This window comes from Tistrella mobilis, assembly GCF_041468085.1.
Lineage (GTDB): Bacteria > Pseudomonadota > Alphaproteobacteria > Tistrellales > Tistrellaceae > Tistrella > Tistrella mobilis_A.
Window position 1 is genome coordinate 1,583,164 of record NZ_CP121017.1, and the last position, 56,781, is coordinate 1,639,944.

52 protein-coding genes, 1 tRNA gene, 2 pseudogenes and 1 riboswitch (2 of these 56 cut by a window edge) are annotated in these 56,781 nt (G+C 68.5%); of the genes and pseudogenes, 30 read left to right on the top strand and 25 right to left on the bottom strand.

Going from position 1 to position 56,781, the window contains the following annotated elements:
* The 5 genes from P7L68_RS13025 to P7L68_RS13045 all read left to right on the top strand — a co-directional run.
* Positions 1-339 carry the end of a hypothetical protein gene (locus P7L68_RS13025; RefSeq protein WP_372006040.1) on the top strand. The gene continues 501 nt to the left of window position 1, outside the view, so 339 of the gene's 840 nt are visible here — the last part of the coding sequence; its start codon lies off the left edge, out of view; the stop codon is at positions 337-339.
* Complete coding sequence (locus P7L68_RS13030) at positions 329-2,377, top strand: hypothetical protein (protein WP_372006042.1); 2,049 nt, start codon at positions 329-331, stop codon at positions 2,375-2,377. Before P7L68_RS13025 ends, P7L68_RS13030 begins: the two co-directional genes overlap by 11 nt.
* A 14-nt stretch (positions 2,378-2,391) precedes the next feature.
* Positions 2,392-2,595 (top strand): hypothetical protein, encoded by a 204-nt coding sequence (locus P7L68_RS13035; protein ID WP_372006044.1) that lies wholly within the window; start codon positions 2,392-2,394, stop codon positions 2,593-2,595.
* A complete protein-coding gene (locus P7L68_RS13040; protein WP_372006046.1) occupies positions 2,592-3,737 on the top strand; it encodes an amidohydrolase family protein in 1,146 nt (381 codons plus the stop codon). Before P7L68_RS13035 ends, P7L68_RS13040 begins: the two co-directional genes overlap by 4 nt.
* Before the next feature lie 267 nt (positions 3,738-4,004).
* The gene (locus tag P7L68_RS13045; RefSeq protein ID WP_372006047.1) at positions 4,005-4,556 is read left to right on the top strand and encodes a protein phosphatase CheZ; all 552 of its coding nucleotides are present in this window, start codon (positions 4,005-4,007) and stop codon (positions 4,554-4,556) included.
* 102 nt (positions 4,557-4,658) lie between these two features.
* Here P7L68_RS13045 and P7L68_RS13050 read toward each other — a convergent pair whose 3' ends face one another.
* The 3 genes from P7L68_RS13050 to P7L68_RS13060 all read right to left on the bottom strand — a co-directional run bounded on the left by P7L68_RS13050 (position 4,659) and on the right by P7L68_RS13060 (position 6,340).
* Positions 4,659-5,771, bottom strand: a complete 1,113-nt coding sequence (locus P7L68_RS13050) for a class I tRNA ligase family protein (protein ID WP_372006049.1) — start codon at positions 5,769-5,771, stop codon at positions 4,659-4,661.
* Positions 5,772-6,044: 273 nt separating this feature from the next.
* Positions 6,045-6,121 (bottom strand) — tRNA-Asp (locus tag P7L68_RS13055).
* 27 nt (positions 6,122-6,148) lie between these two features.
* A complete protein-coding gene (locus P7L68_RS13060; protein ID WP_372006051.1) occupies positions 6,149-6,340 on the bottom strand; it encodes a hypothetical protein in 192 nt (63 codons plus the stop codon).
* Here P7L68_RS13060 and P7L68_RS13065 point away from each other — a divergent pair.
* Complete coding sequence (locus P7L68_RS13065; RefSeq protein ID WP_372006053.1) at positions 6,339-6,893, top strand: hypothetical protein; 555 nt, start codon at positions 6,339-6,341, stop codon at positions 6,891-6,893. The genes P7L68_RS13060 and P7L68_RS13065 overlap by 2 nt on opposite strands.
* A gap of 83 nt (positions 6,894-6,976) precedes the next feature.
* Here P7L68_RS13065 and P7L68_RS13070 read toward each other — a convergent pair whose 3' ends face one another.
* The 3 genes from P7L68_RS13070 to P7L68_RS13080 form a co-directional block, all read right to left on the bottom strand.
* The gene (locus P7L68_RS13070; RefSeq protein ID WP_372006840.1) at positions 6,977-7,756 is read right to left on the bottom strand and encodes a MetQ/NlpA family ABC transporter substrate-binding protein; all 780 of its coding nucleotides are present in this window, start codon (positions 7,754-7,756) and stop codon (positions 6,977-6,979) included.
* 145 nt (positions 7,757-7,901) lie between these two features.
* Positions 7,902-7,979, bottom strand: a riboswitch (SAM riboswitch).
* 169 nt (positions 7,980-8,148) lie between these two features.
* Complete coding sequence (locus P7L68_RS13075; RefSeq protein ID WP_372006055.1) at positions 8,149-9,447, bottom strand: O-acetylhomoserine aminocarboxypropyltransferase/cysteine synthase family protein; 1,299 nt, start codon at positions 9,445-9,447, stop codon at positions 8,149-8,151.
* Positions 9,448-9,698: 251 nt separating this feature from the next.
* Positions 9,699-10,913, bottom strand: coding sequence for a LeuA family protein (locus P7L68_RS13080; protein ID WP_372006057.1), 1,215 nt, complete (start codon positions 10,911-10,913; stop codon positions 9,699-9,701).
* A gap of 211 nt (positions 10,914-11,124) precedes the next feature.
* Here P7L68_RS13080 and P7L68_RS13085 point away from each other — a divergent pair, with 211 nt between their 5' ends.
* The 6 genes from P7L68_RS13085 to P7L68_RS13110 all read left to right on the top strand — a co-directional run bounded on the left by P7L68_RS13085 (position 11,125) and on the right by P7L68_RS13110 (position 18,126).
* On the top strand, positions 11,125-12,051 hold the full coding sequence (locus tag P7L68_RS13085; protein WP_372006059.1) for a LysR family transcriptional regulator: 927 nt from the start codon (positions 11,125-11,127) through the stop codon (positions 12,049-12,051).
* A gap of 108 nt (positions 12,052-12,159) precedes the next feature.
* On the top strand, positions 12,160-12,657 hold the full coding sequence (locus P7L68_RS13090; protein ID WP_372006061.1) for an NAD(P)H-dependent oxidoreductase subunit E: 498 nt from the start codon (positions 12,160-12,162) through the stop codon (positions 12,655-12,657).
* Entirely contained in the window at positions 12,654-14,210 is a 1,557-nt protein-coding gene (locus P7L68_RS13095; RefSeq protein WP_372006063.1) for a formate dehydrogenase beta subunit, read from the top strand. Before P7L68_RS13090 ends, P7L68_RS13095 begins: the two co-directional genes overlap by 4 nt.
* Positions 14,211-14,221: 11 nt before the next feature.
* Positions 14,222-17,062, top strand: a complete 2,841-nt coding sequence (gene fdhF / locus P7L68_RS13100) for a formate dehydrogenase subunit alpha (protein WP_372006065.1) — start codon at positions 14,222-14,224, stop codon at positions 17,060-17,062.
* Positions 17,049-17,876: a formate dehydrogenase accessory sulfurtransferase FdhD gene (gene fdhD, locus P7L68_RS13105; RefSeq protein WP_372006067.1), complete on the top strand. Its 828-nt coding sequence runs from the start codon at positions 17,049-17,051 to the stop codon at positions 17,874-17,876. The genes fdhF and fdhD overlap by 14 nt, the downstream gene beginning before the upstream one ends.
* 16 nt (positions 17,877-17,892) lie before the next feature.
* A complete protein-coding gene (locus P7L68_RS13110) occupies positions 17,893-18,126 on the top strand; it encodes a formate dehydrogenase subunit delta (RefSeq protein ID WP_062761983.1) in 234 nt (77 codons plus the stop codon).
* Positions 18,127-18,168: 42 nt separating this feature from the next.
* On the opposite strand, the pseudogene P7L68_RS13115 reads toward P7L68_RS13110, so the two are convergent.
* Positions 18,169-18,279: pseudogene (locus P7L68_RS13115) on the bottom strand (IS630 family transposase); the annotation flags it as partial.
* A 92-nt stretch (positions 18,280-18,371) separates the two neighbouring features.
* On the opposite strand from P7L68_RS13115, the pseudogene P7L68_RS13120 reads away from it, so the two are divergent.
* Positions 18,372-19,533 (top strand): annotated as a pseudogene (locus P7L68_RS13120) (IS3 family transposase).
* A 154-nt stretch (positions 19,534-19,687) separates the two neighbouring features.
* On the opposite strand, the gene P7L68_RS13125 reads toward P7L68_RS13120, so the two are convergent.
* The 6 genes from P7L68_RS13125 to P7L68_RS13150 all read right to left on the bottom strand — a co-directional run bounded on the left by P7L68_RS13125 (position 19,688) and on the right by P7L68_RS13150 (position 26,666).
* Positions 19,688-20,107 carry a hypothetical protein gene (locus P7L68_RS13125; RefSeq protein WP_372006069.1) on the bottom strand — a complete coding sequence of 140 codons (420 nt, stop codon included), beginning with the start codon at positions 20,105-20,107 and terminating at the stop codon, positions 19,688-19,690.
* Positions 20,108-20,320: 213 nt separating this feature from the next.
* Positions 20,321-21,463 carry a serine hydrolase domain-containing protein gene (locus tag P7L68_RS13130; RefSeq protein ID WP_372006071.1) on the bottom strand — a complete coding sequence of 381 codons (1,143 nt, stop codon included), beginning with the start codon at positions 21,461-21,463 and terminating at the stop codon, positions 20,321-20,323.
* Between the two features lie 44 nt (positions 21,464-21,507).
* Positions 21,508-23,328, bottom strand: coding sequence for a dipeptide ABC transporter ATP-binding protein (locus tag P7L68_RS13135; RefSeq protein ID WP_372006072.1), 1,821 nt, complete (start codon positions 23,326-23,328; stop codon positions 21,508-21,510).
* On the bottom strand, positions 23,325-24,857 hold the full coding sequence (locus P7L68_RS13140; protein WP_372006074.1) for an aldehyde dehydrogenase family protein: 1,533 nt from the start codon (positions 24,855-24,857) through the stop codon (positions 23,325-23,327). Before P7L68_RS13140 ends, P7L68_RS13135 begins: the two co-directional genes overlap by 4 nt.
* 38 nt (positions 24,858-24,895) lie before the next feature.
* Entirely contained in the window at positions 24,896-26,251 is a 1,356-nt protein-coding gene (locus tag P7L68_RS13145; protein ID WP_372006076.1) for an NAD(P)/FAD-dependent oxidoreductase, read from the bottom strand.
* The gene (locus tag P7L68_RS13150) at positions 26,238-26,666 is read right to left on the bottom strand and encodes a Rid family hydrolase (protein WP_372006079.1); all 429 of its coding nucleotides are present in this window, start codon (positions 26,664-26,666) and stop codon (positions 26,238-26,240) included. Before P7L68_RS13150 ends, P7L68_RS13145 begins: the two co-directional genes overlap by 14 nt.
* A gap of 282 nt (positions 26,667-26,948) precedes the next feature.
* On the opposite strand from P7L68_RS13150, the gene P7L68_RS13155 reads away from it, so the two are divergent.
* The 5 genes from P7L68_RS13155 (at position 26,949) to P7L68_RS13175 (ending at position 32,604) form a co-directional block, all read left to right on the top strand.
* Complete coding sequence (locus P7L68_RS13155; protein WP_372006081.1) at positions 26,949-28,088, top strand: NAD(P)/FAD-dependent oxidoreductase; 1,140 nt, start codon at positions 26,949-26,951, stop codon at positions 28,086-28,088.
* A gap of 88 nt (positions 28,089-28,176) precedes the next feature.
* Complete coding sequence (locus P7L68_RS13160; protein ID WP_372006083.1) at positions 28,177-29,835, top strand: peptide ABC transporter substrate-binding protein; 1,659 nt, start codon at positions 28,177-28,179, stop codon at positions 29,833-29,835.
* 18 nt (positions 29,836-29,853) lie between these two features.
* A complete protein-coding gene (locus P7L68_RS13165) occupies positions 29,854-30,804 on the top strand; it encodes an ABC transporter permease (RefSeq protein ID WP_372006085.1) in 951 nt (316 codons plus the stop codon).
* Between the two features lie 5 nt (positions 30,805-30,809).
* Positions 30,810-31,679, top strand: coding sequence for an ABC transporter permease (locus tag P7L68_RS13170; RefSeq protein WP_372006086.1), 870 nt, complete (start codon positions 30,810-30,812; stop codon positions 31,677-31,679).
* A gap of 22 nt (positions 31,680-31,701) precedes the next feature.
* Complete coding sequence (locus P7L68_RS13175) at positions 31,702-32,604, top strand: LysR substrate-binding domain-containing protein (RefSeq protein ID WP_372006088.1); 903 nt, start codon at positions 31,702-31,704, stop codon at positions 32,602-32,604.
* Positions 32,605-32,609: 5 nt separating this feature from the next.
* Here the strand turns inward: P7L68_RS13175 and P7L68_RS13180 are convergent, their stop codons facing one another.
* The 4 genes from P7L68_RS13180 to P7L68_RS13195 all read right to left on the bottom strand — a co-directional run bounded on the left by P7L68_RS13180 (position 32,610) and on the right by P7L68_RS13195 (position 35,877).
* A complete protein-coding gene (locus P7L68_RS13180) occupies positions 32,610-33,848 on the bottom strand; it encodes an MFS transporter (RefSeq protein WP_372006090.1) in 1,239 nt (412 codons plus the stop codon).
* Positions 33,849-33,858: 10 nt separating this feature from the next.
* Entirely contained in the window at positions 33,859-34,581 is a 723-nt protein-coding gene (locus P7L68_RS13185; RefSeq protein ID WP_372006092.1) for an L-threonylcarbamoyladenylate synthase, read from the bottom strand.
* 291 nt (positions 34,582-34,872) lie between these two features.
* Positions 34,873-35,466, bottom strand: a complete 594-nt coding sequence (locus P7L68_RS13190; RefSeq protein WP_372006094.1) for a hypothetical protein — start codon at positions 35,464-35,466, stop codon at positions 34,873-34,875.
* 186 nt (positions 35,467-35,652) lie between these two features.
* The gene (locus P7L68_RS13195; RefSeq protein ID WP_372006096.1) at positions 35,653-35,877 is read right to left on the bottom strand and encodes a hypothetical protein; all 225 of its coding nucleotides are present in this window, start codon (positions 35,875-35,877) and stop codon (positions 35,653-35,655) included.
* A 137-nt stretch (positions 35,878-36,014) separates the two neighbouring features.
* On the opposite strand from P7L68_RS13195, the gene P7L68_RS13200 reads away from it, so the two are divergent.
* From P7L68_RS13200 to P7L68_RS13240, 9 genes are all read left to right on the top strand, one after another.
* Complete coding sequence (locus P7L68_RS13200; RefSeq protein ID WP_372006098.1) at positions 36,015-36,518, top strand: cupin domain-containing protein; 504 nt, start codon at positions 36,015-36,017, stop codon at positions 36,516-36,518.
* Positions 36,515-37,009 carry a hypothetical protein gene (locus P7L68_RS13205; protein WP_372006100.1) on the top strand — a complete coding sequence of 165 codons (495 nt, stop codon included), beginning with the start codon at positions 36,515-36,517 and terminating at the stop codon, positions 37,007-37,009. Before P7L68_RS13200 ends, P7L68_RS13205 begins: the two co-directional genes overlap by 4 nt.
* An 80-nt stretch (positions 37,010-37,089) precedes the next feature.
* Entirely contained in the window at positions 37,090-37,716 is a 627-nt protein-coding gene (locus tag P7L68_RS13210) for a TetR/AcrR family transcriptional regulator (RefSeq protein ID WP_372006102.1), read from the top strand.
* Positions 37,717-38,053: 337 nt separating this feature from the next.
* Entirely contained in the window at positions 38,054-38,581 is a 528-nt protein-coding gene (locus P7L68_RS13215; protein WP_372006103.1) for an RNA polymerase sigma factor, read from the top strand.
* The gene (locus P7L68_RS13220; protein ID WP_372006104.1) at positions 38,578-39,519 is read left to right on the top strand and encodes a FecR family protein; all 942 of its coding nucleotides are present in this window, start codon (positions 38,578-38,580) and stop codon (positions 39,517-39,519) included. The genes P7L68_RS13215 and P7L68_RS13220 overlap by 4 nt, the downstream gene beginning before the upstream one ends.
* A gap of 164 nt (positions 39,520-39,683) precedes the next feature.
* Positions 39,684-42,143, top strand: coding sequence for a TonB-dependent siderophore receptor (locus tag P7L68_RS13225; protein WP_372006105.1), 2,460 nt, complete (start codon positions 39,684-39,686; stop codon positions 42,141-42,143).
* Positions 42,144-42,153: 10 nt separating this feature from the next.
* On the top strand, positions 42,154-43,377 hold the full coding sequence (locus tag P7L68_RS13230; RefSeq protein WP_372006106.1) for a PepSY-associated TM helix domain-containing protein: 1,224 nt from the start codon (positions 42,154-42,156) through the stop codon (positions 43,375-43,377).
* Between the two features lie 76 nt (positions 43,378-43,453).
* Positions 43,454-43,969, top strand: coding sequence for a flavin reductase family protein (locus tag P7L68_RS13235; protein WP_372006107.1), 516 nt, complete (start codon positions 43,454-43,456; stop codon positions 43,967-43,969).
* 96 nt (positions 43,970-44,065) lie between these two features.
* Positions 44,066-44,572, top strand: a complete 507-nt coding sequence (locus P7L68_RS13240) for a hypothetical protein (RefSeq protein ID WP_372006108.1) — start codon at positions 44,066-44,068, stop codon at positions 44,570-44,572.
* A 2-nt stretch (positions 44,573-44,574) separates the two neighbouring features.
* On the opposite strand, the gene P7L68_RS13245 is transcribed toward P7L68_RS13240, so the two are convergent.
* Positions 44,575-45,108, bottom strand: a complete 534-nt coding sequence (locus P7L68_RS13245; RefSeq protein WP_372006109.1) for a DUF2147 domain-containing protein — start codon at positions 45,106-45,108, stop codon at positions 44,575-44,577.
* A 187-nt stretch (positions 45,109-45,295) separates the two neighbouring features.
* Here P7L68_RS13245 and P7L68_RS13250 point away from each other — a divergent pair, with 187 nt between their 5' ends.
* From P7L68_RS13250 to P7L68_RS13260, 3 genes are all read left to right on the top strand, one after another.
* Positions 45,296-45,868, top strand: coding sequence for a histidine phosphatase family protein (locus tag P7L68_RS13250; protein ID WP_372006110.1), 573 nt, complete (start codon positions 45,296-45,298; stop codon positions 45,866-45,868).
* A 263-nt stretch (positions 45,869-46,131) separates the two neighbouring features.
* Positions 46,132-47,391: an MFS transporter gene (locus tag P7L68_RS13255; RefSeq protein ID WP_372006111.1), complete on the top strand. Its 1,260-nt coding sequence runs from the start codon at positions 46,132-46,134 to the stop codon at positions 47,389-47,391.
* A 34-nt stretch (positions 47,392-47,425) separates the two neighbouring features.
* On the top strand, positions 47,426-47,980 hold the full coding sequence (locus tag P7L68_RS13260) for a hypothetical protein (RefSeq protein WP_372006112.1): 555 nt from the start codon (positions 47,426-47,428) through the stop codon (positions 47,978-47,980).
* Here P7L68_RS13260 and P7L68_RS13265 read toward each other — a convergent pair.
* The 7 genes from P7L68_RS13265 to P7L68_RS13295 all read right to left on the bottom strand — a co-directional run.
* Entirely contained in the window at positions 47,964-48,830 is an 867-nt protein-coding gene (locus P7L68_RS13265) for a class I SAM-dependent methyltransferase (protein WP_372006113.1), read from the bottom strand. The two genes, P7L68_RS13260 and P7L68_RS13265, sit on opposite strands and share 17 nt — an antisense overlap.
* Positions 48,827-49,987 (bottom strand): M50 family metallopeptidase, encoded by a 1,161-nt coding sequence (locus P7L68_RS13270; RefSeq protein WP_372006114.1) that lies wholly within the window; start codon positions 49,985-49,987, stop codon positions 48,827-48,829. Before P7L68_RS13270 ends, P7L68_RS13265 begins: the two co-directional genes overlap by 4 nt.
* Positions 49,984-52,359 (bottom strand): hypothetical protein, encoded by a 2,376-nt coding sequence (locus tag P7L68_RS13275; RefSeq protein WP_372006115.1) that lies wholly within the window; start codon positions 52,357-52,359, stop codon positions 49,984-49,986. The genes P7L68_RS13270 and P7L68_RS13275 overlap by 4 nt, the downstream gene beginning before the upstream one ends.
* Positions 52,356-53,204, bottom strand: coding sequence for a hypothetical protein (locus P7L68_RS13280; RefSeq protein WP_372006116.1), 849 nt, complete (start codon positions 53,202-53,204; stop codon positions 52,356-52,358). The genes P7L68_RS13275 and P7L68_RS13280 overlap by 4 nt, the downstream gene beginning before the upstream one ends.
* A complete protein-coding gene (locus P7L68_RS13285; RefSeq protein WP_372006117.1) occupies positions 53,204-54,121 on the bottom strand; it encodes a DUF692 family multinuclear iron-containing protein in 918 nt (305 codons plus the stop codon). Before P7L68_RS13285 ends, P7L68_RS13280 begins: the two co-directional genes overlap by 1 nt.
* 94 nt (positions 54,122-54,215) lie before the next feature.
* Positions 54,216-54,845 (bottom strand): LysE family translocator, encoded by a 630-nt coding sequence (locus P7L68_RS13290; RefSeq protein ID WP_372006118.1) that lies wholly within the window; start codon positions 54,843-54,845, stop codon positions 54,216-54,218.
* Between the two features lie 83 nt (positions 54,846-54,928).
* Positions 54,929-56,781, bottom strand: the 3' portion of a protein-coding gene (locus P7L68_RS13295) for a radical SAM protein (RefSeq protein ID WP_372006119.1). Its footprint extends 205 nt past the window's final position; 1,853 of the gene's 2,058 nt are visible here — the last part of the coding sequence; its start codon lies off the right edge, out of view; its stop codon occupies positions 54,929-54,931.

The window sequence follows — 56,781 nt, forward strand, 5'->3', positions numbered from 1 at the left end:
AACAAATTCGTGCTGCCGGCCCCGACCGCCGGCACCCCGCCATCCGAGGTCCCCATTCGGGCGGTATTGCTGCTCGACCCGCGTGGCTCCGATCTTGAGACGCCGGATTGGTGCCGCCTGGGCGGCGTCCAGGCCCTGCCCGGGCTGGTCGCCAATCTGACCCCCGATCCTTTGAACCCGTCTGCCCGTCCGACACGGGAGGCGATGCGCGTGACTGGCGGGCTGCTGCGGCAGGCGGCAATCTGTCGGGTGCGCCTGCCCGATCGGCTGGACGCGCTCATCACCGCCGCGGCTGCCGTCGATGCCAGGCTCGCCGAAGGCGGCTGCGTTGCGGCCTGATCCTGCCATCCCCGGCCTGTCACCGGCCGGCTGCTTCGATGTTCTGTCGCACCGGCTGGCCGATGTACTGGTCGCGCCGGCCAGACGCCGGGCGATCAGGGATGCCGCCCGGCAGCTGCCGCCTGTGCCGCGACTGGCGCTGGAAATCCGGCTGGGCGGCGGGGTGGCGGCCGTCGACGGGGCGGTGGACCTGCACCAGATGATCACCCGCCGCGAGGATGATCCGCTGATCCTGCGGCACCATCTGGATCAGGGGGGTGGCGCCTGGGCCGGGGCCGGGCTGACCGGTTTCCTGCGCGACTGGGCGGCGGATGAGGACGGGCTCCAGGACCGGTTCGATCAGCTCTATCTGGAATGGGATGCGCCGACCGATGGCGCAGGGCCGCATCTGCCGGCGCTGTTTCTGGCCAGTGATCTGCGGTTCGAAGCCGCGGACAGCCGGGCCGCCCGACGCGATACCCTGCGCCGGGTGGTGGCCGGGCTTCGCAACGCGCAGGACGGGCGCCTGTCCGATGCCTTGTTCGCGGTCGTGGACGGCCCGGTCTCGATCGGCCATGTCGGCGTGATGTCCGGCCGCAGCAACGCGATTCGGGTGAATTATCGGGGCATCGGACCGGCGGACCTGCCGGGGCTGCTGGGCCGGCTCGGCTGGCCGGGGAATGTCGCGGCCGTCTCGGGCCATTTCGCGGCGCTGGTCGAGGCGGCGGATCGGGTGACGGTGGGGGTCGATCTCGTCGACGGCGCGCTGCAACCCTCGATCGGTTTGGAAATCTTCTGCGACCATCCGCTGCCCTCGGCGCGCTGGGACCGGATCCTGGATCACCTGTGCCGACACGACCTTTGCGCGGCTGAAAAACGTGTGGCCCTGGGGGAAGTCGAGGCGACCATCGCCGTCGACGATGCTGACCGGCCCTGGCCGGCGGCGTGGATCCTGCCCACGATCCGGGGGCCCCGAGACGCCTGGCCCATGGTCCGCTGTCATGTCTCGCACCTGAAGCTTGCGATTGCGGCCGATGGCGTTGCGCAGGCCAAGGCCTATATCGCGGCCGAGCATCACTGGCAGATCGGCCATGGCCGGCCGGCCGAGGTGACGTTGCCCGCGGGGCTCGCCTTCCACCCGCGGCCATCCATCCCTGAGGCCGTGGCCGATGCGGTGGGCTTTCTGCTGCGCGCCCGCCAGCAGAACGGTCTCTGGGGCGATTTCAACCGGATCAATGGCGGCTGCAACAACTGGGTCACGGGCGTTGCGGCCCTGGCGCTGGCTGCAACCGGCGGCGAGGATGCGCGCGCCGGTGCGGCGGCGGCCCTGCAGGTGCTGTGCGGTCGTGTGCGGCCCGGCGGCGGCTGGGGACATAACGAGATCGCGCCGGTCGATACCGACACCACCGCCTCGATCATCAAGGCGCTGATGGCGGTGGCGGCGCCTGAAAGCCTGCCGGTCGTCGCTGCGGCCCGGGATTTCCTGCGCGGCCATCTGACCGATGGCGGCTTTCAGACCTATGGAGCCGGGACCGCGATCCGGTTTGCCGAGGACGGGGTCGTGGATACCGGCTGGCGGGCCAGCCATGCCTGCGTCATGGCCAATTGTGCGCTGCTTCTGCCCGACCGGCTGATCCCGCTGTTGCAGCGGAACCAGGCGGCGGATGGCAGCTGGCGGCCCTATTGGTGGCGCAGCCCCGCCTATCCGACCGCGCTCGCCGCCGAGGCGCTGGCGGCACATGGCGACCGGGCGGTCGTCGATCGGGCGGTTGCCTGGGCCCGGCGGCAGGATCCGGCGGCGCAGAGCCCGTTCCGTGCCGCGGCGATCGCCCGCGTGCTGATCGCCGGTGGTGATCGGGCGGGCGCCGGGGATGTTCTGGCGGGGCTGTTGTCTCGGCAATTGAGCGACGGCAGCTGGATGACCGGCGCGGACATGATCTGGCCGCGGCCCGACCAGATGGATGGCCATATGGACTTCCTGGACGTGCCCGATGACCGGCGCATTTTCACCACGGCCGGCGTGCTGCTTGCCTTCGCTGCGGCAACTGCCTGCACATGAGGGGGAGGGCTGACATGTCGATAACCGGTATCAGGGCGGCGCTCGCCTTTCTGGGGACAGAGCGTCGGCGACCAGAGGCGGCGGCGGCCGAGGACTATGATGGCCTGATGGCCCTGGCCGGTGCGGCCGGATATCGCTTCACCGTTGCGGAGCTGCAGGACGCCTTTCGCATCCATATGCGGGCCCGGCTGCTGGCCATGACGGGAGGCGGAGGATGACTGATGGCCTGCCACGGCTGATCTGCGATGCCGACAGCCATATCATGGAGCTGCCGGATTTTCTGCGTCAGCATGCCGATCCGGATCTTCGCGATGCCCTGCCGCGGATCGGCATGGATACCGGGCGACGGCGGGAGACGGTGGGGGAGGCGATCACCCGGGGCCATCATTCCGCCGAGACCGTCGCGGCGCTGATGGCCCATGGCGGCGATCTTCTGGCGGGCCCAAAGGACTATCACGCGCTGGGTGCCTTCAGCGGAGAGGAGCGTCGTCTGGCACTCGATCTGCTGGGGCTGCGCAGGCAGGTCGTGTTTCCGTCCTTTGCCGTGGTGCCGGTCTTCTATGGAATGCAGGGGCCGGCGCTGGCCTATGGGGCTGCGCGGGCGCTCAATCGCGCGATCGCTGCCTTCTGTGCCGGTGATGCCCGGCTGGCGGGGGTGGGGTTGCTGCCGATCGACGACCCGGCCCTGGCGCGGGACGAGATCGAGCATATCATCCGCCTGGGGCTGCGCGCGGTGTGGCTGCCGCATCAGGGCCTGCCCGACTATGCCTTCCACCCGCGAAGCCTGGAGCCGGTCTGGGCCCGCATGGCCGAGGCGGGGTTGGTGCTGGCCTGCCATATCATGCCGCCGCCCGACGTGGCACGGCAGATGGCCGCCACGGGCGAGATCGTGCCGTTCGAGATGCTGGAAGGCGATGATGCGCCGCGGTCGGATCAGGTCGTCTTCGTCTCCGAGCGCGTGGAGATTTTTCTGAGCCGGTTGATCTTCGACGGCGTGCTGCAGCGCTATCCGGGCCTGCAGTGCCTGATCGCGGAATTCGGCGGCGGCTGGGTGCCCGGGATGATGCGCCGCCTGGATGGCGCGGCCGCGCAGATCTTCCGCGGCGCGGGCCGGGCGCCGGCCCGCCGGCCCTCGGAACAGATTCTGGACCAGTGTCTGTTCACGCCCTATCACCACGAGGATGTGGGGGCGTTGATCCGGGCGTCCGACAGCCGGCTCTATGCGTTTTCTACCGATTATCCGCATATCGAAGGCGGCCGGGACCCTGTCGCATCCTTCGATGCCACGCTCGGCGGTTGCACAGAGGCAGAGCGCGCCGCCTTCTATGCCGGAAATTTCCTGCGCGTCTTCGGCGAGTGATCAAGCCCTGCGGCCGAACATCGCCGGTCGACGCCCGGCTGCGATATCTGCATCACGTGTGGTTGCGTTGACGCATTCTTTACCGCCCGTCCTGCATTCTGAGCGGCGACGCGGCACATGTCTCTGCCGCACTGCGAAAAAGCCGGTCAGGGATGCTTTCCCGCCCGGGGTGAATGCCTTAAACTTTGCCCTCGGGCGCCTGGACGGCGCCCGAGGGAAGTGGTCCGGCCCCGGCCGGACGACGTGACGGCCAGGAGACGGGCACGGATGGCGATGGACGAGACCGAGCCTGCAGACGATGATATCGACTGGGGCGATGTCGGCATGGAAATGCCGCAGGCCGCGCCCATCGATCGGATCAGGCGTGCGGTCGCGGTGCTGAGGCATCCGGCCGCGAGCGAAGACCCGCTGGCATCCGCCACCCAGGCGCTGGAAGGGGTGGTCGAAGGCACCGAGGCCGCGACCGAGGCGATCCTGTCGCAGATCGAAGCGATCGAAACCGCGCTGGATGCGGTGAGTGCCGAGCTGTCGCCTGACAGCCAGGCCCGTGCGGCGCTGGACAATGCCGGCATGGCGATCACCGCACTCTACGAGGCTTGCGGCTTCCAGGATCTGACCGGTCAGCGCATCGCCAAGGTGCGCAAGGTGCTTCAGCAGGTCGATGCCCATCTGGAAGAGCTGCTGGAAATCGTGGGCCATGATCAGGTGGCGGCCCTGCCGCCGCCGGCCGAGCGCGAGGGCGATGCCCGGCTGCTCAATGGCCCGGTCGACGACGCCAGCCGGGTGTCGCAGAGCGATATCGACAGCCTGTTCGACTGACGCAACAGCTTGTTCGGCTGACGCAGGGACACTTTGGGTATGCGAACGGCGGCGCTGCGAAGCGGCCGCCGTTTTTCGTGTCAGGCTGGTGTGTCCGCCCGGTCAGGCGGCGACCGATCCGCTTTCCAGGGCAACCAGATCCGCCTCGTCGACCGTTTCGAACCCGGGGGCCGCGCCGCGTACGAAACGGGCGCTGCAGGACGGAATCTCGCCGCCGACCCGGGCCCAGGCCTCGCCCCAGCCGGTGCCGAGGCCCAGGAAGCCTGCGACCGCATCGGCGGTGGCGGGCATCACCGGGCGCGCAAACAGCTGGAACAGGCCGGCGAGCCGCGGGATCCGCTCCGGCGTGCCGTAGAGCCGCGCCTGCTTCATCTGCCCGTTCAGCCCCAGAACCACGCCGGCCAGTGCCGCCAGAGAGAAGCTGCGGCCATCGAGTGCCGCATGCAGCCGGGCGCGGAAATCGGCGATCAGATCGTCTTCGGCGCGATCCTGGGGCAGGGCGGTGCCGGCCACCGGGTCCAGATTGGCAATGGCGCCGAGCGAGGTGCCGAGGTCGCGGACAAGGAACAGATTATGGGTGCGGGCCAGATCGGCCAGCGACAGTTCGCGGGCATCGTGGGGTTCCGACATCAGCGCCAGATAGAAGCGCAGCGCCTCGGCCGGCACCCGGTCGAGCAGATCGTTCAGGAAGATCGCCCGGCCGGTGGAGGGATCGAAACTGCGCCCGGACAGATCGGTCAGCGCCGGCGGCGCCACGATCCTGGTATCGGTGATCGGCCCCAGATCCTGGATCTCGGCCACCGCCTCGATCAGGCTGCGGGCGGTGAGGGCGTCGCGGCCGGCAAAGACCGTCAGGCGCACCGGCATCGGCTTGTCGCCCAGCTGGCGACCCTGCTGGCGGCGCAGCGGCAGCACCCCCGGCCCGTCGCCCTGGAAGGTGAGCACGCCGTCGATCCTGATGCCGGCGCGGCGCAGCGTGGCGGCCGCGCGGCCGCCCTCTTCGATGCCGTCCCGCGGGCTGCCATCCTGTCCGCTGCGCGGCCGCGGCGCATCACCCGCCGCCACCAGCACCCGGGCCGACCGCCCCAGCAGCCGCTGGCCGCGGGCATAGACATCGGCCGCCAGCCAGATCGAGGCGAAGCCGGCCGCATCGATATCCCGATCGCCGGGCGGTGCGGCGCACAGAATCAGTTCATCGGTCAGCACCGTGGTCATTGCCCCGGCTCTCCCCTTGTGCCCTGTCGCGGTTGATGCCCTCTCGCGCGGTCGATGCCCGCGATCCGTCAAGGTTAGGAGGGGGTGCGACAGCCGTCAACATCAAGGGTTGTTTAATTGAAAACCAATGCGCGTCAAGAGATTCATGCCTCAGACAAACCGGCACTGGTCGCAAGTCTTCCACGCGGCCGTACCGGGCCGCTGCAAATGCCGCAAAAGGAAAACGCCCGGCTCATCCAGAGATGAACCGGGCGTTTTCAAAACCCGAGCGAGTGGCGGGAGTGACGGGACTTGAACCCGCGGCCTCCGGCGTGACAGGCCGGCGCTCTAACCAACTGAGCTACACCCCCGTAGCCTCTCGCGTGCCCCACCGTGTCTCAGTGGGTGCGCGGTTTATAGCCAGTCGGCGTGCGCTTGAAAAGCCCTTTTTTTCGACCTTGTGACGATTGCGCGTCGCTGCCACATGTTGAACCAAGAGGGCCGGTATCGGCGCCGGTCCGAGCACCAAAGTCGAGGACGCCACATATGCCCTTCCAAACCGAGGTCCGCCCGCCGAGTTCGACGATCATGCTCACCGCGCTCCGGATGCTGACCATGCAGCCGGCCGACAAGCACGTGGTGGGGCAGCGTCTGCTGCAGGATCTGGCGCGCATCGCCCCCAAGGCAGCGGAGCTTTGCGATCCGGCGGCGCGGGCCGAATTCGATCGCCGGGTGGTGATCGATCTCCGGCGCCTGCTGGTCGCGGGATTGATCCGACGGGTGGGCGACGGCCTGCTCGGCATCACCGATCGCGGCCGCGAGGCCTTGAAGGAGAATCCGGAAGGCCTCGATGATACCGTCCTCATGCGCTACCCGGAATTTCGCGCCCATCTGGCCCGCCGCAGCGGCATGGTGATCGATCCGGCCGCCGGGCTCGACGGGGCGATCGAGCCGCCGACCGAGAGTGGCGAGGCGCCGACGCGCAGGATGCCGGTGGTTCGCGAGTTGCAGGAAGGTTTCATTGCCTTCCTGGACGGTCAGACCGTCTCCGACAACCCCTATGAAACCGATACCCAGGGCTTCATCACCTGGGAGGAGGGCTATTGGGAGGCGGCGGGCATCGCCCGCAACGAGATGGCCTGAGCCTGACCGCCCCAGCCCAACATGCAAACGGGCCGGCCGGGGATATCCCCGGCCGGCCCGTTCTTCAAGATCTGCGGGACGGATCACCAGGCGACGACGAGCGCGCCCTTGTAGTGGTCGTTGATCCAGTCCTTGATCTTCTGATCGTGATAGGCCTCGACCAGGGTCTTGGCCCAGGCGGCGTCGGCATCGACCTTGCGGACCGCGATCACATTGGCATAGGGCGATTCCGCCGCTTCCCGCGCGATCGGATCCTTCACCGGGTCGAGCCCGGCCTCGACGGCATAGTTGGTGTTGACGGCAGAGGCCGCGGTGTCGTCGAGCGAGCGCGGCAGCTGGGCGGCATCGAGTTCGATGATGCGCAGGTTCTTCGGGTTCTCTGCGATGTCGAGCGGCGTGGCCTTGAGGCCCGCGCCCTCGCGCAGCTTCAGAACGCCCTGGGCCTGCAGCAGCAGCAGTGCACGACCGCCATTGGTCGGATCGTTCGGAATGCCGACCGAATCGCCATCCTTCAGATCGGCCAGGCTCTTGATCTTCTTCGAATAGATGCCGAGCGGGAAGACCACCGTCTTGGCGATCGACACCAGATCATAGCCGCGATCGGCATTCTGGTTGTCGAGATAGGGCTGGTGCTGGAACGAGTTCGCCTGGATGTCGCCCGCGGCGAGCGCCTGGTTCGGCACCACATAATCGCTGAACTCGATGATCTCGATATCGAGGCCCCGGGCAGCGGCGATCGGCTTCACCTTCTCCAGGATCTGGGCATGGGGGCCGGGGGTCACGCCGATCTTGATCTCTTCGGCCTGGGCTGCGCCTGCGGCGAGGAGGCCGAGGATGGCGGCCGCGCCGCCCAACGTCTTCAGAATCCGCATCTGGACTGGTGTCCCTGCATCTTGTCGGTCGGATCGGGCCACGGGGGCGGCTGCAACCCTGATCCCGTCCGGCCGTCTCACCCTTGCGGGAGACCTGCCGGACCAAACACGAAAAAACCCGCGTGACAGCGTCGCGCGGGTTTCCGACCCCTCCGCTTTAGCTGCATTTGTAACGCGCCCGCAAGCTGTGGCTCAAATCGGCGCGACGGCGTTACCCTAAAACACCGTGAAGCTCGCGTCAATTGCCATTCCACAACACGGCAGCCATGTGAAAAGTGCAGACAGCCTGGTCGGTCGCGGGACGACGGGGTGGGGTGCGAAAGAACGACGGGCGCATGGTGGCAACCATGCGCCCGTCGCCGGCATTGACCCGGAGCAGATGATCAGGCCGCCGTCGCCACCGCCAGAGCCTGTTCGATGTCGGCGATGATGTCGTCGACATGCTCGATGCCGATCGAGAGGCGGACATAACCCGGGGTGACGCCCGAGGCCTTCTGTTCCTCTTCCGACAGCTGGCTGTGGGTGGTGGTGGCGGGGTGGATCGCCAGGCTGCGGGCGTCGCCGATATTGGCGACATGGTAGAGCAGCTTCAGCGCCTCGATGAAGGCGCGGCCGGCTTCGGCACCGCCCTTGATCTCGAAGCCGATCAGCGCGCCATAGCCGCCCTTCAGATACTTGTCGGCACGGGCGCGCGCCTCACCCTCGGCCAGGCTCGGATGGGTGACGGTCAGCACCGCCGGATGCTCGGACAGGAACTTGGCGACCAGGGTCGCGTTCTTGTTGTGCTCGCGCATGCGCAGCGGCAGCGTCTCCAGGCCCTGGATGGTCTGGAAGGCGTTGAAGGGCGAAGCGGCGCAGCCCAGGTCGCGCAGCAGGGTGACGCGGGCCTTGATGATATAGGCGATGGGGCCGAGCGGCTTCACCGCCTGGGTCCAGACCGCGCCGTGATAGCTGGCATCGGGGGTGTTCAGCAGCGGCTGACGCTCGGGGAAGGCCTCCCAGTCGAAAGTGCCGCCGTCGATGATGATGCCGCCGATCGAGGTGCCGTGGCCGCCGATATATTTGGTGGTGGAATAGACCACCACGGCCGCACCATGCTCCAGCGGCCGGGCGATGATCGGGGCGGCGGTGTTGTCGATGATCAGCGGGATGCCGAAGGACTTGCCGATCTCGGCAACCTCGGCGATCGGGAACACCCGGAGCTTCGGGTTGGGCAGGGTCTCGCCGTAATAGGCGCGGGTGCGGTCGTCGGTGGCGCGGCGGAAATTCTCGGGGTCCGACGGATCGACGAAGCGGACCTCGATGCCCTGCTGGCGCAGCGTGTTGGCAAACAGATTCCAGGTGCCGCCGTAAAGATCGGTCGACGAGACGACATTGTCGCCCGCCTGGGCGAGATTCTGGATCGCCAGCGCCGAGGCCGCCTGACCCGAGGAGACGGCGAGCGCCGCCACACCGCCCTCAAGGGCGGCCAGGCGCTGCTCCAGCACGTCGGTGGTCGGGTTCATGATCCGGGTATAGATGTTGCCCAGTTCCGACAGTGCGAACAGGTTGGCAGCCTTCGCGGTGCTCTCGAACTGATACGAGGTCGTCTGGTAGATCGGCACCGCCACCGCGCCGGTGGTGGGGTCCGCACGATAGCCCGCATGCAGAACGGCCGTCTCGGGGTGACGGTACTGGGTCATCTGGTCTCGCTCCCTGGATGGTGCCGGGCCCGGATCATGTCTTGAGGGGGATATCGCCGGCCCGTTGCCGCACTGTATATAAACGATGCGCATTGTGGAACCGGCTTCAAACACAAAAAAATCTTGTCAATTCGGCGGAAAAAAGCTCCCGACGATGATGATCGCCGGGAGCAGAAGGGGCCGGGAGGCCCTGCGGGACAGAGAACCGGGCGGAAAGCGAGCCGGCCCTGCGCGGGCAGGCGAATACGGGATCAGCCGGGAAGCCCGGTCCCGCTGTCGGCGACCTCGCGATACAGCGCCACCAGCGCACCATGATCATTGAAGCGATCGGGCGTCGGATCGGCCGCGAGCCGGTCGCAGACCGCATCGATCTTGTCGATGTCGATCACCACCCCGGCCTCGGCCAGACGGCGGGTGATGGCATTGCGCGGCGTGCCGCCGACCATCACCGCATTGGGGCGGGCCGCCGTCACCGGCCGCACGGGCCAGGCCTCGGCGGTGCGTGTCCAGCCGAGATGGGTGGGGGCGGTGACGGTACGGGCCTCGGCGCCCAGCAGCGGCTTCGTCGGCATCAGCGGCAGGTGGATCATCTTGCGCAGGGCATGGGCGGCCTCGATCACCGGCTCCAGCGCCACATCGGTCGCAAGCCCCATGCGCGGGCCGTTGAGGCGCAGCTGGGCGATCGCCTCTTCGAGCGCGGTATTGCCGGCCCGCTCGCCGATGCCGCAGAGCGTCGCCTGGAAGCTGTCGGCGCCTGCCTCCAGCGCCGCCAGCGTGTTGGCGAGTGCCAGCCCCATATCGTCGTGGCAATGGGCCGAGAGGATGACATCCGGCCCGACCCAGGACCGCATGGCGCGGACCAGGGCGGCGAATTCATGCGGCAGCGCGCAGCCGACCGTATCGGGGATCGCAACCGTTCGGGCCCCCGCCTCGACCGAGGCCTTGAGCAGGCGTTCCAGGTAGGGCAGGGAGCCGCGGGTGGCATCTTCCGGGGCGACGGCGATGTCGTCGAAACCCAGAGAGGCCGCATGGCGCACGCTGCGCACCGCTTCCTCGATGGCCTCTTCGGCGGTGATCCGGCGCTTGTGCTCCAGATGGATTTCCGAGCCGACCAGCAGGATCTCGATCTGGGCATTGCCGCTGGAGCCCAGCCCATCGGCAATGACGTCGATATCGCGTTCGGCCGCGCGACAGAAGGCGCAGATCTTGCTGGCCCGGGGCCCCCGGGCCATTTCGCGGAAGGCTTCGAAATCCTCGCCCGACGAGGCCGGAAAACCGCCTTCGACCAGATCGAGACCCAGCGCATCCAGCCGGCGGAACATCGACACTTTCTGCTCGGCCGACATCACATTGCCCGGCGCCTGTTCGCCATCGCGCAGTGTGGTGTCGAAGACCATCACCCGTCGCGGCTGGGGGGCGGTGGCGGGCTGGCGGATGTGAACGATGCCGTTCTCGGTGATGTCCATGGCTTGCCCCGTCGCTGGCTGCTGCCGATGATGCCGAACCCTTTGATCGTGGCGTGGTCCTGCATGTACAACCACTGGTACATATACCTGATGGTTTTGTCGATCCAAAACTTGCTCTCGTCTGACGCGATGATGCGGGGCCCGGATTGGCAGGCGGGGATCGGGGCGTTATCACTGCATGTCGCCCCCTTCATCCGAGGAGCCCCCCCCTGTGATCGATCGGCTGGAGTTCCTGCTGGCCCTGTCCCGCGAACGCCATTTCGGCCGCGCCGCCCAGGCCTGCGGCGTGTCGCAGCCGACGCTTTCCGCCGGGGTGAAGGCGCTGGAAGACATGCTCGGCACCATGCTGGTCCAGCGCGGCTCGCGCTTTCGCGGCTTCACGCCCGAGGGTGAGCGGGTGCTCGACTGGGCCCGGCGGATCGTCGGTGATGCGCGCTCGATGCGGCAGGAGATCGATGCGCTGAAGCGCGGCCTGTCGGGCACGCTCAGGATTGCGGTCATCCCCACCGCCCTGGGCATCACCCCGCGGCTGACCACCGGCTTCCGCATCCGCAACCCTCAGGTCCGTTTCGCCATCCGTACCTGCACCTCTACCGAGGTGTTGCAGCTGGTGGATGATCTCGCGGCCGAAGCCGGCATCACCTATCTCGACAACGAGCCGCTCGGCCGGGTCGGCACCGTGCCGCTCTATCGCGAGCGCTATCACCTGCTGACCGCGGCCGACAGCCCCGAGGGCGCCCGCGCCTCGGTCGCCTGGGCAGAGGCCGCCCGGCTGCCGCTCTGCCTGCTCAGCCGTGACATGCAGAACCGGCGGATCATCGACGGCATGCTGGCCGCGGCCGGCGGCGATGCGGCGCCGCTGCTCGAATCCAACTCGGTCTCGGTGCTCTCGGCCCATATCCGCACCACCCGCTGGTCGACGATCATGCCGGTGGGGCTGGCCGAGGCGCTGGGGCTGGTCGGCGACGGCCGGATCAATGCCGTGCCGCTCGTCGATCCGGATGTTTCCCATCAGGTCGGGCTGGTCGTACCCCAGCGTGAGCCGATGATGCCGCTGACCGCAGCCCTGGTCGCGGAAGCCCGCCGCCTGGTGGCCGCCGACAGCGCGTCGATACCCCAACTCCGATCGCAACGATAGGAAAAGCTGATCGTGTAACGGAAACGCGATATTGATGCCGCGCCGGCCCGGGGCCATCCTCAACCTCAGAGGACTTTCGCCCAGGACAACCAGAAAACGGGCCGGGGAATGACGCGATACGACAGCTGGACGCCCGAAAAGGGCGCCCTGATCATCGGTGATATGGCAGCAGAGGGGCGGACGGCCCTGTTGCCGATCCTGCACGAGATCCAGGCGGGTTTCGGCCATGTGCCGGCCGAGGCGGTGCCGATGATCGCCGAGGCGCTGAACCTGACCCGGGCCGATGTTCACGGCGTGGTCAGCTTTTACCACGACTTCCGCGAGACGCCTGTGGCGCCCCGGGTGCTGAAGCTCTGCCGGGCCGAGGCCTGCCAAGCGGCGGGTGCCGACCAGGTGGCCCGCCGGGTGGCGGAACGCACCGGCCTTGCCTGCGGCGAGACCTCGGCCGATGGGGCGCTGGCGGTGGAAGCGGTCTACTGTCTGGGCCTTTGCGCCACGGCGCCGTCGGCCATGCTCGAAGGGCCGGGTGTCGAGGGCGGCCGACGGCTCGGCGCCCGGCTGGGCGGGCCCCGGCTCGAACGCCTGATCGACGAGGCCGTGCGATGAGCGTGACGATCTATCTGCCCAAGGATGCCGCCGCCCTGGCGCTGGGTGCCGACGAGGTCGCGGCCGAACTCACCCGCCTTGCCCGCATGGCGGGGCGTGACCTCAATCTGGTGCGCACGGGCTCTCGCGGTCTGTTCTGGCTGGAGCCGATGATCGAGGTCGCAACGCCTGCGGGCCGCATCGCCTATGGCCCGGTCGAGGCATCCGATGTCGAGGGTCTGGTTGCGGCCGGTCTGTTCGAGGGCGGGGCCCATCCTCTGCGGCTCGGCCCCCCCGCCGCCATTCCCTTTCTTGCCCGCCAGACCAGGTTGACCTTCGCCCGCACCGGCATCGTCGATCCGGCTTCGGTCGAGGATTATCGCGCCCATGGCGGCTGGGCCGGGCTTGAACGCGCGCTGGAGCTGGGGCCCGAGGGGATCGTCGAGGAGGTGGTGCAGTCGGGCCTGCGCGGCCGCGGCGGGGCCGGTTTCCCGACCGGCGTGAAATGGCGCACGGTCGCAGCCGCGAAGGCACCGCAGAAATACATCGTCTGCAATGCCGACGAGGGCGACAGCGGCACCTATGCCGACCGGATGATCATGGAGGGCGACCCCTTCGTGCTGATCGAGGGCATGGTCATCGCCGGTATCGCCGTCGGCGCCACTCGCGGCTATGTCTATCTGCGCTCGGAATATCCGCATGCTGCGGCGGCTTTCGCGCTGGCGCTGGACGAGGCCCGCAGGGCCGGGTTCCTGGGCGCGCGCATCGGCGGCTCGGCCCATGATTTCGACATCGAGCTGCGCATGGGTGCCGGCGCCTATGTCTGCGGCGAGGAGACCGCGCTGCTCGACAGCATCGAGGGCAAGCGCGGCCAGGTCCGTGCCAAGCCGCCTTTGCCGGCGCATCAGGGCCTGTTCGGCCGGCCGACGGTGATCAACAACGTCATCTCGCTCGCCAGCGTGCCCTTCATCCTGGCCGAGGGGGCGGCGGTCTATCGCGATTTCGGCATGGGCCGGTCGCGCGGCACCATGCCGATCCAGCTGGCCGGCAATATCCGCTTCGGCGGGCTCTATGAAACCGCCTTCGGCGTGACGCTGGGTGAACTGGTCGACGAGATCGGCGGCGGCACCGCCAGCGGCCGGCCGGTGCGGGCGGTGCAGGTGGGCGGGCCGCTGGGAGCGTACTTCCCCCGCGCCTTGTTCGACACGCCCTTCGATTATGAAGCCTTCACGGCGGCCGGCGGGCTGATCGGCCATGGCGGGGTGGTGGTGTTCGACGACACCGTCGACCTGCGCGCCCAGGCGCGGTTCGCGATGGAATTCTGCGCGATCGAAAGCTGCGGCAAGTGCACGCCCTGCCGGATCGGCTCCACCCGTGGGGTGGAGGTGATCGACCGGATCGGGGCGGGGGATCCGAAACAGATCACCCTGCTGCGCGACCTCTGCGAGACCATGAAGTTCGGATCGCTTTGTGCACTGGGCGGTTTTGCCCCCTATCCGGTGCTGAGCGCGCTCGATCATTTTCCCGAGGATTTCGGCGTGGGGGCGGCCGGGTCCGCCGCCGCGGCCGAATGAGGAGACCGGACATGTCGCTGATCCACGAAACCGATTACGGCACCCCGGCTTCGCACGCCACCGCCATGGTCCGGCTGACCATCGACGGCCGCGAGGTGGAGGTGCCCGAGGGCACTTCGATCATGCGGGCCGCGACCGAGGCCGGCGGGGCGATCCCCAAACTGTGTGCCACCGACATGCTCGATGCCTTCGGGTCGTGCCGGCTGTGCCTGGTGGAGGTGGAGGGACGCAACGGCACGCCGGCCTCCTGCACCACGCCGGTGGCCGACGGCATGGTGGTCCACACCCAGACCCCCCGGTTGCAGAAGCTGCGCCGCGGGGTGATGGAACTCTACATCTCGGACCATCCGCTCGACTGCCTGACCTGCGCCGCCAATGGCGATTGCGAATTGCAGGACATGGCCGGCGCCGTGGGGCTGCGCGATGTCCGCTACGGCTATGACGGCGCCAATCATCTGGTGGCCGAGAAGGACGTCTCGACGCCCTATTTCACCTATGACCCGTCGAAATGCATCGTCTGCTCGCGCTGTGTCCGGGCCTGCGAAGAGGTGCAGGGCACCTTCGCGCTGACCATCGAGGGCCGCGGCTTCGGCTCACGCGTCGCGGCCGGCCAGGGCGAGGCCTTCTTCGACAGCGAATGCGTCTCGTGCGGGGCCTGCGTCCAGGCCTGCCCGACGGCGACGCTGACCGAGACCACGGTGATCGAGATCGGCCAGCCCGAACGCTCGGTCGTCACCACCTGCGCCTATTGCGGGGTGGGCTGCACCTTCAAGGCCGAGATGCGCGGCGAAGAGCTGGTGCGCATGGTGCCCTACAAGGACGGCAAGGCCAATCGCGGCCATTCCTGCGTCAAGGGCCGCTTCGCCTGGGGCTATGCCACCCATCGCGAGCGCATCCTGAAGCCGATGGTCCGTGAGCGGATCACCGACCCCTGGCGCGAGGTGTCCTGGGACGAGGCGATCGGCCATGTCGCCCGTGAATTCCGCCGCATCCAGGCCAAATACGGCCGCACGTCGATCGGCGGCATCACCTCGTCGCGCTGCACCAATGAAGAGACTTTCCTGGTCCAGAAGCTGATCCGCGCCGGCTTCGGCAACAACAATGTCGACACCTGCGCCCGGGTCTGCCATTCGCCGACCGGCTATGGCCTCAAGACCGCCTTCGGCACTTCGGCCGGCACCCAGGATTTCGATTCGGTGGAGCAGTCGGATGTGGTGATGGTGATCGGCGCCAACCCGACCGACGGCCATCCGGTGTTCGGATCCCGGCTGAAGAAGCGGCTGCGCCAGGGCGCGAAGCTGATCGTGGTCGATCCGCGCCGGATCGATCTGGTGCGGACCCCCCATGTCGCCGCCGCCCATCACCTGCCGCTGCGCCCGGGCACCAATGTCGCGGTGCTGACGGCGCTGGCCCATGTCATCGTCACCGAAGGCCTGGTCGACGAGGCGTTCGTGCGCGCGCGCTGCGACATGGAAAGCTTCGGCGCCTGGGCGGATTTCGTCGCCGACCCGGCCAATGCGCCGGAAGCCGTGGCGCAGTATACCGGCGTCGACCCCGAGGAGATCCGCAAGGCCGCCCGGCTCTATGCCACCGGCGGCAATGCCGCGATCTATTACGGGCTGGGTGTCACCGAGCACAGCCAGGGCTCGACCACGGTGATGGCGATCGCGAACCTCGCCATGGCCACCGGCAATATCGGCCGGCCGGGCGTGGGCGTGAACCCGCTGCGCGGCCAGAACAATGTTCAGGGCGCCTGCGACATGGGCTCGTTCCCGCACGAGCTGTCGGGCTATCGCCATGTCACCGACGATGCCACCCGCCAGATGTTCGAGGAACTCTGGGGCGTGGAGCTGGATCACGAGCCGGGGCTCAGGATCCCGAACATGCTGGATGCCGCCGTCGGCGGCAGCTTCAAGGGGCTCTATGTCCAGGGCGAGGACATCCTGCAATCCGACCCCAACACCGCCCATGTCGCGGCCGGGCTGGCGGCGATGGAATGCGTGGTGATCCAGGATCTGTTCCTGAACGAAACCGCCAACTACGCCCATGTCTTCCTGCCCGGCTCCACCTTCCTTGAGAAGGACGGCACCTTCACCAATGCCGAACGCCGCATTCAGCGGGTCCGCAAGGTGATGTCGCCACGCTCCGGCAAGGCCGACTGGGAGATCACGCTCGACATCGCCCATGCCATGGGCTTCCGCATGGACTATGGCCACCCGTCTGAGATCATGGACGAGATCGCGCGGGTGACGCCGAGCTTTGCCGGTGTTTCTTATGCCCGGCTCGACGAGCTGGGGTCGATCCAGTGGCCGTGCAACGAGACGGCGCCCCTGGGCACACCGGTGATGCATGTCGACGGTTTCGTGCGCGGCCAGGGCCGGTTCATGATCACCGAATATGTGCCGACCGACGAGAAGACCGGCCCGCGTTTCCCGCTGCTGCTGACCACCGGCCGGATCCTCAGCCAGTACAATGTCGGCGCCCAGACCCGGCGGACCGAGAATGTGCGCTGGCATGAAGAGGATTTGCTGGAGATCCACCCCCATGATGCCGAGGAACGCGGCATCCGCGACGGCGATCTGGTGAAGCTGCAGAGCCGCGCCGGCGCCACTGCGCTCAAGGCGCTGATCACCGACCGGGTGGCGCCGGGCGTGGTCTACACCACCTTCCATCACCCGATGACCCAGGCCAATGTGGTGACCACCGACTATTCCGACTGGGCGACCAACTGCCCGGAATACAAGGTGACCGCGGTCCAGGTCTCTCCCTCCAACGGCCCCACCGACTGGCAGGCACGCTATGACGATTTCGGCCGTCAGAGCCGGCGCATCGTGGTCGATGCAGCAGAGTGACCGCGACCAGCGGCCTCTGGTGGGGGTGACGCCCACGGGCTGGCACGAGGCCCGTGTCAGCCGGCGGGCGCGTACCATCCCCGACGAGGTGGCGGTCGCCTTCACCTACAACCAGAGCACCCATGCGGTGATGATGGCGAGCCCGGCCGATCTGGAAGATCTGGCCGTGGGCTTCAGCCTGAACGAGGCGATCGTCGAGCATCCCGGCCAGATCGAGGAGATCCGGGTGGCGGTGCTGGAGGACGGCATCGATCTGCGCATCCGCCTGGATGCCGACCGCGCCGCCGGGCTGATCGAACGCCGCCGCCATGTCGCGGGGCCGAGCGGCTGCGGGCTCTGCGGCATCGACAGCCTGGCCGGCGCCATGCGGCCGCCGAAGACGGTGGGGGCGGGGCTGCGGCTGACGCCCGATCAGGTGCTGGCGGCGCTGGACGCGCTGGGGCCGCATCAGATCTGGGGGCGGGAGAGCCGGGCGATGCATGCTGCCGGCTGGTGGCATCCCGATCGCGGCATGGTGCTGGTGCGCGAGGATGTCGGCCGGCACAATGCGCTCGACAAGCTGACGGGCGCACTGGCGCTGGGCGGCCTGCCCGCGGCCGAAGGCGTGGCGGTGATCACCAGCCGGGTTTCGATCGAGATGGTGCAGAAGGTGGCGATGGCCGGGATCACGGTGATGATCGCGGTCTCGGCACCGACGGCGCTGGCGATCCGCACGGCCGAGACGGCCGGCATCACCCTGGTCGCGGTTGCCCGCGCCGATGGTTTCGAAGTCTTTACCGGGGCCCGGCGGATCGCCGGCCTCGACCTGTCCTGAGGAAAGCTGACCGCCGATGTCCCCCGACAAGCTGGTGATGATGGCCAACCAGATCGGCCGTTTCTTCGTGGCCCAGGGCCCCGATCAGGCGGCCCAGGGCACCGCCGAGCATATCCGCCAGTTCTGGGACCCGCGGATGCGCGCCGCGATCCTGGAGCACCTGGCCGCCGGCGGCGAGGGTCTGGACCCCCATGTCCGCCGCGCGGTGGAGATGCTGCGCGACGGCGGGGGAACGGCTGCCGGCGCTTAGATCGGGTTCCCATCATTCTAGTTCATAGCCCGCCGCCGGAACCTTGTGGGCGGGCAGGTCGTCCATAACGACGATATCGCCGGGCCGCAGGGTCGGGATCAGAACCTGTTCGACATAAGCGAGGAAGGCAGCACCGCCCACGGCGCCATCGATTGGCGCCGATCTGGTGGGAGTGGACAATTTGACCTGCTCCCCGAAACTTCTCCCATTTTGAGGTAGAGTCCGTCATCGAAAGGACGACGGACATAAAGCGCAGCAGGTTCACGGAAGAGCAGATCATCGGGATCTTGAAGGAGCAGGAGGCCGGCGCGAAGACGGCCGATGTCTGCCGGCGTCACGGCATTTTCGGACGCCACCGCCTACAATTGGAAGGCCAAGTACGGCGGTCTGGAAGTGTCCGAGGCCAAGCGGCTGAAGGCGCTTGAGGGCGAGAATGCGCGGCTGAAGAAGCTGCTGGCCGAAGCCGTGCTCGACGACGCCATGCTGAAGGACATCGCCTCAAAAAAATGGTGACGCCCGCTGCGATGAGATCGGCCGTCGCTCATCTTCGTGCTTCGCACAATGTGAGCGAGCGGTGGGCGTGCCTGGTGCTGGGCGCGGACCGCTCTTCGGTTCGCTACCGCTCGATCCGACCTTCGAGAGATCACCTGCGCGGCCGGCTGCGCGCGCTGGCGGCGGAGCGGCGCCGCTTCGGCTATCGCCGGCTCGGTATTCCGCTGGCCAGGGAGGGACCGGCGATGAATCACAAGAAGCTGCTCCGGCTGTACCGGGGCGAGACGCTGCTGGTGCGCCGGCGTGGCGGGCGCAAGCCTGCGTTGGGCACGAGGGCGCCGATCGGGCTGCCGGAGGGACCCAATGAGCGCTGGTCGCTGGATTTCGTGTCCGACGCCTTCAGCGATGGCCGCCGACTTCGCATCCTGGCCGTGGTCGACGATTTCACCCGCGAATGCTTGCGCCTGGTGCCCGACACCTCGCTGCCAGGCGCGCGTGTCGTCCGGGAACTGGACACGATCGTCGCACGGCGAGGCCGACCGGCCACCATCGTTTCCGACAACGGCTCCGAACGGACCAGCACGGCGATCCTACGCTGGTGCCAGGAGCGCGGTAGCCCGTGGCATTACATCGCTCCGGGGAAGCCGACACAGAACGCGTTCATAGAGAGCTTCAATGGCAGGCTGCGGGACGAATGCCTCAACGAAACCCTCTTCACGTCCTTGGCCCAGGCCCGTTCTGGCGGCCTGGCAATTCGACTACAATCGCGGGCGGTCACATTTGAGCCTGGGCGGCGCAACGCCCGCCGAGGTGGCCTCACGAACGGCACCGCAATGGGATGCGGGGCATGCCCCGCATCCCATTGCCATCATCGCCCATCAAGGGCATCAATTAACGAAAGGGCTGTGCTTCTGATTGTAAGAAAGAAGGGCAGCAGGTCAGGCTCAGGCTGTACCCACTATTCGTCCGACAACCAGATAAAGCTGAGACAGCATGTTCTTCGCATCTGCAGGCCACTGGAATCACATGATGAACTCATTATCAAGAGGTGGTTGGGTGGACCCTGGAGCTAATTCGAAATAAATTTCAGTCTGAACAGCGAAGAATTCCCCTCTCCTGAATATTTATTATCGATGCCGCTGATGGTGCCTTTTGACAGGCCGTCTGCTACTGCGGCCTCAACAGCCGGAAGACTCTGGTATTGGGGGTACAGATCCGGAAATTGCTTAGCATATCGCCACAGACGCCAAGCATCAAATCCAACTTCATACCGATTGGCAAAATCAAAATCTACTTCATGATCATTGTATTCTACTGTGCACCCAACGCCATGCATAGAATATGTGATACCGGCCGTCAGATTTTCATTTTGTGGAATTGCGCCACTTCTCCATGCCCGGACCAGATCTCGTCGATTATATTTTTTCTCAAAAAGCACCAGACATTCTTCTATCTCTGAAAGATATTTGACAACCAATTCTGTGATCATCCTCTTCATCTCCAACATGGCGGCTATGGGGCGTCGCGCGGTCTGGACGATATTACCCACCTGATGTTGACGGCGAAGGATAAGATGTGTTCAGCCCGGCTCTTCAGCATGGGGCCCTGCGCAGACCTGCGTAAGAGATTCGTGATACGTCCGTCGCAAGGGACTCGGCTCGTGAAAGTCGTCTGTTTTACTCAAGCCACCCGGTGCATGCGATCAGCTCAAAGCCCAGGCAATAGCCGCGAAGAAGGCGTCATCGTCGATTTCCAGCCGGCGTTTGTAGCCGGGTTTGGATCGCGCGCTCGCCACCACGACCACCAGGCCCCGGGCGGGGTTGATGTGGATGTACTGGCCATAGATGCCCTCGGCCTGGAAGCTGCCGGCCAGGATCGGATCGTCGAGTTCCGGCACCCACCACATATAGCCATAGGGGATGCGGCGGCCGTCGATCTCGTACGGGCTGCCGGCCTCGTCGCGCCAGCCGGCGGGCAGGATGGAGCGGCCGTCGATCCGGCCGTCGTCCAGCACGAACTGGCCGAAGCGGGCATAGTCCGAAAGGGCCGCATTCATGCCGCTGCCCGAGATGGTCATGGCGCCGGGCGCCTCGCACCACCAGCGGGCATCATGGGCCATGCCGATCCGCGACCAGATCCGGCTTGAAAGATAGTCGGTGAGGCGCATGCCGGTCGCGGCCTCGACCACCGCCGCCACCAGATAGCTTTCGCCGGTGTTGTAGGCCCAGGCCCCGCCGGGTGGCGTTGCGGCGGGCAGGCCGGTCATGAAGCCGATGATCCCGCCCGGCTGCCAGCGGGCCTGAACCTCCAGCAGCTGCCGGCGGTCCGAGGTTGGATCCACATAGTCTTCATTCCAGCGGATGCCCGAGCACATCCTGAGCACCTGGCGGAGCGTGACCGCGCGATAGCCGCCGCCGAGGGGGACGTATCTGGTGACCGGGTCGTCGATCGAGCCGATGGCGCCCTCGGCGATCGCCACGCCCACAAGCGTGGAGGCGATCGATTTGGCGAGCGAGCAGGAATGCCAGAGCGTATCAGGTGTTACGCCGCGCTGGCAGATCTCCGCCACCCGCCGGCCGTCCTTCAGCACCACCAGCCCGGCGACGGCGTTGGTCGCCAGATAGTCGTAAAGGTCGAAGACGCGGCCCTTGTCCCGGATCGCGAGCGGCGGCAGGCCGCTTGCCGGATGGTCTTCGAAAGCCCGCACCGGGCCGGAACCGCGGGAGATGATGCGGGTCGGGAACCAGCCGGTGTCGCCGGTCATGGTCCGGATCATCTCGTCGGGCAGCAACTGCCCGTCATAGAAGCGGGTGAGATGGGTGCGGGCGGTGGCGGAGATGGCCATGTCCGGTCGTCCTCGTCGGATCTGAGAGCAGGCGGTGCGGCCTGTCAGGCCATCACGAAATGGCCGGGCGAAACTTCGTCATACCGGCGGGGCGGCGGCTCCCAGCCGGCGGGGCGCAGCGGGCTTGCGATTTCGGCGGGGGCGATGTCGCGGCGGCGGAAGCGCGCGGCCGGGTCCGCCACCGGCACGGCGTCGAGCAGCCGGCGGGTATAGGCGTGGCGGGGATCGTAGAGCACCGCCGCGCGCGGCCCGATCTCGACGATTTCACCCAGATACATCACCGCCACCCGATGGGCGACGCGCTCCACCACACCCATGTCGTGGGAGATGAACAGATAGGCGAGCCCGAGACGGGCCTGCAATTCCAGCATCAGGTTGATCACCTGGGCCTTGATCGACACATCGAGTGCCGAGACGGCCTCGTCGGCGATCAGCACCGAGGGTTCGGGCGCAAGCGCGCGCGCAATGCACAGCCGCTGGCGCTGCCCGCCCGAAAACTCCCGCGGCCGCCGCCCGGCCATGTCGGGGTCGAGCCCGACCAGGGCCAGCAGTTCCGCGACCCGTGCCCGGGCGGCGGCACCGCGGGCAATCCCGTTGATCTCCAGCGGTGCCGCAATGGCGGCGCCCACCGAATGGCGGGGGTTCAGGCTGGAGAAGGGGTCCTGGAACACCATCTGCACCCGGCGTACCGCCTCGCGACGCGAGAGACCGGCAAGCGGCCGGCCGTCGACCAGAACCTCGCCGGCATGGGGGCGGGTGAGCCCCATGATCGTGCGGCCAATGGTCGACTTGCCGCAGCCGCTTTCGCCCACCAGGGCCAGGGTCTCCCCCGGTGCGACCGTGAAGGACACGTTCTCCACCGCATGCACCGCCGGCCGTCGCCGGGCGAACAGCCCGCCGCCGGTCAGATAGCGCGTGGTGAGGCCGCGGATGTCCAGCGCCGGTGCCGCCGCATGGTCGGGGGTCACGGCAAGCGGTGCCGCCGGCGTGGCGGCACCGCTCTCGGGATCGATCGCATCGAAGGGGGTCGGGCGATCGATCGTCCGCATCGCACCCAGCCGCGGCACAGCGGCGAGCAGGGCGCGGGTATAGGGCTGTTGCGGGGCTGCAAAGATCCGGGCGGTGTCGGCCGTCTCGATCAGCGCGCCGCGGCACATCACCACCACCCGGTCGGCGATTTCGGCCACCACGCCCAGATCATGGGTGATGAACAGCACCGACATGCCGTCTTCCGCCTGCAATTCGCGGATCAGCCCCAGGATCTGGGCCTGAATGGTGACGTCGAGCGCCGTGGTCGGTTCGTCGGCGATCAGCAGCTTCGGCCGGCAGGCGAGCGCCATGGCGATCATCACCCGCTGGCGCATGCCGCCCGAGAAATTGTGCGGATGGTCGCCAAGGCGCGAGGCCGCGGCCGGGATCCTGACGCGGTCGAGCAGGCGCACCACCTCGGCATCGGCGGCGCGGCGGTCCAGACCACGATGCAGCATCAGGGCCTCTGCGATCTGGAAGCCGATGGTCCGGACCGGGTTCAGGCTGGTCATCGGCTCCTGGAAGATCATCGACATCCGGCCGCCGCGCACCCGGCACATGGCGGGCTCCGGCAGGGTGGTCAGCTCGCGGCCCTCAAGGCGGACCGAGCCGGTGACCCGGCTGGTTGCGGGCGGCAGAAGGCGCATCGCCGCCATGGCGGTGACGCTCTTGCCCGAGCCGCTTTCGCCGACCACCGCCACGGTCTCACCCGGGCCGACGCTGAGCGAGATGTCGCGCACGACGCTGGTCCAGCCGGCGGGCCCGCGAAAGGCGACACCCAGCCCGTCGATCGCAAGGACGGGCGCGAGGCCCGGCGGAGAGGCCGTGCCGGTCATGCCGCCCCTCCATGCCTGCGGTCGACCGGCGTCTTCAGGCCGATCCACACCGTCTTGACCTGCTGATACTGCGCCATCGCTTCCCGGCCCTTGTCGCGGGCGAGCGAGCCCGACTTGCCCCAGCCGCCGAAGGGCGTTTTGACGTCGCCTTCGGTGAAGCCGTTCACCGCCACCGTGCCACAGCTGAGCCGGCGGGCGAAATGGAGCGCGCGGTCGATGTCGCGGGTGAAAACCGTGGCGTGCAGGCCATATTCGGTACCGTTGGCGACCGCCAGCGCCTCGTCCATGCCGTCGACCGGCAGCGTGCCGAGGACGGGGCCGAAGATTTCCTCACGCGCGATCGACATCCCGGCCGTCAGGTCGCCGAAGACCACCGGGGCGAGGAAGCTGCCGCCGTCCAGCGCCGGATCGACCCGGCCGGTATGGACCAGCCTCGCCCCCTCGGCCCGGCCGCGCTCCAGATGGGCCAGCACCCGGCGGCGATGGCCGGCGGAGATCATCGGCCCCATCTCGGTCGCAGGGTCGAGCGGATCGCCCGGCGCCAGCGACTGAAGCCGGGCCACGATCCGCGCCAGATACTCGTCCTGCAGGCGGCGCGGCACGATCTGGCGCATATTGGCCGAGCAGTTCTGCCCGGCATTCCAGAAGGCCGCCGTCACCGCATGGTCGATCAGCTCAGGGGTGAGGTCGGCATCGTCGAGCACGATGAACGGGCTCTTGCCGCCCATCTCCAGCCCCACGGTCTTCAGATTGCTGCTGCCGGCATATTGCAGGAACAGCCGGCCGACCTCGGTGGAGCCGGTGAAGGAGACCGCGTCGATATCGCCATGCTGGCCGATCAGCCTGCCGGTGGTCTCCCCCGGGCCGGTGACGACGTTGAGCACGCCCCCGGGCAGCCCGGCCTCGATCGCAAGTTCGGCCAGCGCCAGGGTGGTGAGCGAAGTTTCTTCGGCCGGCTTCACCACCACCGAACAGCCGGTGGCGAGCGCCGGGGCCAGTTTCCAGGCCGCCATCAGCAGCGGGAAGTTCCAGGGCAGCACGGCGCCGACCACGCCGATCGGCTCCCGCATGATCAGCGCACAGGCCGCCTCACCGGTTGGGGCGATGTCGCCATAGCTCTTGTCGATCGCCTCGCCATACCACTGGAAGAAGTCCGGCACCTCGCCGCCGATCTCTTTCAGGCAGTCGCTGACCGGCTTGCCGCTTTCCAGGCTTTCCATCACCGCAAGCCGGGGCGCCGCGGCGCGGATCAGCCCGGCCAGCCGCAGCAGCACCTCCTTGCGCCGTTCGGGCGTTGCCCGCGACCAGACCCCGTCGCGGAAGGACCGGCGGGCGGCGGCAACCGCCCGGTCGACCTCGTCGGCACCGCAGAGCGGCAGGGTGGCGAGTACGCCACCGGTCGCGGGGTTGAGTGTTTCGAACAGGGCGCCGCTGCGCGCCGCACCCGGTGCGCCATCGATGAAGGCCCGCGACGGCAGGCGCAGCTCCGCGGCGATCCGCCGGGTGTCTTCGAGGGTCGACCAGGTCATGGGCGCAGGCTCCGTAGAGGGGAGGAGGATGAAGGGGTTCAAATGCCCGCATACGGGCGGCGGAAGGTGCCGCGGGCGAAGCGATCGGCGGTGAAGGGGGTGATGTCGACCGGTGCCGGCCGGCCCAGGGCCAGATCCGCCAGCACCCGGCCGACCGCGGGGCCCAGGCCGAAACCATGGCCTGAGAAGCCGGTCGCGATCAGCAGGCCGGGCGTGGCGGCGGGGGCGTCGATCACCGGCAGGGCATCAGGCATCACATCGATGGCCCCGGCCCAGGATTTGACGATCCGCGGCATGCCGGCGGTGGGGAAAAGCGCCGCGAAGCTTCGCGCCGCATCCCGGACCCGTTTGGGGTTGGCCCGGATTTCGGGTGCGCGCGGTCGCAGGCTCCGCTCGGCGGCCGGTTCCGCCAGGCGCTCGATCAGGTCATCGGCGAAGGGGCGGCCGAGTTTGAGCGAGAAGGCCCGCCGGCGTTGGATCAGCTCGCGCAGGAAAAAGCCGGCGGCACGGAAGGAATCCAGGGTGAGGTCCACATCGGTACCGCCATCGGTGGCGATGATGCAGGAGCCGTCGGGCCGCTGGCGCAGGCCCAGACCCGCGCCCACGAAACAGGGCAGATCCAGATCGGCCATCGGCGCGGTCAGGGCCACGGTGCTGCGCACGGTCTTCTGCGGCAGGGCCGGAACCAGCCCGGCAAGCAGGCGATGGCTCCGCGCACCCGCCGCGCAGATGACGGTGGAGGTGGCGATCCGGCCGTGCTCGGTGACGACGCCGCTGATCCGGCCCGCCTCGGTCTCGATCGCCCGGGCGCCGCAATCCTCGATCAGCACGGCACCGGCCGCACCGGCGGCGCGGGCGAAGGCCATGGTCGCGAGCAGCGGTTCGGCCTGGCCGTCGCCTGCCGCCAGGATGCCGCCGGCCGTGGGGCAGCCGAGGCCGGGGAAGCTCTCCGCCACCTCGGCCGCGCTCAACAGGCGGGTGTCGCGGACCCTGTCACCGGCATCGGCCAGCCAGCCGGCATGGGCCGCCTGTTCGGCCTCATCGGCGGCGATGAACAGGCAGCCGCGCTGCCGCCAGCCGGTGTCGTGGCCAAGCTCACCCGCAAGTGCCGGCCAGAGCGACAGGGCAAGCCCGGCCAGCGGCAATTCCGCCGGATCGCGGCAGAGGCTGCGCACGAAGCCCCAGTTGCGGCCGGATTGCTGCGAGCCGATCCGCGCCACATCGAGCAGCACCACCGTCTGCCCGGCCCGGGCAAGATACCAGGCGGCGGCGCAGCCCATGATGCCGCCGCCCAGGATCACCGCATCTGCCCTGGCGGGCAGCGGCTCGGCGCCGCCCTGCAGCCGGGCGAGGGTGTCGGCAGGGGCGTGTCCCAGAAGACTAAGCGACGGCATCGAGCACGGCATCCATATCCATCTCGACCCGGATGTCGGGGTCGAACAGCCCGGCCTGAACGGTGGTGCAGGCGGGATCGATGCCGCGGAAAGCCTCGGCATAGCCGTCCATGACCGCGTCGTAATCCTCTGCGCGGGCGATGTAGATCCGCACCCGCACCACATGCTGCAACCCGCCGCCCGCCTGGGCCAGAACGGCGGCGGCATTGCGGAAGATCTGGGCGGTCTGGGCCGCGGCACCCTCGGCCAGCACATCGGCCGTGTAGTCATAGCCGGTGGTGCCCGATATCCGGACCCGGTTGCCGGTCACCACCGCCCGGGCATAGGCGTAGCGCCGTTCCCAGGCGCTGCCCGAATAGAGCCGCCGGCCGGTCGAAGGCGGGGTCGAAGACACGGGATGGGGGAAGTCGGTCATCTCTGGCACCGTCGCGGGTTGAACTCCGCCATGAGGATCGGAGACCGGCGCGGCTGCCGTCGATGTCAAAAAATCGCGCCTGGGGTGCAATAAATCGAACGGCCCCCGCAGGCGGTTCTGCCCGATGAGGATCCCGGCGCGAGACCACCCCGTCTGACACCTGTCCGAAATTTATTGGGGGGCGCCTGCGATTTATTAGAATCGACACCTGCTCGGGCCCTGCGATCCAATTGGCTCCGCCGATCGACGGCGACGAGACAGCCTCAGGGAGAGCGGACGGATATGCGTGCGGACTTCGTCATCATCGGTGGTGGCATATCGGGGGCGGCGGCGGCCTTCTTCCTGTCGGAAGCAGGGCGGGTGGTGCTGATCGAGCAGGAGAGCCATTTCGGCACCCACAGCTCGGGCCGGACCGCGGGCCAGTTCACCGTCGGCATCTCCGCCGACATGATGCGGGCGGCCGCTGCCGCCAGCCGCAGCTTTTTCCAGACCCCGCCCGAGGGCTTCGCCGAGGGGCCGCTGATCAGCCCGCGCGGCAGCCTGACGGTTGCGCGGCAGGACCGGTTGGCCGTGCTCGACCGGCTGGAGGCACGGATCGCCGAGGCCGGCGGCAGGGCGGAGCGGCTGGGCCGCGCCGGCGCGCTCGCGGCCTTTCCGGCGCTGCGCCCGGAAACGGTCGACGAGGCGGTGCTGGAGGTGGATGCGGCCGATATCGATGTCGACCGCCTGCTTCAGGGATATCTGCGCGGCGCCCGCCGCAATGGTGCCTCGACCGAAACCGGTGCTGCGGTGACCGCGATCCATCGCGAGGGCGGGCTCTGGGTGGTCGATACCGCGACCGGCCGCCACGAGGCGCCGGTGCTGGTCAATGCCGCCGGCGGCTGGGCCGACCGGGTGGCGGAACTGGCCGGGGTGGCGCCGATCGGCCTGACACCCTATCGCCGCACCGCCTTCACCTTTCCGCTGCTTCCGGCACCAGACGGCGGGAGCCTCGGGGGTGACTGGCCGCATGTCACCTCGGCCGACTACGACTGGTACGTCAAGCCCGAGGCCGGCTGCTTCATGGGGTCGCCCGCCGATGCCCACCGGGTTCAGCCGGGCGACATGTATCCGGAAGACCTGGACATCGCCCTCGGTATCCATGCGATCGAGCGCGACACCACGCTCACCATCCGCCGGCCGCTCGCCAGCTGGGCCGGCATGCGCAGTTTCGTGGCCGACCGCAACCCCGTCTGCGGCATGTCGGGGGCGGCGCCCGGTTTCGTCTGGCTGGCGGGGCAGGGCGGCTGCGGCGTGCTGACCTCGCCGGCTCTCGGCCGGGCCGTGGCCGCGGTTGCCTGCAACCGGCCGCTGCCCGACGAGCTCGACGCCTGGGGGCTGCGCCTTGCGGCGCTGTCGCCCGACCGGCTTGCGGCCGGCTGACGCCCTCTCTTTCCCCCGCGCTGCCCTATGACCGGCAAAAAGCCGGCACGATCGACCAAAAAAGAAGATCCATCGGGAGACTTACGTCATGCAGACGCCTTCGCTTTCGAAGCGCAGCTTCCTGAAACTCTCCGCGGCGGCGGGGGTGGCCGGCGCGATCGGTGGTATGGCCGCGGGGCCGCTCCGCGCGCTCGCCGCCGGCCCCGAGCCGCGCCCGGGTGGCCAGGTGATCGCCGGCATCTCTCAGGAGCCGACGGTGTTCAACCCGCTGATGCCGGGCAGTGAATACGACCAGGGCATCTGGTGGCAGCTGTTCAGCACGCTCTGGTATATCGACTCCGACGGCACGATCGTGCCGGACCTGGCGGCGGAACTGCCGACGGTCGCCAATGGCGGGCTGTCGGCCGATGGCCGGATCTGGAAGATCAGGCTGCGCAAGGGCATCACCTGGCATGACGGCACGCCCTTCACCGCCCATGACGTGAAATACACCCTCGATCTGATCAACAACCCCGACTTCAAGGTGCGCAACCGCGTCGGTCATTCGCTGCTGCGCAATGTGACGGTCACCGCCGATGACGAACTGCAATGGGTGCTGGCGGAACCCTTCGCACCCTATATGTCGGTGCTGTCGCTGACCTTCATCGTGCCCCGCCACATCCTGGGCAAGGCGGACGACCCCAACACCGCGCCCTTCAACACCGCTCCGGTCGGCACCGGCCCGTTCCGCTGGGGGGAACGCCGGGCGGGCGAACATGTGCTGCTGGAGAAGAACCCCGCCTATCACGGCGACGGACCCTATCTCGACCGGGTGGTGTTCCGCTACATCCCCGATCAGACCATGCTCTACACCCAGTTCCGCAGCGGCGAGATCGATTATCTGGGCCTGTCCGGCCTGCAGCCGGCCTTCGATACCGAGGCCCGCGCCCTGCCGGACCGGCGGATCGTGGCGGCGCCGGCCCCCTTCGTCGAGCACATCGCCCTCAATCACGGCTTCGCCCCCTTTGCCGACAAGGCGGTGCGCCAGGCGCTCTATCTGGCGATGAACCGCAAGGCACGGCTGGAGGCGATCTATCACGGCCGGCCGATCGAGACCGAATCCTACGTCCCCCACGGCCATTGGGCCTTCGATGACGGGCTGCCGAAGCACAGCCACGACCCGGCGGCGGCGAAGGCACTGCTCGACAAGGCCGGCTGGCTGCCCGGCGCCGACGGCATCCGTCAGAAGGATGGCGTGCGGCTGGCCTTCACCAATTCGACCAGTGCCGGTTCCCAGTCGCGCGAACAGGCCCAGCAGCTGCTGAAGCAGGACTGGCGCGAGATCGGCGTCGACATGACGATCGAGAACATGCCGGGTGCGGTGATCTGGGGCGAGTTCTGGCAGAAGTCGCAGTATCAGTCGGTGATGGTGGCGTCCAACTTCCTGCAGGGCAGCGACCCCGACGTCACGCCGCGCTTCTCCAGCAAATCGATCCCGGCCCAGGGCGGCAGCGGCCTCAACACCTATCAGTACCGCAATGCCGAGGTCGACGGGCTTCTGGAGCGCGGCACCCGGGAGGTGGACCAGGCGGTGCGGCGCAAGATCTATCAGCGTCTGCAGCAGATCATCCGCGAGGATCTGGTCTTCCTGCCGGTGTCGCAGTCGGTGATCGTCGAGGGCGTGAAGGCGAAGCTTACCGGCTACCGTCCGAACATCAATGCCTCGTCGAACTGCTGGAACATGCGACACTGGTTCTGGGCGGCGTGACGGGGGGTCTTCCGGACCATGACGAACTATCTGGTGCGACGATGCGGGCAGGCCGTGGTGCTGATGCTGCTGGTCTCGGTCATCGGCTTCGGCATCCTGCATCTCGCCCCGGGCGGGCCGCTGTCGCAATACGTCCTGTCGTCGAACATGTCGCAGGAGGATATCGACCGGATCACCCGCCAGCTGGGGCTGGACCGGCCCTTCCTGCTGCAATATGCCGACTGGCTCGCCCGGATGGTGACCGGCGACTGGGGGCAGTCCTATCGTGACGGCCTGCCGGTTCTGGCCAAGATCGCGACCCATATCGGGCCCACGCTCGAAATCATGCTCGCCTCCACCGTGATCGCCGCCCTGCTGGGCGGCGTGATCGGCATGCGGGCGGCGGTCCGCCGGCACTCGCTGACCGACCTGCTCGCTACCGGCGGGGCGATGATCGCGCTGTCGATCCCGACCTTCTGGTTCGCGCTGATGGCGATCTACCTGTTCTCCATTGAGCTCGGCTGGCTGCCATCCGGCAATCGCAGCACCATCGGCGACGGCTCGCCCGGCGACGTGCTCCATCACATGATCGCACCGGTGATGGTGCTGGCGCTGGTGGAGACCGCGGTCTGGGCGCAGTTCATGCGGGCCTCCATGCTCGATACGCTGGGGCAGGATTATATCCGCACCGCCCGCGCCAAGGGCCTGCGGGAACGGGTGGTGATCCGCGCCCATGCCCTGCGCAATGCGCTGTTGCCGATGATCACCCTGGTCGGGCTGCAATTCCCGACCCTGCTCGGCGGCGCGCTGGTCACAGAGACGGTGTTCAGCTGGCCGGGCATGGGCCGGCTGTTTCTCGACAGCCTGGAATACCGCGACTACCCGGTGGTGATGGGCATCCTGATGCTTTCGGCGCTGATGGTGATGGCAGGCTCCCTGCTGGCCGATCTGCTCTATGCAGTCGCCGACCCCCGGATCAGGATGGATTGACGGTGATGACAGTGCAGACTGCCCCCGATATCACGGCATCCGCCATGCCACCCGGATTCCTGCGCCGGCTGGTGGCGCGACCGGCGACCGTGGCCGGCGCCGGGCTCATCCTGGCGATGACCGCCGCCGCCTTCCTCGGCCCGCTGATCGATCCGACCGATCCCGACCGGATCGATGTGTTGAAGCGTTTCCTGCCGCCGTTCAGCCCCGGTCATCTGCTGGGAACCGATGAACTCGGCCGTGACGTGCTCGCCCGCCTGCTCGCCGGGGGGCGGATCTCACTCGCCATCGGCTTCTCGGCCATGCTGCTCTCGGTGATGATCGGAACCGCCTTCGGCATGGTTGCGGGCTGGCGTGGCGGGGTGATCGGCGCGGTGCTGATGCGCTTCGTCGACGCGATGATGGCCTTTCCGACCGTCTTCCTGGTGCTGGCGCTGGCCCTGTTGATCAGCCCGGGGCTTGCCTCCACCACCATCCTGATCGCCGCCACATCGTGGATGAGCGTGGCGCGGCTGGTGGAAGGGCAGTACCGGTCGCTGCGCACGGCCGATTATGTCGCCGCCGCCCGCACGGCCGGGGCCTCGGATCTCAGGATCATGGTGGTGGAACTGCTGCCCAATGCGGCGGGTGCGATCATCGTTGCAGCCACGCTCAACGTCGCCCGGGCGATCCTGCTCGAATCCTATGTCAGCTATCTGGGATACGGCATTCAGGCGCCGATGGCGAGCTGGGGCAACATGCTCAACAACGCCCAGATCTATCTGACCTCGGCCCCCTGGCTCGCCCTTCTGCCGGGCCTCGCCATCACCCTGACGGTCACCAGTTTCAACTTCATGGGCAACGGGCTCAGGGATACACTCGACCCCCACCGCTGACGACCGGCCTTCAGGAGGCGCCATGTCCCGACGTCTGCCTTCGCTCAACGCGCTCAGATGCTTCGAGGTGGTGGCGACCCATATGGGGGTGAAGAAGGCCGCCCAGGTGCTGAACGTCAGCGAAAGCGCGGTCAGCCGCCAGGTGCGCATTCTGGAGGAACAGCTGGGCGTGTCGCTGTTCCTGCGCACCCATGGCGGCATGGAAATCACCGAAGAGGGCCGCCGTCTGGCCCTGGCGGTGACGGAAGCCTTCGATCACATCGCGAATGCCATCGATCCGTTCCAGAACGACCAGGATGTGGTGACGCTGAAGGTGATCCCGACCTTCGCTTTGCGCTGGCTGTTCCCGCGGCTGCACAAATTCCACGAACAGCATCCGATGATCCGGATCGTGGTCCAGACCCGTCTGAACGACATGACTGTGGACGAGACCGGTGCCGATCTGGGCATCCGCTATGGCCGCGGTGGCTTTCCCAACGAGGATGCGACCGAGCTTTACGCCGAATGGATCGTGCCGGTTGCGGCCCCCGGGCATCTCGATCCCGAACGCCCGGAGGAGGAGCTGCGCAGCGCCATGCTCCTCCATCCGCTGCCCGATCATCAGGACTGGATCACCTGGTCCGAGAAGTCGGGCATGCCGCTGCGTGTCCATGACGGGCTGGATTTCGACGCGCTCGACATGGCGCTGAGTGCCGCCGAAGCCGGGCTCGGCGTCGCGATCGCCGATGTGGTTCTGGCCGATCAGGCGATCCGCGACGGCCGGCTGGTGGTCCCGATCGACAAGGCGGTGCCGAGCGGCGTGTCCTATTTCCTGGTCCGTCGCCCCGAACTTCGCCGCCGCCGCCAGGTCCGTCTGGTGGAAGACTGGCTGCTGGCCGAGATCGCAACCGCGCGCGAGACGATCGCCGGCTATGCACGCGGGTGATGCCGCTATGCCGCGCGGCGTTCCGTCGTGCGGCCCATCAGCTGTTCCCCGGCCAGCGCATAGGCCAGGACCAGGGCCGCGAACAGCACGGCCACGCCCGACATCAGCGGCACGAATCCGTATGCGGCCAGGCACCAGCCGCCGACAGCCAGGACCGCTGCATTGGTCAGCCCGTACCAGCGTTCCATGCGGCCGATCAGCCGGGCACGCGCGGGGGCGGCCATCGGCAGGCGGTTGAGATTTGCCATGGTCACCGGCCGGATGCCGCCGGTGGCGAAGCCGAGGGCGGTGATCGCAACCAGGCCGGCGATCAGATTTTCCGAGGCGGTGGCAAACAGGATCAGCGAGACCAGGCCGATGGCCGGCATGGCGACGGTGATCGCCCGGGCACCGATCCGGTCCATCACCGTCGGGGCATAGCGTGCCGACAGGAAGGCCGCCAGGTTGAACAGGCTGAGCACCAGCCCGAACCAGTAGAGATCGACCTTCAGCGTGAGGAAGAACAGCGCCGGCAGAAAGCCCACGAAGGCGGCAAGCGCGAAGGCGCGCATCAGCACGTAATAGGCCATCCAGCCGGCTTCGCCCGGCACGCTGGTCGCCGGGCCAGGGGCTGCGGTCGCGCCGGGGCTGGCCGCCGTCTGTGCCGGAGCCGCCGGGGTGCTGACCATCAGGATCGCGATCGCCGAGATCAGGGCGGCGACAAGCGCGGCCAGGAAGGGCAATTCCGGTGCGAAGCGGTAGAGCACGCTGCCCGCCGTGCCGGCCGCCAGCACCGCCAGGAAGATCAGCGAGGCGGTGCGGCTTTCATGGGTACGATAGGCAATGACCTCGTCATCCCCGTGCAGGCTGCGCAGCAGGGCCGAGTCGGTGCCCTGGGCCAGCGCATAGCCGATGCCGCCGGCGATCTGGGCGCCGAGCAGCCACCAGAAGCCACCATCGGCATCGAGCGGCGCGGGCAGGGGGGAGGCGATGGCGAAGGCCACGATCATGGCAAGACCGGCCGCTTTCAGTACCTCGCCGGTGGCGATCACGCCCTTCTGCGGCAGCAGCCGGCCAAGCCGGCCGGCCGGGCCGACCGCCAGGCAGATGGTCAGGCCATAGGCCGCCAGCAGCAGTTCCAGCCGGAAGATGTCGAGCCCGCGTTCATAGAAGAACACGAACAGGATCGGCAGATGAAAATAGAGCCGCGACAGGATGCGGTAGACATAGATCAGCGGCACGTCACGCGGGCTGCGGATGCTCATGACCGGATCCTCACGCGCCGACCGCGCGGCCGCGGACCTCGTTCACCCGCTGCATCAGGCGCTGCTTATAGGCCTCGGTATCGGTATCGAGATCGGGGAAGATCGCCTGGATGCGGGCAATCGGGTAGACCCCGGCGCGGACCAGATATGGCCGTTCGAAGGTGAAATCGACGATGGTGTTGGCCTTGACCGCGCTGTCGGAGGTGGCGCCGGGCGTATCGCCGCCCAGGTCGATGATCAGGTCGACGCCGTCACCGATATCGGCGACCGCCTTGTCGAGGTCGACGAAGATGTCGCCCTGGCCCGAGATGTTGGCCGAGGTCGCCCCCACCGGCCGGCCGGCGGCGCGGATGATGTCTTCCAGCGGCGAGGCGCCCTGGCAGGCGACGCCGAGCGTGTCGTAGCCCATGGTGAAGGCCGGCGGCAGCTCGCAGGCCTTGTCGAAGATCAGCGTCAGCTCACCCGGCCACAGCCGCTCGAAGGCATCGGGGGCGACCCAGTCGGGGACCACGACATGGCGGGCCGCCTCGGCCGGATTGGCGATCGAGAAGGTCAGCGGGCCGAATTTGGTGCGCTTCTTCACGTCGAACACCCGTTGAATGGCGTCGGCGTTGAAGGCGTCGCAGATCAGGTTGTACTGAGTGCGCGTGGGGGTGATGACCAGCCCGCCCGCGCGGATCACCTCTGCCGCCTCGTCGATCGCATCGGCGGAGAGTTTCACGATGTTGACCATGGTGCCTGCCGTTCCTTGCCCATCCGGACCCCGCCGATCCCGGTTCTGCCCCCGTTGCCCCGGGGGCCGGCCCTGTTCCGGCCGGATGTAACCTTGGATCGTTTGGTCCGTGATCCGATCAATTATGACGACAGGCTAGCATCACCGGGCCCGAATCGGAAGCATGCAGATCAACTTGTACGGGATATGTGCGACAGGCCGTCTCATCCTGAGGTTCGGCCCTGTCGGGAGAGCCAGGGGCCCTCGGGGGGGCGGGACGGGGGCCTGTGGGGCGAGACGGGGGCGGCCGGGTCAGCTGCCGGTGGGGGTGCCGATGGCGAAGGCGGCGAAAAGCTCCCGCACCATCGCGCGGTCGACCGGCTGGCCGGCATCGCGGGCCAGCGCCAGATAGGTGCGCAGGATCGGTGCCATCGACGGCCCATAGGTCTCGCGCTCGGCCAGGAAAAGCGGGCGGAGCAGCAGAACCGCGCGCTGGACCTCTTCAAACGCCACCCGCATCCGCCCGGCACGGGCATGGGCATCGGCGATGGCGGTCAGCACACGCGCCATCGAGGGCAGCAACACCCGGTTGTGACGGGTGGCCTGCTGCGACAGGCGCCGGAAGACGTCGCGGGCGGCATCGATATCGCCGCGGCCGGCATCGGCCACGGCCAGCGGTTCTCCCACCTGAGCGGCGGATTGGGAGAGGCGATAGGCCGCCGCCGCCGTATCGGCGTTGGAGGCTATGCGGTCGACCAGCAGGAAGAAGATCTGTCGGGCGAGATTACGGTCGCCCTGATCCAGGGCGGCCTGGCCGAGCTGTTCCGCCCGGGCGGCCGCCTGTTCGGCGTCGCCGTCGCTGATCAGCATGCGGGCGTCGTGATCGATGGTCATACCGTCGGTCATGTCGGGCAGCCTGGCTGAGGAGGCGGGGCCGTGCGGGGGGTGGGGGCGGTCGGCAGAGCAGGTCCTGAGCGTGGCAACACGCCGCAGGCGCCATAGTTATGGTCGCATGCTGCATGCGAAACAAGGGCTCCCGCGCCGCGACTGCAAGGGATCGCCTGATTTCGCATGGCTGTCTGGTCCGGCCGTTCAGGGGTGGCGGGGCGGCCGGCTGTCGGGGTTCACGGGATCCCGATCCCCTCTGCCGCGGCTGCGCAGGCTGTGGACCAGCAGGGCCAGGATCCAGGCGGCAAGCGGCACCAGGAAGAAGCCGTCGAACAGCGGATGTGCGGGATCTGCCCCGGTCACCGCGGTGACGAAGGTCATCCAGACCAGCGTGAAGACGATGAGCGCACGGCGCCAGCGATCAGGCATGGACCCAGGATGCCTTGTCCATTCCGTCAATGCAATCTCCCCGACATGCAACGCCCGCGTCAATCCGATCGCAACCATACCGCTTTGACCGCTATCGTGATTTGATGGATCACGAACGGCGACAGTGGAGACGCCAGATGAACCATGCCCCCAAAGACGCACGCCTGGCGGCTTTGCCCCAGGCGGCAGCACGGATCGTGGAGGCCCTGGGCCTTGCCCCCCATCCCGAAGGCGGATGGTTCGCCGAAGTCTGGCGCAGCCCCGCACCCGATGGCGTGCGGGGGGCGCTGACCACGATCTATTTCCTGCTCGCCCGCGGGGAGCGGTCGCACTGGCACCGGGTCGATGCCGAAGAGGTCTGGCATCACTATGCCGGCGACCCGCTGGCGCTGGACATGGCGCCCGACGATGCTGCGGCCCCCCGGCGCCATCTGCTGGGCTTCGATCCGGCACGGCCGGCGGATGCCGATGCCGGCCGGCCGGTGCTGGTCGTGCCCGCCGGCTGGTGGCAGGCGGCGGAAACCCTGGGTGAGTACACGCTGGTCGGCTGTTCGGTGGCGCCCGCCTTCACCTTCGACGGTTTCGAACTGGCGGCACCGGGCTGGGCGCCGGGGCAGCCGGCCGACAGGCCGGCATCGTGAGCCGGGTAAGGGATGCCCGCTGGCAGGCGGTCGCCGCCCTGACCGTCACCGAACTGGCCGGTGGCGACTGCCCCTCGGCGGAGCGTCGCGCGCGCCGCATGCTGCGGATCGCCCGGGATGCGGAGGGTGGATCGGGGCCGCGCCGGTCGGCGGCGCTGGCCGGTCTCTCCGTGCTGTTGTGGTGGCCGCCGCATCTGGTGCGCCGCCACGCCATGCCCTGGCTGGAGCTGATCGCGCCCTATCGCGCCGAAATCGCCGCCGATCGCCGGCTTGGCGAGGCGATGATGCTGACCGGCCTGGCACTGAGCTTCGCCATGGGGCCGGGATCGCCGGAAATCCGCCGCTGGGCGGGCATTGCCGGGCCTGACATGGCGGCACGGGTGGCAGGCATCACCGCGCCGCCGGCACTGGATGCCGTCATGCCGCCGCAGGCACCCTGCATGCGCCCTCAGCGCAGGGCTTGGCGTTCGCGCGCCAGTCGGTCAAACTGAGCGGGTCATCCGACTTTTTTATGTGGTTTCCCGCAATGCAACAGCGGGCGCCCGTACCGGCAGTGAAGGAGAAGCACATTATGGGCAGGCCGCGAGGCTTCGACCGCGAACGGGTCCTCGATCACGTGGTCGACCTGTTCTGGCGTCACGGATATGACGGCACCTCGGTCGAGGCCATCCGTCATGCCACCGGCATCGGGCCGAGCAGCCTGTATGCGGCCTTCGGGGACAAGCGCACGCTGTTTTTCGAAGCGGTGGACCGCTACCGGGCGCGGGTGGTCGACAAGGCGCTGGACGGTCTGGAGCAGGATCGCGGGGACGGGCTGGCGGCGATCCGCGCCTTCTTCACCCGCGTGGTCGACGGTATCGTCGCCGGTGAACGCCGCTGGGGCTGCCTGATGACCAATTGCGCGGTGGAGCGCGCGCCCTGGGATGAGGCGGCGGCCGAGGCGGCGCGCACGCATCTGCTGCGCATCCGTGCCGCCTTCGCCCGTGCCCTGACCCGTGCGGCAACCGGCGCAGACGAAGCGCAGATCATTGCCGTGGCCTCGATGCTGACGGCGGTGCTGCAGGGATTGAACGTCATGGCGCGGGCCGGTTTTGGCCGGGCACCGATCCAGGCCGCGGTTGATGCCGCGATCGCGAGTGCCGACGGCGTTGCCATGCTGCCCATCGCGCGGGAGATGCCGGCCGCAATCGCCTCCTGAGCCGCGGCATCCGCGGCAGACGGTGATATCGCGATGCAGAATCATCGTATTTGGTGGAATTGCACGCCGCCCACTTGCTTTTTTTGTATCCTGGAGTAAACGTTTCGTAACGCGGCGGCGATCAGCCCCGTGTCGAGAGCTTGCCGGACTGCCGCCGGGGGGGAGGGCGGTCCGGCCGTACGCCCGGTGCGGGGAAACCTGCACCGGGCGTCCTCGTTTCAGAGACGGGATCTGCCCGTCCGATGCGATCCTTCAATTGCAAATAAGTCTCAATCTTGATATTTCGAGAGCTGACGGAGGCCGGGCGGACCGGCGGGCTCTTCGGGATATGCGGATCTTGGACCGAACGGCGCTCGACCGGCTCAATCACATCTATTCCGGCCAGCGGCGCATTCTGGTGCGCAGCCTGATGCCAATCGTCGGCAGCCTGGCGGTGGCCGAGGATCTGGCGCAGGAGACCTATCTGAAGGTCCGTGCGGCCCTGGCACAGACACAGATCCAGCATCTTGAGCCCTTCCTGTTCCGCACCGCCCGCAACCTGGCGCTCGATCATCTGCGCCGCGAGCGGCGCCAGGGCGCCGTGCTGCGCCAGGGCGAGGATCAGGACGATCTTGCCCATATCGCCGCCGACACGCCGAGCCCGGAGGCGGAAGTCGGCGACCGCCAGTTGCTCGACCGGCTGGAACAGGTGATGTCGCGGTTGACGCCGCGCCAGCGTCGGGTGATGGTCGCCTGCCGGCTTGAAGGCCGCAGCTACGCCGAGGTTGCCGCAGATCTCGGTGTGTCGACCAGCACGGTTCAGAAGGATCTGAAGGACGCGATGGCCGCCTGTCTGGGCAGTTTCACGGCGGATGGCGGGCGATGACCGGCTCGATTGACGCAGCCCTGCTCGATGCCGCGCTGGAGCGGTTCATCCGTGCCCGTGACGTCGATGCCGACCCTGCCGACCGGCAGGCCCTTGCCGACTGGGCCGCTGCCGATCCGGCCCATGCCGCAGCACTTGCGCGCGTCGAGGCGATGTGGGGCGCCGATGCCTTTGCAACCGCGCTGGCCAGGGCGGTTCAGCCGGCCCCGGTTGCCGTGGTGCGCCGGCCGCGGCGTGCATGGCCGCTGGCACTGGCCGCCTCGGTGCTGCTTGCGATCGGCATCGGTGCGGCCTTCGATCTGCCGATGCGGCTCCGCGCCGACGCGGTCACCGCCACCGGCGAACGCCGGGTGGTGGTGCTGGCCGACGGCTCGCGCGTCACCCTCGACACCGGCAGTGCCATTTCGGTCACGATCGACGAGACCGGACGGCATCTGCGCCTGCTGGAGGGCCGGGCCTTTTTCGAGGTCACGCCCGATGCCGCCCGGCCGTTCGAGGTGGCGGCCGGCCCCGCCAAAGTGCGGGTTACCGGCACCGCCTTTGCCGTGGGGTTCACGGCCGACGACGCGGTCATGGTGCAGGTCCGCAGCGGCCGGGTGGAAGCGGGGGCCGCAGGCAGCCACCGCGCACTGGGCGCCGGGGACGCGCTTCGCCTGGACGGGGCAGGCCCCGGCATCGTCACCCGCCCCGATCCCGCCCAGGGGTTGGGCTGGCTGGACGGCCGGCTGGTCTTCGCCGACCGGCCATTGGGCGAGGTGCTGGCCGAACTCGACCGTTATCTGCCCGGACGGATCCTGATCACCGACCCCGCGATCGCCGCCCGCCGCGTCACCGGCAATTACCGGCTGGATGATCCGGCCGGCAGCGCGCTGGCGCTTGCCGTCGTGGCCGATGCCGATGTCACGCGGATCACCGACAGGCTGTTGATTCTGCACTGAATCGACCTTCGTGATTCCGGTGGCCGAAAATTTTCTTCAGAAAAATTTACGCGATCCGCGGGCCTGTGGCGTCAGGTCTGCGGGGCGTAACTGCATACGAGACGCAATCGCAGAACATGCGGCACGCCCCGCCCTTTCGGTGACGCACAGGCGGGACGACCTTCATGACCAGACGGCATCAGCGGCGGCGCAACACTGCCGGCCATCACACCACCGGGCGCCCTGCCGCCATGGCCGGCGCAGCCCTGGTCGGCGCAGCCATTCTGGCCGGCGCCGGGATGGGCGCCAGCACGGCGGCGCAGGCACAGGGGGCGGCTGCCGTTCAGGATCAGCAGCATGATTTCGACATCCCCCGCCAGCCGCTGGCCGGGGCGATCAACGCCTTCAGCGCCGCCACCGGCTGGAATGCGGGCTTTGCGGCCGGTCTCGATGCCGGCATCATCTCGCCCGGCGTGCAGGGCAGGCTGGAGAGCGAGCAGGCCCTGCGCCGGATGCTGGCGGGCACGGGGCTGACCTATCGTCTGACGGGTCCGCGGGCGGTGATGCTGGAAGCCCTGCCGCCTGCGCCCGACGGGGCGACGCAGCTCGATCCGCTGACGGTGGATGCGGGGCGCCAGGGCACGGCACGCGGCGCCGTTCCCGGGATCGTCGCGACCCATTCGGTGACGGCATCCAAGACCGACACGCCGATCATGCTCACCCCCCAGGCGGTGTCGGTGGTGACCCGCGACCAGATGGACATGCAGGGTTCTGCCACCGTCTCCCAGGCGCTGCGCTATACGCCGGGCGTGATCAGCCAGTATGGCGATGTCGATCTGCGGGTCGACTGGTTCACGGTGCGCGGCTTCACCCCCGGGCGCTATCTCGACGGGCTGCGTCTGCCTTTCGGTGCGCGCGGCTACGGCCAGCCGCGCATCGAGCCCTACGGGCTGGAGCGGATCGAGGCGCTGAAAGGCCCGGCCTCGGTGCTCTATGGCCAGAATGCGCCGGGCGGCCTGCTGAACATGACCTCCAAGCGCCCGACGGCTGAACGCCTGAACGAGATCGAACTCGGCACCGGCAGCTATGATCGCCGTCAGCTGGCCGGTGATTTCTCGGGCGCGATGGATGACGACAGGCGGCTGCTCTATCGCCTGACCGTGCTCGGGCGCGAGGCCGATACCGAATATGATTATGTCGAGGAAGACAAGATCTTCGTCGCCCCGGCCTTCACCTGGGCCGGCGACGACACCACGGTCACCATCCTGTCGCAGTATCAGAAGATCCGCTCGGAAGGCGGCGGCGGCGCGCCGGCCCTGCCGGCGGTGGGCACGCTCTACCCCCATCCCGACGGCTATATCCCGACCAGCCGCTTCGTGGGCGAGCCCGATTACGACCTGTTCACCAACGAACAGTGGATGCTGGGCTACGAGGTCGAGCACCGGCTGGACGATGTCTGGACCTTCAGCCACAGCCTGCGCTATGCCGATGTCGACACCGACACCCGCCGCGTGCAGGGCTATGCCCTGTCGGATCAGATGCTCGCTCGCTATGCCTGGGCCTTCCCCGAAACGGCGCGAACAGTAACCCTGGACACCCGCACCGAGGCAAAATTCGAGACCGGCCCGGTGGGGCACGACCTGCTGATGGGCGTCGATCTGCAGTATGAGCGCAGCCATTTCGATGAAACCCGGCTGACCCTCGTTGCGCCCATCGACATTTTCGACCCGGTCTATTCCGGCGGGATCACCGTTCCGCCGGTCGGGACCGCCATCGACCAGACCCGCCGCCAGACCGGTATCTATGCACAGAACCTGATGAGCTTCGGCGGCTGGCATCTGATGCTCGGCGGGCGTTACGACCATGCGGAGGCCAAGACCGACACCAACGGTGCCATCGTCCGTCAGAATGACGATGCGTTTACCGGCCGGGCCGGTCTGGTCTATGCGTTCGACAACGGGCTGGCCCCCTATGTCAGCTACACCACCTCGTTCCAGCCGCTCGGCGGCTCGAACCCGGAAGGGGAGCCGCTGCAGCCGACCAAGGGTCGCCAGGCCGAGATCGGGCTGCGCTATCAGCCCACCGGTTCTGCGTCGATGATCACAGTGTCGGCCTATCACCTGGTGCAGCAGGACGTCGCCACCAGCACCTCGGGTGCCGCCTATATCCAGACGGGTGAGGTGGAGGTGAAGGGACTGGAGGTCGAAGCCCATGCCGAGTTGGGCGACGGCTATCGCGCCATCGCGAGCTATGCCTACAGCGACAGCGAGATCACCGAGACCCTGCGCGAGACCCAGCGCGGCAAACAGCTGGCTTTCGTGCCGCGCAACACCGCGGCCCTCTGGCTGGACAAGAGCTTCGAGGATGGCTTTGCCCAGGGTCTGGGGCTTGGCGCGGGCGTGCGCTATATCGGCCATCTGTATGGCGACCTCAACAACGACTTCAAATCGCCGGGCGTCACCCTGTTCGATGCCGGGGTGCGCTTCGATCTGGGCCGGCTCAGCCCCGACGCCGCCGGGGCCAGCCTGGCGATCAACGCCACCAACCTGTTGGACGAGCGCTATGTCTCCACCTGCCTCTCTGCCACCGGCTGCTATTGGGGGCCGGGCCGGGCGGTGACCGCCTCGATCAAGTACCGGTGGTGACGGGTTGGTGATGCGCGGCTTTCTGGTCAGGCTTCATCGCTGGGCGGGGCTTTCCACCGCGCTCTTCCTGGTGCTGGCCGGGCTGACCGGCAGCGCCATCACCTTCCGGCACGAGCTGGACGCCTGGCTGAACCCGGCGCTGTTCCAGGCGCCGGGGCAGGGGGCGGTGCTTTCGCCCGACCGGATCGCGGCGCGGGTGGAGGCGCTCGATCCCGCCATCGCCGTGACCGCGCTGCCGCTGAAACCGGTGGCGGGAGAGGCGGTGCTGGTGACCGTGCTGCCGCGGCCGGGCAGCCCGCCGCCCGGCTATGACCAGGTCTTCGTCGACCCGGTGACCGGCGAGATTCTGGGCCGGCGCGACCAGATGACCGCGATCATGCCCTTCCTTTATACCTTCCACTATTCGCTGACCGCAGGTCCGGTCGGCAAGTGGCTGCTGGGGGTGGTGGCGCTGATCTGGGCGCTGGATGCGCTGGTGGCGCTGTGGCTGACCCTGCCGCGGGGGCGGCTGCCCTTCACCCGCGGCTTCGGGTCCGGCTGGGCGCCGGCCTGGAAGATCAAGCCCGGCCTGTCGCTGCGCGGCGCCGGCAGTCATCGCCGGGTGCTGGATCTCCATCGCGCCCCGGGATTGTGGCTGTGGCTGGTGTTCCTGGTGCTGGCGATCAGCAGCGTGACGCTGAACCTGGAAGCCCAGCTGGTGCGGCCGCTGCTGGGCCAGGTGACGGCGCTGTCGCCGAGTGCGCGCGAGGTGGGCGCGCCGCGTTACCGGCCGGATCCGCCGCCGCCCGCCCTGGGCTTCGAGGCGGCAGCGGCCCGGGCAGAGGCCCATGCCGCGGCCCGGGGCCTGGCACCGCTCGCCGTCGATGCCTATCACTATGCCGTCTTCGGGGTCTACATCATCAGCCTGGACGAGGCGGGGCCGCACGGCGCCTGGGCGATCGACACCGGACATCCGCATCTCTATCTCGACGATCAGACCGGAGAGGTGCTGATGGCGTCCATTCCGGGCCAGGGCACCGTCGGGGATGTGTTCCTGCAATTGCAGTTCCCGCTGCATTCGGGCCGGATCGGCGGCCTGGCCGGCCGCATCCTGATTGCTGTGGCCGGTGTCGCACTGGCGCTGGTTTCCATCACCGGGGTGGTGATCTGGTGGCGCAAGCGGCGTGCGCGGCAGCAGGTCGCCGCCCGCCAGCCTGCAGGCAGCGGCAAGACCGCGCCGCCGGCACGCGTTTGACTCGCCTCCGTCCGATCGCATATCCATGAAGATCAGAGGCCGGCCTGACGCCGGTTGATCGCGTGCGAGGATGGGGATGACCGACACCCGGAGATGGGCGCTGCAGGGCAGCCCGGCCGATGGCGACAGCCGCGCCTATCGTTCTGCGCTCGGGCGCTTCGCGACCGGGGTGGCCGTGGTGACCTGCCGCGATGCCGCCGGCCGGCCGGCGGGGTTGACGGTGAATTCCTTCACCTCGGTCTCGCTGGACCCGGCGCTGGTGCTCTGGTGCCTGGAGCGCAGCTCCCCCAGCCTGAACGCCTTCACCACCAGCGGGCATTTCGCGATCAATGTGCTGGATGCCGATCAGCAGCCGCTCTCTGACCTGTTCGCCGACCCCGAGGCCGACCGTTTCGCCGGGCTTGCGGTCGAAGACGGGCTGGGGGGTGCACCGCTGCTGTCGGGCTGTCTGGCGCGGTTCGAATGTGCGCTGCACGCGGTTCACGACGGCGGTGATCATGTGATCCTGATCGGCGCCGTGCGGCGCTATGCGGAGCGGCCCGGTGATCCGCTGCTTTATTTCGGCGGGGATTATCGCCGGATCGGCGGCTGACCGCCCGGTGCCGTCACGCAGGCGTCACACTTGTCATCGCGCGGACCAGAGCCGACATTCTTACCTGAGACAGTGGTGTCGAGGGGGAGGGTGGTCATGACCGATCGTGAGCCCGGTCCTGCCCGTGACGGCGGCTCCGTTCGTGACGGCGGGCCTGATCGTGATTCGGTTCTGTCCGCGCTGGTCACGGAAGGCCAGTCGCTGGTTCACGACCGGCTGCCCGATCTGATCGGGCTGGCGGAGACGGTGGCGATCGTGGCGCGTGATGATCCGCGCCATCCGGGGGCGCTGGTGGCCATGCTCGTCCGGATCCGGACCCTGTTGATCGAACAGTTGCGCACCGAGGCGGGGATCGTGCATCCGCTGATCCGCCTGGGCGGCAGCCCCATGCTGGCCGACATGATCCGGGGCCTGGAGGCCGGCCAGAAGGATATCGAGCGGGAACTCGACCGGATCTTCGCGATGACCGGCGGGCTGAAGCCGCCGCCGGATGTGGCGCCGTCCTGGGCGGTACTCTATGTGGCGATCGGCGTGATGGCCGACAGGATCCGCCGTCGCCACGCGCTGGCCCGCACCGAGATCTACGGGCCGCTGGTCGTATAGGCCTATCCCTCGCGGATCCAGGTCTGGCTGCGGCCGAACAGCGACAGGCCGATGAAGCCGCGGACCTCCAGCGTGTTGCCGTCGGGGGAGAGCGTCATCTTCGCGTCGTAGATTTCGCCGGTCTTGGGGTCGAGGATTTCACCCCCGTCATAGGCCAGGCCGTCGCGGACCAGCCCGGTCAGAATCTCCATGCCCGTGATTTTCTGCCCGGCCCGGGTATCGGTGCACTCACGGCAGACCGGGTCCGGATCCTCGCCGGGCTCACGGAACAGTTTCTCGATCCTGCCGTACCAGCGGCCGTCACGCTCGGCGATCCGTACCAGCGAGCGCGGCTTGCCGGTTTCGTCATCGATCGTCCGCCAGAGCCCGGCGGCATCCGGATTGCCGTGCGCGGCCTTGTCTTCGGCCGATTGCGCCAGAGCCGGCAGCGGTGACAGCAGGGCTGCGACACAGACGGCGGCGAGCCCCGCCAGCACCAGGCGCCGGTGGGGTCGGGCGAACGAGGAAGCGGACGAGGATATTGGGGGACATGACATGGACCAGTGGCCTCCGATGGGGGATGGGCGGTCGGCTGCATCGATCATCCTCTGATTGAACGGCTGCGGCAATACTGCCGGATCGGACGGTTTCGACCGGGCCGTGCATCCCCGGGGTTGCAAGCGTCATCAAAGCGACGGCAGGCTTGCGCCATAACCGACACGAAAACGCCCGGGAGCCCGCCTGATGACCACCCAGCCCACACGTCTCCTCTTTGTCCGCCACGGCACCGCCACCCGCATGACCGAGGAGCTGCGCGATCCGCCGCTGGCGCCGCGCGGCCGCGAGGAGGCGGCGGAGACCGCGGCGCATCTGGCGGCGCTGCTTGCAGGTCAGCGCCCCCGTCTGCTGGCGAGCCCTCTGGCCCGGACCACCGAGACCGCGACCATTATCGGTGCGGCGCTGGGTCTGGCACCCGAACCCGCACCGGCCTTCGCCGAGATTCCCTGGACCGACGGCCAGCCCGTGATCTCGCGCGCAGCCGACATCAAGGACTGGCTGGGCCGCTTCTGGGGCGACATGCCGACGGCGCAGCGTGCCTGGGCGGCAGGGGTGGTGGAAGCCGCGCACGCCCTGTCGGGGCTGGTGGTCGTGGTGTCGCATTTCGTGCCGATCAACGTGCTGGTCGGCCATGCCCGCGGCAGTGATCGCGTGCTGGAATTCCGCCCGCGTCCGGCCTCCGTCACCATCTTCAACCGCGGCCCCGACGGCCTGATGGTCGAGGCGCTGGGCGCGGAAGACGAAACCCTGTTCGCCTGAACGGCGGCGCAGCCGCGGGTTGTTTGTGGATCTGCGCGTGTCGCGTGCGTATTTTGCAACCACATTCGACCGTTGAAGCGCATCCGGCTTCGCGCGATACTGCGCCCCAAGAAGCAAAGAGAATAATGGCGCCGGCTCGACAGGGCAGGACCAGAAGACGCCATGCCGCCTGGAACACCGGAGAGCCAGAGCCCGATCAGCGGACCTGGCCGGCTGGGGCCGGCCGGGCCGGAGATCCGGGCCCGTGTGGAGGAGACGACGCCATGAGCATGGCGCGCGGCACCGCAGGCGGTGTGTCCAGGGGTGGCGACGACGGGCGGATGCCCCGGTCGCTTGCCCTGATCGTGATTTCGGCAGGCTGCATCCTGGCCCTGTCCATGGGGGTCCGGCAAAGCCTGGGCCTGTATCTCACCCCCGTCAGCGAGGCGATCGGTACGGGCCGCGAGGCCTATGCGCTGTCGCTCGGGTTGATGAACCTGATGTGGGGCCTGTTTGCGCCGCTGGCCGGCGTGCTGGCCGACAAGCGCGGGCCGATGGCGGTTGGTCTGGCCGGCGGCGCGCTTTATGCCGTGGGCGTGATCTGGCTCGCCTTCTCGGGATCGGAACTTGAACTCGCCGGAGCCGGCATCCTGATCGGCATCGGGTTGAGCGGCGCCGGTTTCACCGTCATCCTGGGGGCGGTCGGCCGCGCGGCGCCCGAACGCTTCCGCGCCTCGGCCCTGGCGCTCGCCAGCCTGGGCTCGTCGCTGGGCCAGTTCGTGGCCCTGCCCTATGCCCATGGCCTGACCGATGCCGCCGGCTGGTGGTGGAGCCTGGTGATCCTGGGCATCACTTCGGCGCTGATGGTGCCGCTGGCGCTGGGGCTCATGGGGGCGGCGAAGGCCGGCGACCCGATCGTCTCGCGCCAGACCCTGGGCGAGGCGGTGCGCGAGGCGTTCAGCACGCCGGGCTTCTGGCTGCTCAATGCCGGCTTCTTCGTCTGCGGCTTCCATCTGGCCTTCGTCAGCGTTCATCTGCCGGCCTATGCCGCGGATCGCGGACTTGCACCCTGGGTTGCGACCGCAGCACTTACCGCCGTGGGCCTCGGCAATATCTTCGGCACCTATGGTTTCGCCAAGCTCGGCACGGTGATCCAGAAGAAGGACGCGCTGGCGCTGCTCTACACGATCCGGGCGGTGATCTTCCTGGGCTTCCTGCTGCTGCCGCTGACGCCCACCCTGGTCATCACCATGTCCTTCCTGCTGGGCCTTACCTGGCTCGGCACCGTGCCGCTGACCAGCGGGCTGGTTGCGCATATGTTCGGCCCGGTCTATCTCTCCACCCTGTTCGGCCTGGTGTTCATGGGGCATCAGGTGGGCGGCTTCCTTGGTTCATGGCTGGCCGGTCGGATCTTCGACATGGTCGGTTCTTACGATCCGGTCTGGTGGCTGTCGGTCGGGCTGGGGCTGATCTCGGCCCTGTTGCACATCCTGATCCGTGAACGGCCGGTGGAGCGGTTGCGCACTGCGGCCGCCACGGCCTGACCTTCCGTCCCGACATCACTTACGGAGGCCCCGCTTGCACCCTGCCGTTGCCGATATCGCCGTCACGATGCCCGTTCCGCCGCAGAAGCAGCTCAAAAGCCTGCGGGCGGAGATCGCGGCGGCTCGCATCCTCGATTGCGGCATGATCCACGAGCGTGTGTTGCGGGCAGCGGACGGGATCACGCCGCTGCCCTCCGACATGCCGATCGGCGTGGCGCGCGCGGGGCTCTGCCCGATCCCCGTGCGCCGCCAGCGGCTGGGGTGCAGCCACACAGGCAGCCGCATGCGCATGATCGAGGCGATCGATCTTCTGGCCGTGACCGGAGAAGACGGGGCGGCAGCGTTGCGCGACCGGATCGGCGAGATCGACGCCCGGATCGGGCGCATCGACCATGCGCGCGGCGATGCCGAGCTTGCCCATGCGCTTGCCTGTCGCGATGGCGATGCGGCGGCGCGGGACGAGGCCATGGCACAGATCGCCGAGACCGGCCTGCGTTTCACCCAGGCGCAGGCAGAGCTTGACGTGCTCAGAGGCGACCTGATTGCTGCGATCGACCGGCGGCTGGCAGAGGTCAGCGGGGCGGGATGATCTGCCGCCGTGAACCGGCGGGTGCCAGGGTGCAGAGATGCCAGGCGATCGATGCCTGCCAGCCTGTGGCACCGTCGCTGCGCGGCAGCACCCTGTCCAGCACGCCCGGCAGGGCGGCGTCCAGCCTGGCCTGCAGGGCCGCCGGGGCGCGCAGCCGGGCGGCGGCGGCAGTCTCCGCCAGGGCATCGAACTCGCGCCAATAGCCCGGTGCATCGGCGATGTCGGCCGTGATGTCGCCGTTCTCGGTTGCAATCAGTTCCAGCCCGGCCGGGGCGGCGAGGGCAGCCAGCCCGTCGGGATCGATGTCGAAGGGGCCCGCCTCGCCCGCCGGGCGGGTGAGATCGGGCAGCACCTTGCCGAGCAGGGCGGCGCCGGTGCCGATCAGCCGGCAGCGGGCCGGCCTGTCCCAGAGCTGCACCAGGATGTGGCCGCCCGGCGCCAGCAGCCCGGTCATGACAGCCAGAACGCCCGCCGGATCGGGCAGCGTCCAAAGGCCACGCAGGCAGGTCACCAGATTCAGCGTGCCCGGCTTCAGCGCCGGATATGCGGCGTCGGCGGCAAGCCCGGCCACGCCCGGTGTCCGGATGACGGCGAGCGGGCCGGCGGCGATGTCGCTGGCGATCACCAGCCGGCCCGGCCTTGCCAGGGCACGGGCCAGCGCACCCTGGCCCGCCCCCAGATCCATGACCACGCCGCCGGCTCCGGCCAGACGATCGGCCACCGCCGCCATGTGGTCGAGCAGGGCGCCGGCTGCCTGCGGACGGGCTCCGCCCCGATCCCCCAGCAGGGTGTGGACGCCGTCCCAGTGGGCGCGGCTGCCATAGCTGGCGGGGGCGGTGGTGGCGGTCATCGGACCAGCTCCAGGATCATGCCGCCCAGCCACCAGGCCATGCCGATCCAGAGCCCCGCCCAGCCGAGGATGGTGCCGAAGGCGACCGCCAGCAGCAGCGGCCCGCGCCCGGCAGGCAGCGGGACCGAGAGCGCCGGGGCATGCAGACCGACCGACCGGCGCAGATGATCGAAGGCGCGGCGGCGCAGATTGGGCAGGCGCAGCACTTCGACCAGCATCAGATAGCCGTCGCCGTTCAGGAAGGGCAGCAGGGTGACCGTGGCGCCGAACAGCCCCGTCGCTGCCAGGATCACGCCGGCGGCATGTGGCGCACTGCCCATGGGGGCTGACAGCATCAGCATCAGGCCCAGCCCGGCCAGGGCCTGACTGGCGAAGGGGCCGGCCAGGATCGCGACCATGCGCGGCCCCATGGCCAGCGCTTCCCAGTCGCGCCGGTCCGGCCGGGTCCAGGCGAAGGGCATCAGGAAATAGATCGCGAAGCCGGTCTCGCGCACCTTCACGCCGAGGGCACGGCAGGCAAGCGCATGGCCGCCTTCATGCAGAAATCCGCTGGCCAGCGTCACGAGATAGAGCAGTGGCAGCATCCATCCGGTCAGTGTCGCCGAGGCCTGATCAAGGAAGGTCGATCCCATCGTCACCAGCAGAACCGGGGCCGCCAGCGCCGCCAGCGCCGAGAGGCCGAGCAGCCCCATGCGAAGCGCACGCGGCCAGGCCAGCAGCCGGTCGAGCACCGGTTCGGGGCGGATCACCCCCAGCCGCTGGATGACCAGATGATGGAGGAGGGCAAAATCGAAGCCGGTGAAAGGGTCGCGGGCCCGATGGCCGCGGCCGTCGATCTCCAGCAGGCCGAGGCTCAGAAGCCTGGTTTCGAACTGCGCGAGTTTGACGGCATCGGCACGGATGCCGCGGGCCGCCAACCGGGCGGAAAGCACGGCGAAACTCGACTGCCCGTCGAAGACCCGGGCGACTTCGAACTCGGCCGGACCCAGCAGCCAATGGCCGTCGCCTGTGGGGTCGGTGATCTCGATCCGCCGGCCGCGGGCCGGATCGGTGATCTCGGCATGTTCGAAACGGACCGGGAAGCGGCCGCGTGCGACCATGGTCTCTGCGCCGGATGGCGGCGTGGTGTCGATCTCGGGGGCGGTCAGCGCACTCATGCCGGGTCTTTCCTGGGGACGTGCGGGCGAAGACGAGTGCTGAGACGGAATTCCGCCGTCACCCGGCCTTCGGGGCCGGCATCGAGCCAGAGGTCGTCGGGGCCGGGCGACATTTCGGCGAGATCGATCGCCTCGTCGCGATCGAACAGCCGGGCGAGCATCTCCGCCCCCTGGGGGGCGTCGAGCAGGATGCAGACCGGCTTCGGCTCACCCGGTGCCTTGGCGAAGAGCGCGGACGGCAGGCCGAGATCCCGCGCCCAGCGGCGCATGGCCCGGAAGGCCTCGGCATCCTCGGCCGGCTTGCCGCCGGGCCGCGGCGCACCGGTCCCGATCCGCCAGCTTCGCCGCTTGACCACCAGCCGGCCCAGCACCAGCCGTGGCGCCAGATGCCGCCCGGTCACCGCGGCGGCGAGCGCGAACATCGCCCGGTGCAGGGCGGTGCGGGTGACGGTGCCCAGGTCATCATCCAGCCCGCATGACCTGAAGACACGAAGCGTGCCGTCGGCAGCGCGGCGGACCCGCATCTCTGCGGCCCGGACGCGCCGACGCGGACCGGTCGCGGCGTCGCCCGGCAGGGCGATGTCGATGAAGGCCGGATGCTCCGGCCAGTCGATATGCGAGCGCTGATAATGCCGGCCGTCATCGGCCAGGCCCAGCCGCGCCGGACCTGCGGCACCGTCGAGCGCCCAGCCGGCTGCCACCCCGGCCGCCAGCATCGGGTCGGGACAGAAGGGCATGGCCACCGGCTGCACGGCGGTCGCCACCGCCGGATGCACCTCTCCGATCACCAGCCGCCACTCACCGCGCGTGATTGCCGCGGGGCTTGCGGCTGCGATCATCAGATCGGGCGAGGCGATGTCGAGGCCCAGCGTAACCGGCCGCGGCGCCCGCGGCAGCAGGCGACCCACCGCGGTTTCCACCGCATCGCCGACCCGTGCGATATCGGCGGCGGTGAGGGCGATTTCCTCTGCGGCGGCATCGGTTGATGCCAGCCGGTCTGATGCCAGCCGATCCCAGGCCTGGCGGAGCACCGGCTCGATCACCGCGACCGCGGCGGTCGCCAGATCGGCCGAGGGGGTGGCGGCCAGCAGCCGCACCAGATCCACCGTGCCGTCGGCATCGGCGGCGCCGTCATGCACCAGCCCGTCGAAGGCCCGTGCCTGGCCATCGGCGATCAGCATCGCCGCGGCGGTCGCCACCCGCCGATAAAGGTTGAGCACCGGGGCCAGATCCTGTCCGGCGGCGGTCAGGAACGGCTTGCCCAGCACGACGCCGCCCGCCCGGGCGCAATCCTCGTAGACCGGCTGACGGCCGACATACATCCGGCCATGATCCCGCTCCCGATCGGCGCCGGCCTCGGCCAGCAGGGCATGCAGCCGGTCCAGGATCGCCAGCCGGTCGCGCGGTCGCCCGGCGGCGGCGGCGAAATCGCCGGCACCGGCCTCGATCGCGGCGATGCGCTTGAGCCAGAGGGCGGCGGCGGGGGTGTCGATGCGTGCCAGAACCCCGCTCAGATGGGCAAGCGGCGTCAGGCTGCCTGGGGCGGGCGTCAGCGCCGGCAACAGCACCCGGCGGCCCCGAAGCGTCTCGACGGCGGCGGGCGCGCCGTCGCTCCCTGCGGCGGCGGCAAGCTTTGCCGGCAGTGCCGGCCCCAGCCTTATCGCCGCACTGACCACCGCTGCCATGGCCGCGGGCAGAGCAACCGACCGGTCGACCGGCAGCCGCAGCCGGCCGGCATCATCCAGCGTGCAACCGGGGTTGAGGATCAGCGGCAGCTGCCCGGCCAGTGCCGGATCTGCGGCCACCGCCTCGGCCAGGGCCTCGGCCACCCAGTGTTCGATCACCGTGATCCGGGCGCCGATCACCCGGTCCGGATCGCCGGTCACCTGTAGCGCGGTTTCGGATTCGGGATCGATCCGCCCCCAGGCGACCGGGCCGAAAAAGCTCGCAGTGTCGTTCTTGGCGGCGAAGCGCTGAAGATAGCTCCAGGCCAGGCGCAGCTTCTGGCGGGCGCGCTTGCGCGGCTGATCCAGGTTTTCGGCGGCAAGTTCGGCGATCCGCGCCGGCGCGTCGCGGTTGGACAGGAACAGCGCCTCTTCGGCCATGGCGTCGCCGAGTGCCGCCACCAGCCGTCGCCGGGCATCGGCCGCGGCAGGGGCGAAGGCGGCGGCGCGGTCCGCGGGTGTGACGGCCGGATCATCGATCACCGCCAGCACCTCCGCGTCCAGACAGGCGCGTCCCAGCCGGCCGAAGCCGAAGCCCGCGCCACGCATCCAGAACAGCGGGAACCAGTCGATCGCGGGGGGATCGGAGGCGGCGGTCGGGTCGGCGACATCGGGGGCGTGCGGTGCCGGGCGGGTCGCGACCGTCATGCCCCCACCACCGCGCCGCGGTCGGCCAGTTTGCCCAGCAGGGCGGCATCCTGCGTACCGGCACCGCCGATGCGGTCGAAAACAGCCTCGGGCGTCAGCGGGCCTCCGGCCAGCGCCGCCAGCATGTCGGCGGCCCGCAGCGGCAGGGCCGAGACCTTGGGCGCCGCGGCCAGATCGGGCATGGCCACCAGATAGGCCGCCGGCCGCGCCGGCAGATCCGCGCGGCCGAGTGCCGCGGCACTGCGCAGCCAGGGGGCCAGATCATGGCTGGTGGTGACGGCCACCGCGCGGCCGGTGAGGCCGACATGCCCTGCGGGCACCGCCGGTTCCGGCGGCGTATCGGCAAGCCGCATCAGCAGCCCCGCCGTCGCACGGTCGAGCGCGATCAGATCGCGCAGTCCGGCCGGGCTTCCGGTGTCGGGGTGATCTGCCAGATGGTCCAGGATCCGCGCGCAGTAGCCCACGACGAACGGGCCGTCATCCTGCCAGTGATCGGCCTGGAGGAAGCCCTCGGCCAGCATGCGCAGGTCCAGCCCCTTGCCCTTCAGTGCCCGCATGGTCAGCGGGGCCGCGGTTTCCAGCGCGTTCTGAACCGAACCGGTCATGCGGAAGCGGTAGTTGAGGATGAACATGCGCGTCGGTTTCGGCGTGGCGGCATAGGCGCGCACCGCGGCGATACCATCCTCATCCAGGCCGAAGCGACGGCCCAGGGTCTCGTCGTCGACCGCCGGATCGAACATCGCGTCGGCCAGCGGCGGTTCCCGCAGGATTCGCCGCCAGGTGGCATAAACGGTGGCGGCGGGCAGGCCGGCGCCGGGGGCGGGCGGCGGTGTCATGGCGGTCATCACGCGATCTCCCGGACCGGTGGTTGCACGCCATGACGGCGGGCGGCCGCATCCCAGGCGGCCTTGGCGCGGGTGAGATCGGCGGCGATCATCGCCTCGTCTTCCGCCCCGCCCAGTTCGCGGGTCTGGGGATGATGGGCGCGGCCCTGGAATTCCAGGATCACCGCCGAGGGCAGGGCCCGCGACAGCACCTGGTCGAGCATTGCCCAGACCGGTTCCGGCACCGTGCTGTCATGCCAGTCGTGATAGAGCCCGTCATACCAGGATCCGCCGGCCAGATGGATGCAGACCACCCGGTCGAGCGGGATGGTCGCCAGATAATCGGCGGCGTCGTAGCCGGGCAGATTGACCGAGTTGGTATAGACGTTGTGCAGGTCGAGATGCAGCCAGGTGCCGGCGCGATCGACCAGCCGGGCCATGAATTCGGCCTCGCGCATCGCCGCCCCCGGCGTCGGCATGTAATAGGCCGCATTCTCGTGCGCCAGCGGCATGCCGTAGATGTCCTGCAGCCGCCGCGCCCGGTCGGCCACCCGAACGAGTTCGGGGGATGAGAACTGCACCGGGCTCGACCAGATGTCGAGCCAGGACCCGTCGCCGTAGAAGCAGTGATCGCCGACCCAGGGGCTGCCGATCGCCTTGGCCAGCGCCACATGGCGACGCACGGCGGGCGTGTCTTCCAACCGGCCGAAGCCGAATTCGCAGCCGTAGTTGGAATGGGCGAGCAGCGGTCTGGCGGCACCCAGCGCCTGCATGTGCCGCTCCTGTCCCGGACGGAAGATCCAGGGGCTGTCGAGCGGCCCCATGATCGCATCCAGCAGCACCTCGAACAGATCCACCGGCTGGCTTTCGAACGGAAACCAGTCCAGGATCTCGGGGTTGTACTGCAGGCCGACGCCGAGCGGTGCGGGCTTGTCCATCGGATGGTCCTCGGGGTTGATCCTGGGCAGGTGGATCCTGGACAGGTTGATCCTGGACAGGTTGATCCTGGACCGGGCCGGCCGCGCCGCGGCCTCAGCCCGCCACGATCGGAATGAGCGAGGCGACCAGCAGGATCGCCATGACGGTGTTGAAGATCCTGACCGCCCGCCTTGTGGCGAGCAGCCGGCGGACGGCGACGCCGAAGCCGGTCCAGATCACCGCGGCCGGCACGCAGACCAGAAAGAAGATCAGGGCGATGATCACCGCCTGAACGGTCGGATCGTTGGCGGCCGCGCCATAGGCCCCCATGGTGGCGACCGCCATGGTCCAGACCTTGGGATTGACCCATTGCAGCAGGGCTGCCTGAAGCGCGCCCACCGGCCGACCCTCGGCGCGGGTCAGGTTCTGATCCAGCCCCTTGGGTTCGGCGCTCGCGATCTTCCAGGCCAGCCAGAGCATGTAGGCGACGCCGATCACCTCGATCGCGATCCGGGTTGCGGGTACGGTTTCAAGGATGGCGCCCAACCCCAGCCCCACGGCCAGGATCAGCAGGGGGGCCCCGAAGCAGATCCCGGCCATGGCCGGCAGGCTGCGCCGGAAGCCGAAGCTGGCGCCCGAGGTGGTGAGCAGAACGGTGTTGGGGCCCGGCGAGAGCAGGGCCACGATCGCAAAGGTCACGACCGGCCAGACGAAGTCGAGCGAGGGTGGTTCGATGGGCGGCACGGGAGCGGCTCCGGCGCGGGTTGGATGGATAACCCGAGGTTGATCCATCCGGACCCGGAGTGCAAGACAGGCTGAGCGTGGCCTCAGTTGCCGGTCGCTTCGGCGACGATGCCGATCTTCACCAGCTTGGAGAGCACCGGCGCCAGCCCGGCCCCGGCCGCCGTATCGCGCCGTGCCGCTTCGATCAGCCCGGCCATGCGGCCGCTGATCCGGTAGGAGATCGGCACCAGCACCCCCTGATGACCGGCCTTCTGGGTGAAGGCGACATGGCTTGCGGTTTCGTCCATGTCCATGATGTCGATGTCGCCACGGCCATGGGCGGCCATGATGAAGCCCGGAATGTCGAAGCGGCTGTGCATCAGCTCCACGCGGATGGCGAGTTCGCCCGCCCCGCCGCCGGCCGACAGCGCCGGCAGCGGCGTTTCGGCAAGCCCGCCCACGGCCACACGGCCCATGGTCACCTCGTAGCGGAACAGGTCATGCAGCCGGTCGCGGATCGAGGGATCGGTGATGCCGGCATCGGGCAGCAACCGGGCCTGAATGAACTGCTCGAAGGGTTTCGACAGGTCGATCGCCCGCCAGCGGCCCTCCGGCCGGTTACCGGCATAGATGCTGCCCAGGATCCGGTCGCGGCCCGCCCAGTCGACGAAGCGGCGGATCAGGTCGCTGAAACCGTCGACGCCCAGCTGATCCTTCATGGCCAGCAGGCATTTGATGGTGGTGCCGTGGAAGTGATAGAGATCGGCCACTGCGAAGCCGAAGGTCTCCACCCAGGCCATCTGGTCGAGATTGAGCCATTTGGTCTCGTAGACCATGTGGTTCGGCTCCCGCATGTAGCGGATCTCGTGCTCCTGGGCCTGCCGTTCGAACTCCGAGCCGGGCAGGATCGAGAGCCGGAAGGCCTGGATGCGGTGCGGGCTCAGTGAGTAGCAGAAATCCACCGTCTGCATGAATTGCGGGATGCCGTCGCCGGGCAGGCCGTAGATGCAGTCGATGATCGCCGAGGATTTCAGCTTGTCCGACAGCCGGTTCCAGGCGCGGCGGAAGCGCTCTTCGGTGAAGGGGCGGCGCATCAGCTTCGCCGCTTCCTGGCTGGCGCTCTGCAGGCCGAATTCGAAGGTGACCAGCGGGTTGAGGCGCACCAGCTCGTCCATCACCCGGGCGAGGTTGTCGTCGATGATCTCCAGTTTCAGCTCCAGCAGCAGGCTGAAGGGCTGGACCCGGCCGTCGCGCAGATGCTCGACCAGGATTTCCAGGATCCGGGTCGCGCGTTCCTTGCGCATGTTGAAGGTGCCGTCGCAGAACATGATGTGCGACGGATGATGCGAGAGGATGTTGTGGAGCTCTGCCTCCACCCGGTCCATCTCGTATTCGCGCACGCCCTTGCTCTCGCCCCAGATGCAGAAGGAACAGCGATAGGGGCAACCGCGTGAGGCCTCGTAGAGGAAGGCCCCGCCATGCGGCAGCTCGATCGCCCCCAGATAGGGCGAGGGGATGTCGTTGATGTCCTCGATCAGCGCCGCTTCGGCTGTCTCGTGATAGGCGGTGCCCGCAGGCACGCGGCCGCTGCCGTCGAAGATCAGGAAGTCGTCGGTGTTGCCGTCGGGTGCCATATAGGCGATGCCGCCCACGGTCGAGAGCCTGGGGCTGCCGTCGAGGAAGCAGTTCAGCAGGTCGCGGAAGGTGACCTCGGCCTCGTTGCAGACACAGATGTCGGCACAGCGTTCGCGGTCGAAAACGAAGGGCACATAAGAACCGCGGATCTGCTGGCCGCCGAAGATCACCACCGTCTGCGGCCACAGCTCCTTGATCGCCTTGGCGGCACGCAGCACGAATTTGATGTTCCAGATATAGCAGGAAAAGCCGACCACATCGAAATTGTTGGTCTCCTGCCATTTCAGCAGGAAGAAGAGTTGCGCCTCCTCGTCCATCAGGG

Coding starts and splice junctions, on each gene's coding strand:
- P7L68_RS13035 (WP_372006044.1), top strand. CDS start 2,392: ATGTCGATAACCGGTATCAGGGCGGCGCTCGCCTTTCTGGGGACAGAG.
- P7L68_RS13040 (WP_372006046.1), top strand. CDS start 2,592: ATGACTGATGGCCTGCCACGGCTGATCTGCGATGCCGACAGCCATATC.
- P7L68_RS13045 (WP_372006047.1), top strand. CDS start 4,005: ATGGCGATGGACGAGACCGAGCCTGCAGACGATGATATCGACTGGGGC.
- P7L68_RS13050 (WP_372006049.1), bottom strand. CDS start 5,771: ATGACCACGGTGCTGACCGATGAACTGATTCTGTGCGCCGCACCGCCC.
- P7L68_RS13065 (WP_372006053.1), top strand. CDS start 6,339: ATGCTCACCGCGCTCCGGATGCTGACCATGCAGCCGGCCGACAAGCAC.
- P7L68_RS13060 (WP_372006051.1), bottom strand. CDS start 6,340: ATGATCGTCGAACTCGGCGGGCGGACCTCGGTTTGGAAGGGCATATGT.
- P7L68_RS13075 (WP_372006055.1), bottom strand. CDS start 9,447: ATGACCCAGTACCGTCACCCCGAGACGGCCGTTCTGCATGCGGGCTAT.
- P7L68_RS13080 (WP_372006057.1), bottom strand. CDS start 10,913: ATGGACATCACCGAGAACGGCATCGTTCACATCCGCCAGCCCGCCACC.
- P7L68_RS13090 (WP_372006061.1), top strand. CDS start 12,160: ATGACGCGATACGACAGCTGGACGCCCGAAAAGGGCGCCCTGATCATC.
- P7L68_RS13095 (WP_372006063.1), top strand. CDS start 12,654: ATGAGCGTGACGATCTATCTGCCCAAGGATGCCGCCGCCCTGGCGCTG.
- fdhF (WP_372006065.1), top strand. CDS start 14,222: ATGTCGCTGATCCACGAAACCGATTACGGCACCCCGGCTTCGCACGCC.
- fdhD (WP_372006067.1), top strand. CDS start 17,049: ATGCAGCAGAGTGACCGCGACCAGCGGCCTCTGGTGGGGGTGACGCCC.
- P7L68_RS13110 (WP_062761983.1), top strand. CDS start 17,893: ATGTCCCCCGACAAGCTGGTGATGATGGCCAACCAGATCGGCCGTTTC.
- P7L68_RS13125 (WP_372006069.1), bottom strand. CDS start 20,107: ATGATCACAGAATTGGTTGTCAAATATCTTTCAGAGATAGAAGAATGT.
- P7L68_RS13130 (WP_372006071.1), bottom strand. CDS start 21,463: ATGGCCATCTCCGCCACCGCCCGCACCCATCTCACCCGCTTCTATGAC.
- P7L68_RS13135 (WP_372006072.1), bottom strand. CDS start 23,328: ATGACCGGCACGGCCTCTCCGCCGGGCCTCGCGCCCGTCCTTGCGATC.
- P7L68_RS13140 (WP_372006074.1), bottom strand. CDS start 24,857: ATGACCTGGTCGACCCTCGAAGACACCCGGCGGATCGCCGCGGAGCTG.
- P7L68_RS13145 (WP_372006076.1), bottom strand. CDS start 26,251: ATGCCGTCGCTTAGTCTTCTGGGACACGCCCCTGCCGACACCCTCGCC.
- P7L68_RS13150 (WP_372006079.1), bottom strand. CDS start 26,666: ATGACCGACTTCCCCCATCCCGTGTCTTCGACCCCGCCTTCGACCGGC.
- P7L68_RS13155 (WP_372006081.1), top strand. CDS start 26,949: ATGCGTGCGGACTTCGTCATCATCGGTGGTGGCATATCGGGGGCGGCG.
- P7L68_RS13160 (WP_372006083.1), top strand. CDS start 28,177: ATGCAGACGCCTTCGCTTTCGAAGCGCAGCTTCCTGAAACTCTCCGCG.
- P7L68_RS13165 (WP_372006085.1), top strand. CDS start 29,854: ATGACGAACTATCTGGTGCGACGATGCGGGCAGGCCGTGGTGCTGATG.
- P7L68_RS13170 (WP_372006086.1), top strand. CDS start 30,810: ATGACAGTGCAGACTGCCCCCGATATCACGGCATCCGCCATGCCACCC.
- P7L68_RS13175 (WP_372006088.1), top strand. CDS start 31,702: ATGTCCCGACGTCTGCCTTCGCTCAACGCGCTCAGATGCTTCGAGGTG.
- P7L68_RS13180 (WP_372006090.1), bottom strand. CDS start 33,848: ATGAGCATCCGCAGCCCGCGTGACGTGCCGCTGATCTATGTCTACCGC.
- P7L68_RS13185 (WP_372006092.1), bottom strand. CDS start 34,581: ATGGTCAACATCGTGAAACTCTCCGCCGATGCGATCGACGAGGCGGCA.
- P7L68_RS13190 (WP_372006094.1), bottom strand. CDS start 35,466: ATGACCGACGGTATGACCATCGATCACGACGCCCGCATGCTGATCAGC.
- P7L68_RS13195 (WP_372006096.1), bottom strand. CDS start 35,877: ATGCCTGATCGCTGGCGCCGTGCGCTCATCGTCTTCACGCTGGTCTGG.
- P7L68_RS13200 (WP_372006098.1), top strand. CDS start 36,015: ATGAACCATGCCCCCAAAGACGCACGCCTGGCGGCTTTGCCCCAGGCG.
- P7L68_RS13210 (WP_372006102.1), top strand. CDS start 37,090: ATGGGCAGGCCGCGAGGCTTCGACCGCGAACGGGTCCTCGATCACGTG.
- P7L68_RS13220 (WP_372006104.1), top strand. CDS start 38,578: ATGACCGGCTCGATTGACGCAGCCCTGCTCGATGCCGCGCTGGAGCGG.
- P7L68_RS13225 (WP_372006105.1), top strand. CDS start 39,684: ATGACCAGACGGCATCAGCGGCGGCGCAACACTGCCGGCCATCACACC.
- P7L68_RS13230 (WP_372006106.1), top strand. CDS start 42,154: ATGCGCGGCTTTCTGGTCAGGCTTCATCGCTGGGCGGGGCTTTCCACC.
- P7L68_RS13235 (WP_372006107.1), top strand. CDS start 43,454: ATGACCGACACCCGGAGATGGGCGCTGCAGGGCAGCCCGGCCGATGGC.
- P7L68_RS13240 (WP_372006108.1), top strand. CDS start 44,066: ATGACCGATCGTGAGCCCGGTCCTGCCCGTGACGGCGGCTCCGTTCGT.
- P7L68_RS13245 (WP_372006109.1), bottom strand. CDS start 45,108: ATGTCATGTCCCCCAATATCCTCGTCCGCTTCCTCGTTCGCCCGACCC.
- P7L68_RS13250 (WP_372006110.1), top strand. CDS start 45,296: ATGACCACCCAGCCCACACGTCTCCTCTTTGTCCGCCACGGCACCGCC.
- P7L68_RS13255 (WP_372006111.1), top strand. CDS start 46,132: ATGAGCATGGCGCGCGGCACCGCAGGCGGTGTGTCCAGGGGTGGCGAC.
- P7L68_RS13265 (WP_372006113.1), bottom strand. CDS start 48,830: ATGACCGCCACCACCGCCCCCGCCAGCTATGGCAGCCGCGCCCACTGG.
- P7L68_RS13270 (WP_372006114.1), bottom strand. CDS start 49,987: ATGAGTGCGCTGACCGCCCCCGAGATCGACACCACGCCGCCATCCGGC.
- P7L68_RS13275 (WP_372006115.1), bottom strand. CDS start 52,359: ATGACGGTCGCGACCCGCCCGGCACCGCACGCCCCCGATGTCGCCGAC.
- P7L68_RS13280 (WP_372006116.1), bottom strand. CDS start 53,204: ATGACCGCCATGACACCGCCGCCCGCCCCCGGCGCCGGCCTGCCCGCC.
- P7L68_RS13285 (WP_372006117.1), bottom strand. CDS start 54,121: ATGGACAAGCCCGCACCGCTCGGCGTCGGCCTGCAGTACAACCCCGAG.